Annotated in this window: 53 protein-coding genes, 1 tRNA gene and 1 pseudogene (1 of these 55 only partly in view); 27 read left to right on the top strand and 28 right to left on the bottom strand. The window is 67.5% G+C overall.

Annotated features, from left to right (window positions below):
• Positions 1–73, top strand: partial view of a transcription elongation factor GreB gene (greB, locus tag ABDJ85_RS06150; RefSeq protein WP_347703887.1) — the 3' end only. 506 nt of this gene lie to the left of the window's left edge; 73 of the gene's 579 nt are visible here — the last part of the coding sequence; its start codon lies beyond the left edge, outside the window; its stop codon occupies positions 71–73.
• On the opposite strand, the gene ABDJ85_RS06145 is transcribed toward greB, so the two are convergent.
• The 4 genes from ABDJ85_RS06145 to ABDJ85_RS06130 form a co-directional block, all read right to left on the bottom strand.
• Complete coding sequence (locus ABDJ85_RS06145; RefSeq protein ID WP_347703886.1) at positions 65–2,344, bottom strand: RelA/SpoT family protein; 2,280 nt, start codon at positions 2,342–2,344, stop codon at positions 65–67. The genes greB and ABDJ85_RS06145 overlap by 9 nt on opposite strands.
• 77 nt (positions 2,345–2,421) lie before the next feature.
• Complete coding sequence (gene rpoZ, locus ABDJ85_RS06140; protein WP_347703885.1) at positions 2,422–2,625, bottom strand: DNA-directed RNA polymerase subunit omega; 204 nt, start codon at positions 2,623–2,625, stop codon at positions 2,422–2,424.
• 22 nt (positions 2,626–2,647) lie between these two features.
• On the bottom strand, positions 2,648–3,268 hold the full coding sequence (gene gmk, locus ABDJ85_RS06135) for a guanylate kinase (RefSeq protein ID WP_347703884.1): 621 nt from the start codon (positions 3,266–3,268) through the stop codon (positions 2,648–2,650).
• A 6-nt stretch (positions 3,269–3,274) separates the two neighbouring features.
• A complete protein-coding gene (locus ABDJ85_RS06130; protein WP_347703883.1) occupies positions 3,275–4,192 on the bottom strand; it encodes a YicC/YloC family endoribonuclease in 918 nt (305 codons plus the stop codon).
• Between the two features lie 30 nt (positions 4,193–4,222).
• Between ABDJ85_RS06130 and ABDJ85_RS06125 the strand changes: the two genes are divergently transcribed.
• From ABDJ85_RS06125 to hemW, 5 genes are all read left to right on the top strand, one after another.
• Positions 4,223–5,191, top strand: a complete 969-nt coding sequence (locus ABDJ85_RS06125) for a serine/threonine protein kinase (protein WP_347703882.1) — start codon at positions 4,223–4,225, stop codon at positions 5,189–5,191.
• 61 nt (positions 5,192–5,252) lie between these two features.
• Positions 5,253–6,158, top strand: coding sequence for a PP2C family protein-serine/threonine phosphatase (locus ABDJ85_RS06120; RefSeq protein WP_347703881.1), 906 nt, complete (start codon positions 5,253–5,255; stop codon positions 6,156–6,158).
• A 10-nt stretch (positions 6,159–6,168) separates the two neighbouring features.
• Positions 6,169–6,888, top strand: a complete 720-nt coding sequence (gene rph, locus ABDJ85_RS06115; RefSeq protein WP_347703880.1) for a ribonuclease PH — start codon at positions 6,169–6,171, stop codon at positions 6,886–6,888.
• Between the two features lie 5 nt (positions 6,889–6,893).
• Entirely contained in the window at positions 6,894–7,499 is a 606-nt protein-coding gene (gene rdgB / locus ABDJ85_RS06110) for an RdgB/HAM1 family non-canonical purine NTP pyrophosphatase (protein ID WP_347703879.1), read from the top strand.
• Positions 7,500–7,573: 74 nt separating this feature from the next.
• The gene (hemW, locus tag ABDJ85_RS06105) at positions 7,574–8,764 is read left to right on the top strand and encodes a radical SAM family heme chaperone HemW (protein WP_347703878.1); all 1,191 of its coding nucleotides are present in this window, start codon (positions 7,574–7,576) and stop codon (positions 8,762–8,764) included.
• A 3-nt stretch (positions 8,765–8,767) separates the two neighbouring features.
• Here the strand turns inward: hemW and ABDJ85_RS06100 are convergent, their stop codons facing one another.
• From ABDJ85_RS06100 to ABDJ85_RS06090, 3 genes are read right to left on the bottom strand one after another with little or no spacing between them, the layout of a single operon-like run.
• Positions 8,768–9,862, bottom strand: coding sequence for a protein-glutamate methylesterase/protein-glutamine glutaminase (locus tag ABDJ85_RS06100; RefSeq protein ID WP_347703877.1), 1,095 nt, complete (start codon positions 9,860–9,862; stop codon positions 8,768–8,770).
• Positions 9,863–9,877: 15 nt separating this feature from the next.
• Positions 9,878–10,540, bottom strand: a complete 663-nt coding sequence (gene cheD, locus ABDJ85_RS06095; protein ID WP_347703876.1) for a chemoreceptor glutamine deamidase CheD — start codon at positions 10,538–10,540, stop codon at positions 9,878–9,880.
• Positions 10,541–10,544: 4 nt separating this feature from the next.
• The gene (locus ABDJ85_RS06090) at positions 10,545–11,372 is read right to left on the bottom strand and encodes a CheR family methyltransferase (RefSeq protein ID WP_347703875.1); all 828 of its coding nucleotides are present in this window, start codon (positions 11,370–11,372) and stop codon (positions 10,545–10,547) included.
• A 207-nt stretch (positions 11,373–11,579) separates the two neighbouring features.
• Here ABDJ85_RS06090 and ABDJ85_RS06085 point away from each other — a divergent pair, with 207 nt between their 5' ends.
• The 3 genes from ABDJ85_RS06085 to ABDJ85_RS06075 are packed head-to-tail and all read left to right on the top strand — an operon-like array spanning position 11,580 to position 13,484.
• Complete coding sequence (locus tag ABDJ85_RS06085) at positions 11,580–12,296, top strand: GGDEF domain-containing protein (protein ID WP_347703874.1); 717 nt, start codon at positions 11,580–11,582, stop codon at positions 12,294–12,296.
• Positions 12,293–13,063, top strand: coding sequence for a MinD/ParA family protein (locus ABDJ85_RS06080; protein WP_347703873.1), 771 nt, complete (start codon positions 12,293–12,295; stop codon positions 13,061–13,063). The genes ABDJ85_RS06085 and ABDJ85_RS06080 overlap by 4 nt, the downstream gene beginning before the upstream one ends.
• A gap of 22 nt (positions 13,064–13,085) precedes the next feature.
• A complete protein-coding gene (locus ABDJ85_RS06075) occupies positions 13,086–13,484 on the top strand; it encodes a group II truncated hemoglobin (protein WP_347703872.1) in 399 nt (132 codons plus the stop codon).
• 4 nt (positions 13,485–13,488) lie between these two features.
• Here ABDJ85_RS06075 and ABDJ85_RS06070 read toward each other — a convergent pair whose 3' ends face one another.
• From ABDJ85_RS06070 to radC, 3 genes are all read right to left on the bottom strand, one after another.
• A complete protein-coding gene (locus ABDJ85_RS06070) occupies positions 13,489–14,166 on the bottom strand; it encodes a hypothetical protein (protein ID WP_347703871.1) in 678 nt (225 codons plus the stop codon).
• A 208-nt stretch (positions 14,167–14,374) separates the two neighbouring features.
• Entirely contained in the window at positions 14,375–15,007 is a 633-nt protein-coding gene (locus ABDJ85_RS06065) for a Smr/MutS family protein (protein WP_347703870.1), read from the bottom strand.
• The gene (radC, locus tag ABDJ85_RS06060; RefSeq protein ID WP_347703869.1) at positions 15,004–15,678 is read right to left on the bottom strand and encodes a RadC family protein; all 675 of its coding nucleotides are present in this window, start codon (positions 15,676–15,678) and stop codon (positions 15,004–15,006) included. The genes ABDJ85_RS06065 and radC overlap by 4 nt, the downstream gene beginning before the upstream one ends.
• Before the next feature lie 37 nt (positions 15,679–15,715).
• Between radC and ABDJ85_RS06055 the strand changes: the two genes are divergently transcribed.
• The 4 genes from ABDJ85_RS06055 to ABDJ85_RS06040 all read left to right on the top strand — a co-directional run bounded on the left by ABDJ85_RS06055 (position 15,716) and on the right by ABDJ85_RS06040 (position 18,626).
• Entirely contained in the window at positions 15,716–16,159 is a 444-nt protein-coding gene (locus ABDJ85_RS06055; protein ID WP_347703868.1) for an FKBP-type peptidyl-prolyl cis-trans isomerase, read from the top strand.
• Positions 16,159–17,130 carry a 4-hydroxy-3-methylbut-2-enyl diphosphate reductase gene (gene ispH, locus ABDJ85_RS06050; RefSeq protein WP_347703867.1) on the top strand — a complete coding sequence of 324 codons (972 nt, stop codon included), beginning with the start codon at positions 16,159–16,161 and terminating at the stop codon, positions 17,128–17,130. Before ABDJ85_RS06055 ends, ispH begins: the two co-directional genes overlap by 1 nt.
• Before the next feature lie 67 nt (positions 17,131–17,197).
• Positions 17,198–18,493 (top strand): serine--tRNA ligase, encoded by a 1,296-nt coding sequence (serS, locus tag ABDJ85_RS06045; RefSeq protein ID WP_347703866.1) that lies wholly within the window; start codon positions 17,198–17,200, stop codon positions 18,491–18,493.
• Positions 18,494–18,535: 42 nt separating this feature from the next.
• Positions 18,536–18,626: transfer RNA gene (locus ABDJ85_RS06040), tRNA-Ser, on the top strand.
• 170 nt (positions 18,627–18,796) lie between these two features.
• On the opposite strand, the gene ABDJ85_RS06035 is transcribed toward ABDJ85_RS06040, so the two are convergent.
• Positions 18,797–19,195: a hypothetical protein gene (locus tag ABDJ85_RS06035; protein WP_347703865.1), complete on the bottom strand. Its 399-nt coding sequence runs from the start codon at positions 19,193–19,195 to the stop codon at positions 18,797–18,799.
• A gap of 75 nt (positions 19,196–19,270) precedes the next feature.
• Here ABDJ85_RS06035 and ABDJ85_RS06030 point away from each other — a divergent pair, with 75 nt between their 5' ends.
• Entirely contained in the window at positions 19,271–20,176 is a 906-nt protein-coding gene (locus tag ABDJ85_RS06030; RefSeq protein ID WP_347703864.1) for a LysR family transcriptional regulator, read from the top strand.
• On the opposite strand, the gene ABDJ85_RS06025 is transcribed toward ABDJ85_RS06030, so the two are convergent.
• The 4 genes from ABDJ85_RS06025 to ABDJ85_RS06010 form a co-directional block, all read right to left on the bottom strand.
• Positions 20,150–21,664, bottom strand: a complete 1,515-nt coding sequence (locus ABDJ85_RS06025; RefSeq protein ID WP_347703863.1) for a hypothetical protein — start codon at positions 21,662–21,664, stop codon at positions 20,150–20,152. The two genes, ABDJ85_RS06030 and ABDJ85_RS06025, sit on opposite strands and share 27 nt — an antisense overlap.
• A complete protein-coding gene (locus tag ABDJ85_RS06020) occupies positions 21,661–22,548 on the bottom strand; it encodes an ABC transporter ATP-binding protein (RefSeq protein ID WP_347703862.1) in 888 nt (295 codons plus the stop codon). Before ABDJ85_RS06020 ends, ABDJ85_RS06025 begins: the two co-directional genes overlap by 4 nt.
• Positions 22,545–22,946 carry a GntR family transcriptional regulator gene (locus tag ABDJ85_RS06015; protein WP_347703861.1) on the bottom strand — a complete coding sequence of 134 codons (402 nt, stop codon included), beginning with the start codon at positions 22,944–22,946 and terminating at the stop codon, positions 22,545–22,547. Before ABDJ85_RS06015 ends, ABDJ85_RS06020 begins: the two co-directional genes overlap by 4 nt.
• Before the next feature lie 97 nt (positions 22,947–23,043).
• Positions 23,044–23,670, bottom strand: a complete 627-nt coding sequence (locus tag ABDJ85_RS06010) for a cysteine hydrolase family protein (RefSeq protein ID WP_347703860.1) — start codon at positions 23,668–23,670, stop codon at positions 23,044–23,046.
• A gap of 96 nt (positions 23,671–23,766) precedes the next feature.
• Here ABDJ85_RS06010 and ABDJ85_RS06005 point away from each other — a divergent pair, with 96 nt between their 5' ends.
• Together ABDJ85_RS06005 and ABDJ85_RS06000 are read left to right on the top strand one after the other, a co-directional pair.
• Positions 23,767–24,786 (top strand): GlxA family transcriptional regulator, encoded by a 1,020-nt coding sequence (locus ABDJ85_RS06005; protein WP_347703859.1) that lies wholly within the window; start codon positions 23,767–23,769, stop codon positions 24,784–24,786.
• A 203-nt stretch (positions 24,787–24,989) separates the two neighbouring features.
• Positions 24,990–26,546: a methyl-accepting chemotaxis protein gene (locus ABDJ85_RS06000; RefSeq protein ID WP_347703858.1), complete on the top strand. Its 1,557-nt coding sequence runs from the start codon at positions 24,990–24,992 to the stop codon at positions 26,544–26,546.
• A gap of 8 nt (positions 26,547–26,554) precedes the next feature.
• Here ABDJ85_RS06000 and ABDJ85_RS05995 read toward each other — a convergent pair whose 3' ends face one another.
• The 4 genes from ABDJ85_RS05995 to ABDJ85_RS05980 form a co-directional block, all read right to left on the bottom strand.
• On the bottom strand, positions 26,555–27,802 hold the full coding sequence (locus tag ABDJ85_RS05995) for an RNA polymerase sigma factor (RefSeq protein ID WP_347703857.1): 1,248 nt from the start codon (positions 27,800–27,802) through the stop codon (positions 26,555–26,557).
• 6 nt (positions 27,803–27,808) lie between these two features.
• The gene (locus ABDJ85_RS05990) at positions 27,809–28,207 is read right to left on the bottom strand and encodes a VOC family protein (RefSeq protein WP_347703856.1); all 399 of its coding nucleotides are present in this window, start codon (positions 28,205–28,207) and stop codon (positions 27,809–27,811) included.
• A 9-nt stretch (positions 28,208–28,216) separates the two neighbouring features.
• Positions 28,217–28,618, bottom strand: a complete 402-nt coding sequence (locus tag ABDJ85_RS05985; RefSeq protein ID WP_347703855.1) for a YciI family protein — start codon at positions 28,616–28,618, stop codon at positions 28,217–28,219.
• Positions 28,619–28,838: 220 nt separating this feature from the next.
• Entirely contained in the window at positions 28,839–29,186 is a 348-nt protein-coding gene (locus ABDJ85_RS05980) for a YciI family protein (protein WP_347703854.1), read from the bottom strand.
• Between the two features lie 83 nt (positions 29,187–29,269).
• Here ABDJ85_RS05980 and ABDJ85_RS05975 point away from each other — a divergent pair, with 83 nt between their 5' ends.
• Entirely contained in the window at positions 29,270–31,495 is a 2,226-nt protein-coding gene (locus tag ABDJ85_RS05975) for a helicase-related protein (protein WP_347703853.1), read from the top strand.
• 11 nt (positions 31,496–31,506) lie between these two features.
• Here ABDJ85_RS05975 and ABDJ85_RS05970 read toward each other — a convergent pair whose 3' ends face one another.
• From ABDJ85_RS05970 to ABDJ85_RS05945, 6 genes and pseudogenes are all read right to left on the bottom strand, one after another.
• Positions 31,507–33,057, bottom strand: coding sequence for a methyl-accepting chemotaxis protein (locus ABDJ85_RS05970; protein WP_347703852.1), 1,551 nt, complete (start codon positions 33,055–33,057; stop codon positions 31,507–31,509).
• Positions 33,058–33,218: 161 nt separating this feature from the next.
• Positions 33,219–34,277: pseudogene (locus ABDJ85_RS05965) on the bottom strand (methyl-accepting chemotaxis protein); the annotation flags it as partial.
• 144 nt (positions 34,278–34,421) lie between these two features.
• Complete coding sequence (gene mnmC / locus ABDJ85_RS05960; RefSeq protein WP_347703851.1) at positions 34,422–36,347, bottom strand: bifunctional tRNA (5-methylaminomethyl-2-thiouridine)(34)-methyltransferase MnmC2/FAD-dependent 5-carboxymethylaminomethyl-2-thiouridine(34) oxidoreductase MnmC1; 1,926 nt, start codon at positions 36,345–36,347, stop codon at positions 34,422–34,424.
• Positions 36,344–37,714, bottom strand: a complete 1,371-nt coding sequence (locus ABDJ85_RS05955; protein ID WP_347703850.1) for an MBL fold metallo-hydrolase RNA specificity domain-containing protein — start codon at positions 37,712–37,714, stop codon at positions 36,344–36,346. Before ABDJ85_RS05955 ends, mnmC begins: the two co-directional genes overlap by 4 nt.
• A 29-nt stretch (positions 37,715–37,743) precedes the next feature.
• Complete coding sequence (locus ABDJ85_RS05950; protein ID WP_347703849.1) at positions 37,744–38,937, bottom strand: DUF5666 domain-containing protein; 1,194 nt, start codon at positions 38,935–38,937, stop codon at positions 37,744–37,746.
• A complete protein-coding gene (locus tag ABDJ85_RS05945) occupies positions 38,927–39,751 on the bottom strand; it encodes a DUF6502 family protein (protein WP_347703848.1) in 825 nt (274 codons plus the stop codon). Before ABDJ85_RS05945 ends, ABDJ85_RS05950 begins: the two co-directional genes overlap by 11 nt.
• Before the next feature lie 83 nt (positions 39,752–39,834).
• Here ABDJ85_RS05945 and ABDJ85_RS05940 point away from each other — a divergent pair, with 83 nt between their 5' ends.
• Both ABDJ85_RS05940 and ABDJ85_RS05935 read left to right on the top strand, forming a co-directional pair.
• Positions 39,835–40,275, top strand: a complete 441-nt coding sequence (locus ABDJ85_RS05940) for a (2Fe-2S)-binding protein (protein ID WP_347703847.1) — start codon at positions 39,835–39,837, stop codon at positions 40,273–40,275.
• 14 nt (positions 40,276–40,289) lie between these two features.
• A complete protein-coding gene (locus tag ABDJ85_RS05935) occupies positions 40,290–42,515 on the top strand; it encodes a xanthine dehydrogenase family protein molybdopterin-binding subunit (protein ID WP_347703846.1) in 2,226 nt (741 codons plus the stop codon).
• Positions 42,516–42,553: 38 nt separating this feature from the next.
• On the opposite strand, the gene ABDJ85_RS05930 is transcribed toward ABDJ85_RS05935, so the two are convergent.
• On the bottom strand, positions 42,554–43,591 hold the full coding sequence (locus ABDJ85_RS05930; RefSeq protein ID WP_347704864.1) for an integron integrase: 1,038 nt from the start codon (positions 43,589–43,591) through the stop codon (positions 42,554–42,556).
• 219 nt (positions 43,592–43,810) lie between these two features.
• Between ABDJ85_RS05930 and ABDJ85_RS05925 the strand changes: the two genes are divergently transcribed.
• The 8 genes from ABDJ85_RS05925 (at position 43,811) to ABDJ85_RS05890 (ending at position 50,277) form a co-directional block, all read left to right on the top strand.
• Positions 43,811–44,563, top strand: coding sequence for an abortive infection family protein (locus tag ABDJ85_RS05925; RefSeq protein ID WP_347703845.1), 753 nt, complete (start codon positions 43,811–43,813; stop codon positions 44,561–44,563).
• Positions 44,564–44,698: 135 nt separating this feature from the next.
• Positions 44,699–45,814: a hypothetical protein gene (locus tag ABDJ85_RS05920; protein WP_347703844.1), complete on the top strand. Its 1,116-nt coding sequence runs from the start codon at positions 44,699–44,701 to the stop codon at positions 45,812–45,814.
• A gap of 685 nt (positions 45,815–46,499) precedes the next feature.
• Positions 46,500–47,558, top strand: a complete 1,059-nt coding sequence (locus ABDJ85_RS05915; RefSeq protein WP_347703843.1) for a hypothetical protein — start codon at positions 46,500–46,502, stop codon at positions 47,556–47,558.
• Positions 47,549–48,166 (top strand): hypothetical protein, encoded by a 618-nt coding sequence (locus ABDJ85_RS05910; RefSeq protein ID WP_347703842.1) that lies wholly within the window; start codon positions 47,549–47,551, stop codon positions 48,164–48,166. The genes ABDJ85_RS05915 and ABDJ85_RS05910 overlap by 10 nt, the downstream gene beginning before the upstream one ends.
• Before the next feature lie 180 nt (positions 48,167–48,346).
• Positions 48,347–48,724: a DUF3592 domain-containing protein gene (locus tag ABDJ85_RS05905; protein WP_347703841.1), complete on the top strand. Its 378-nt coding sequence runs from the start codon at positions 48,347–48,349 to the stop codon at positions 48,722–48,724.
• Between the two features lie 7 nt (positions 48,725–48,731).
• Entirely contained in the window at positions 48,732–49,262 is a 531-nt protein-coding gene (locus ABDJ85_RS05900) for a nuclear transport factor 2 family protein (RefSeq protein ID WP_347703840.1), read from the top strand.
• Between the two features lie 29 nt (positions 49,263–49,291).
• A complete protein-coding gene (aac(6'), locus tag ABDJ85_RS05895; protein ID WP_347703839.1) occupies positions 49,292–49,741 on the top strand; it encodes an aminoglycoside 6'-N-acetyltransferase in 450 nt (149 codons plus the stop codon).
• Positions 49,742–49,746: 5 nt separating this feature from the next.
• A complete protein-coding gene (locus ABDJ85_RS05890) occupies positions 49,747–50,277 on the top strand; it encodes a DUF1697 domain-containing protein (protein WP_347703838.1) in 531 nt (176 codons plus the stop codon).
• Positions 50,278–50,350: 73 nt separating this feature from the next.
• Here ABDJ85_RS05890 and ABDJ85_RS05885 read toward each other — a convergent pair whose 3' ends face one another.
• Together ABDJ85_RS05885 and ABDJ85_RS05880 are read right to left on the bottom strand one after the other, a co-directional pair.
• Positions 50,351–51,883 (bottom strand): DEAD/DEAH box helicase, encoded by a 1,533-nt coding sequence (locus ABDJ85_RS05885; RefSeq protein ID WP_347703837.1) that lies wholly within the window; start codon positions 51,881–51,883, stop codon positions 50,351–50,353.
• A gap of 153 nt (positions 51,884–52,036) precedes the next feature.
• Entirely contained in the window at positions 52,037–53,608 is a 1,572-nt protein-coding gene (locus tag ABDJ85_RS05880; RefSeq protein ID WP_347703836.1) for an ABC transporter substrate-binding protein, read from the bottom strand.
• Between the last annotated feature and the right edge of the window lie 131 nt (positions 53,609–53,739).

Here is a 53,739-nt window from a genome sequence, read left to right as displayed (position 1 = left end):
GGTCACGCCGGTGGGCGTCGAGACCATCGAGGTGGTGGAGGTCAGCTATCCGGCGCCCGAGGCTTCAGGCTGAGGACTGCGACGCCGGCTTGAGGCGCCAGACACGCTGCACCGCAGGCGCGCGGCGCAGCACGCGCAGCACCTCGGCCAGATGGAGACGGTCCCGCACGGCCAGCAGCAGGTCTATCTCGGCGGTCTCGCGCAGCGGCGTGGCCTCGTCGTGCATGGTCACGTGGGTGATGTCAGCCTCGGCGGCGGCCACGGCCTGGGCTACCTGGGCCAGCACGCCCTTGCCATTGGTCAGCAGCACGCCCACGCCGACCTCGAAGCTGCGCGTCAGCTCCTCCGCCCAGCTCACCTGGATCCAGTGCTCGCTATCACGGTGGAAGAGCCGGCGCCCCACTTGGCATTCGGCGGTGTGTACGATCAGGCCTTCACCGCGCCCCAGGTAGCCACGCACCTCGTCACCGGGAATCGGCCGGCAGCAGGAGGCGAGCTGGACGGAAGCGCCCTCGCTGCCGTCCAGCGTGACCCGGCCATGGGCCTGAGCGCCTTCCGAGGCGAAGCGGCCCAGGGTCAGGCTCACGGCGTCGGGCCGCTGGCCCTGGTCAGCCAGCATGCGCGCCAGCTTCTTGGCCATGATGGACGCGATCTTGCGGCCGCTGCCCAGGTCGATGAAGAGCTGCTCGACATTGGCGCAACCGGCCCAGGCCGCGAGTTGCTGCCACAGTGCGGCGGCCTCCGTGTCCTCGGGGCGGCGGCTCGGCAGGGGCAGGCCTTCGGCCCGCATGGCCTGGGCCAGCAGCTTGACGCCCAGGTCGTGCGACTCCTCGATTTCGAGGTTCTTCAGGAAGTGGCGGATCTTGCTGCGTGCGCGCCCGGTGCGCACAAAGCTCAGCCAGGCCGGGTTGGGGCGGGCATTGGGCGCGGTGACGATCTCGACCACGTCGCCGCTGCGCAGCTCGGCCCGCAGGGGCACGGCCTCGCCGTTGACCTGCGCGGCCACGCAGTGCTCGCCCACGTCGGAGTGGATGGCGTAGGCGAAGTCCACCGGCGTGGCCCCCTTGGGCAGGGCCAGGATGCGCGAACGGGGCGTGAAGACGTAGATGGCCTCGGGGTAGAGGTCGATCTTGACGTGCTCAAGGAACTCACTCGCGTCGCGCGTCTCGTCCTGGATGTCGATCAGCGACTGCAGCCAGCGCGCGCTGACCGACTCGGTCGAGCCCTCGCCATCCTTGCTCTTGCGCTTGTAGATCCAATGCGCGGCCACGCCTTGCTCGGCAATCCGGTGCATGCCCTCGGTGCGGATCTGGAACTCCAGCGGCGCGTTCAGCGGGCCCATCAGGGTGGTGTGCAGCGACTGGTAGCCGTTGTCCTTCGGGCCGGCGATGTAGTCCTTGAAGCGTCCGGGCTGCGGCTTGTAGAGCTGATGCAGCACCCCGAGCGCCGTGTAGCACTGCAACTGCTCCTGGGTGAGGATGCGAAAGCCGAAGATGTCGCTCATCTGGGCGAAGGACAGCGACTTCTCCTTCATCTTGTTGTAGATGGAGTAGATCGTCTTCTCGCGCCCTTCCACACTGACCTTGAGGCCGGCTTTGGCAAAGGCGTCGCGCAGATCCTTTTCGATCCGGCTGACCAGATCGCGCCGGTTGCCGCGCGACTTGGAGACAGCCTTGGTCAGCACCTCGAAGCGCCAGGGATGGAAGTATTTGAACGACAGCTCCTGCAGTTCGCGGAAGGTGGAGTTCAGGCCCAGCCGGTGGGCTATTGGGGCGTAGATGTCGAAGGTCTCGCGCGCGATGCGCCGGGCCTTCTGTGGCGCCATGGCGCCCATGGTGCGCATGTTGTGCAGGCGGTCGGCCAGCTTGACGAGGATGACACGCAGGTCGCGCGACATCGCCAGCAGCATCTTGCGGAAGGACTCGGCCTGCGACTCCTCCTTGGTCGAGAACTGCAGCTTGTCCAGCTTGGTGAGGCCGTCGACCAGGTCGGCGGTGGGGGCCTCGAAGCGCTCGATCAGCTCGGCCTTGGAGACGCCGCAGTCCTCGATCACGTCGTGCATCAGCGCGGCCATGATGGCCTGGGCGTCGAGCTTCCACTCGGCGCAGATGCGCGCGACGGCGATCGGGTGGGTGATGTAGGGCTCGCCGCTGGCGCGCGTCTGGCCCAGGTGGGCCTCGTCGGCGAAGCGGTAGGCCTCGCGGATGCGCTTGATCTCGGCCTTGTTCAGGTAGCTGAGGCTGGGCGCCAGGGCGTCGAACGAGGCGGCTTCTGCCTGGGTCGGCTGCGGGTTGGAGCGCAGACCCGGCAGTGTCAGCCAGGCAGGAAAGGGGCGTTGGGCCATGCCCCGAATTTATCTGCTCCAGGCCAATAAAAAGGCGCCCGCGGACAAACCGGGGCGCCTTGTCAGGGGAAGTAGCGTCAGACGGGCACGCGGCGCAGCATCTCGACACCGACTTCGCCTGCGGCGATTTCGCGCAGCGCGGTCACGCCGGGCTTGTTCTTGGTCTCGATCTTGGGGCTGTGGCCTTGGCTCAGCATGCGAGCGCGGTAGGTGGCAGCCAGCACGAGCTGGAAGCGGTTGGGGATGCGTTGCAGGCAGTCTTCGACGGTGATGCGGGCCATGAGGTACCTCAAGTGGAGCGCTTCAGTCGAGCTGAAGCGCTTGAAAGACAGCCGAGCGATTTCGGCGCTGAGCCGCGTATTTTAGCCGCTGTGCGTGGACGATGGCTTTCAGGTCGAACACGGCCGAGTCAAACACCGCATTGACCACCACAAAGTCGAAGTGCCGGGCCTGGTCGATCTCGACGCGCGCATTGGCCATCCGGGTGGCGATCACCTCGGGCTGGGTGTCCCCGCGCCGGATCAGGCGCTGCTTGAGCTCTTCCCAGCTCGGCGGCAGCACGAAGATCAGCACCGCATAGGGAAAGAGCTGCTTGATCTGCAGGGCGCCCTGGTAGTCGATCTCCAGCACGACGTCGTCGCCCTGGGCCATGCGCGACTCGATCCCCGCCCGCGAGGTGCCGTACAGGTTGCCATGCACCTCGGCCCACTCGAAGAAATCGCCGCGCGCGACCATGTCGCGGAACTCGTCGAGCCCCACGAACCAGTACTCGCGGCCGTGTTGCTCCTGCCCGCGCGGCGCGCGCGAGGTGTGCGAGACCGAGACGCTGAGCTTGGCGTCCAGTTCCAGCAGCGCCTTGACGAGGCTGGACTTGCCGGCGCCGCTGGGCGCGGCCACCACGAACAGATTGCCTGGGTATTCCATGGGGCTCTACTCGATGTTCTGGACCTGTTCGCGCATCTGCTCAATGGCGACCTTCATCTCGACCGAGACATTGGTCAGTTCCAGCGCAGCCGACTTGGAGCCCAGGGTGTTGGCCTCCCGGTGCAATTCCTGGATCAGGAAGTCGAGCCGCTTCCCCAGTTCGCCGCCCTTGGCCAGCAGGCGCTTCACCTCGTCGAGGTGGGCGCGCAAGCGGCTCAGCTCCTCGGCCACGTCGATGCGGATGGCAAAGGCTGCCGCCTCGTTGAGTGCCCGCTCCTGCAAGGCCTGCTGCGTCACATTGGCCTGGGCACTGGCGGCGGTGAGGGCTTCGTTCCAGCGCTCCAGGAAGCGCTGCTGCTGGCGCTGGATCACGGCCGGGATCAGCGGTTCGGCCTCGGTCGCCAGCTCCTGCAGGCGCTGCACGCGCTCCAGCAGGATGGCCACCAGCTTGTCGCCTTCACGGGCGCGGGCTTCCATCAGCCCAGTAAGGCAAGACTTGACGGCTCCCAGTGCGACACCATCGAGCTCGCCAGCCGCCTGGCTGCCCGTGCGGCACCACTGCAGGGCCTCATGGACGCTCAGGGCCTGGGCCTGGGGCAGGGCGGCGCGCACGGTGGCCTCCAGGCCAGCCAGGCGCTGCAGGACCTCGGTCTGCGGCTGCGGCCAGGCGGCCTCCGACTCACGCTGGGTGTTGATGCGCACCTCGATCTTGCCGCGCCGGCACTGCGCCGACACCAGGTCGCGCACCAGGGGTTCGAGGCTGCGCAACTCCTCGGGGATTCGCATCGAGAGGTCGAGAAACCGGCCGTTCACGGCACGCATCTCGACACTGATGCTTGAGGGGCGCGCGGACGAGGAATCTGCCTCGCCGTTAGGGGGGGACGCCACGACATTGGCGTATCCCGTCATGCTGTAGACTGGCATTCAGCTCTCATAGCCAAGCAAAGCGCGATTATGTCCAAGCCGAAGCCGGCCCCGCTGCCCGCCGGTACGGTGGTGGGTGGCTACCAGATCATCAAACGATTGGCAGCCGGAGGGTTCGGGGTCGTCTACCTGGCCGAAGACCCGGACCACCATCTGGTCGCACTGAAGGAATACCTTCCTTCGTCCCTCGCCGAGCGGTCGCCCGGCGAGCTGACGCCACGCGTCAAGCCCGAGAAGCAACCCCTCTACCGCCTCGGCCTCAAGAGCTTCTTCGAAGAAGGCCGCTCGCTCGCGCAAATCTCGCACCCCAGCGTCGTCTCGGTGCTGAACTTCCTGCGCGAGAACGAGACCGTCTACATGGTGATGAACTACCTGCAGGGCGACACCCTGCAGGATTTCATCGTCACCGCGCGCGACCTGAAGCGCGACAAGGTGTTCCGCGAGTCCACCATCCGCAGCCTCTTCGACGAGATCCTGCGTGGTTTGCGCATCGTGCACCAGCACAAGATGCTGCACCTGGACATCAAGCCGGCCAACATCTTCATCACGAACGACAACAAGGCCGTGCTGCTCGACTTTGGCGCCGCGCGCGAAGTGCTGAGCAAGGAAGGCAACTTCATCCGCCCGATGTACACGCCCGGCTTTGCAGCGCCCGAGATGTACCGCCGCGATGGCAACCTCGGCCCCTGGACCGACATCTACGCCATCGGCGCCTGCATCTATGCCTGCATGCAGGGCTACCCGCCCAACGATGCCCCCCAACGCATCGAGAAGGACCGCCTGTCCCTCAGCCTGTCGCGCCTGCGCAATGTCTACTCCGACAACCTGCTCGAAGTGACCGAGTGGTGCATGGCGCTGGATCCGCTGGCGCGGCCGCAGAGCGTGTTTGCGCTGCAGAAGGAGCTGGCCCGTGAGACCGAGCGGCGCTACACCAAGCTCTCGTTCAGCGAGCGGCTGAAGCTGCAACTTGAAAATTTGAAGTCCGGAGCCAAGGCTTGATGCCGCTGTGCGCTGGTGACTCTGAGCTGCCCGCTTGCGCGGCAGCCTGCCGGGAGAATTGATGCGGTTCAACGTCTTCCAGGTCAGCCGCCGTGGCGGCCGCGAGACCAACGAGGACCGGATGGGCTATTGCTACACCAGCGAAGCCGGCCTCTTTGCCCTTGCCGATGGCATGGGTGGACATCCCGAGGGCGAGGTCGCGGCGCAGATCGCGCTGCAGACCCTGGCCGTGCTGTTCCAGCAGGACGCGCGCCCGGTGCTCGAAGACCCCCACGCCTTCCTGCAGGAAGCCATCGTCATCGCCCACCACCAGCTGCTGCGCTATGCCGACAGCAAGGGCCTGGAGGACACCCCCCGCACCACCATCGTGGCCTGTGTGCTGCAAGGCAACCAGGCCTGGTGGGCTCACTGCGGGGACTCGCGGCTCTACATGGTGCGTGAGGGCAGCCTGATTGCCCGCACACGAGACCACTCCTACACCGAGCTGCAAGAGGCCCTGGGCCGCGCGGCCATGGGTGTCGAGGGCTTCAATCGCAACGTGCTCTTCACCTGCCTGGGCAGCCCGGGTCGGCCGATGGTCGATTGCCAGGGACCCATCCTGCTGGAGGCCGGTGACCGCATCCTGTTGTGCTCCGACGGCCTCTGGGGCAATGTCGAGGACAGCGAGCTGACGCCCATCATCGCCAAGGACGTGATTTCCGAGGCGGTGGCCGAGATGGTCGAAGTGGCGCTGCGGCGCGGTGGTGCGCGCTGCGACAACGTCACGGCGCTGACTGTGGAGTGGGAGAGCGAGGAAGAGCCCGCCGGCGACACCACGCAGGCGCTGCTCAACTCGGGCTATGCCTCCACCATCCACGGCGCACTGGAAGCCGAAGTAGCCTCGATGGACGACGAAGAGATCGATCGTTCCGTGGCCGAGATCAACGAAAAAATCCGCCAGTCCGGCCGCGGCAGCCGGCGGAACTGAAAGCCCCCTGATGAGCACCTTCACGCGCAGCTCAGGCCGTGCGGCGGACGCCCTGCGCCCCGTCCGCATCACCCGCAACTACACCATCCACGCCGAGGGTTCGGTGCTGGTCGAGTTTGGCAACACCAAGGTGCTGTGCACTGCCTCGGTCGAGGAGCGCGTGCCCCCGCACAAGCGTGGCTCGGGCGAGGGCTGGGTCACGGCCGAGTACGGCATGCTGCCGCGCGCCACCCACACCCGTGGCGACCGCGAGGCCGCCAAGGGCAAGCAGTCCGGCCGCACGCAGGAGATCCAACGCCTGATCGGCCGCTCGCTGCGCTGCGTGTTCGACCTGGCCAAGCTGGGCGAACGCACGCTGACCCTGGATTGCGATGTGCTGCAAGCCGACGGCGGCACGCGCACCGCCGCCATCACCGGCGCCTACGTGGCCGCCCGCGATGCCGTGGCCAAGCTGCTGGCGGACGGCAAGATCAGCGCCTCGCCCTTGCTGGACTCCGTAGGAGCCGTGTCGGTTGGCATCGTGCAAGGCACACCGCTGCTGGACCTTGAGTACACCGAGGACTCGGCCTGCGACACCGACATGAACGTCGTGATGACCGGCCGAGGCGGTTTTGTTGAAGTGCAGGGTACGGCCGAGGGCGCGTCCTTCAGCCGTGACGAGATGACCCAATTGCTGGACCTCGCGGCCAAGGGCATTCGCGAACTCACGGCCCTGCAGGCGGCAGCCTGAGCGACATGCGTCTCGTCCTCGCCTCCAACAACGCCAAGAAGCTGGCCGAGCTGCAAACGCTGTTTGCCCCGCTTGGCATCGAGCTTGTGAACCAAGGGGCGCTCGGCATCCCCGAGGCTGAGGAGCCCTTCGACAGCTTCGTTGAGAACGCGCTGGCCAAGGCGCGGCATGCGGCGCAGTTGAGTGGCTTGCCGGCGCTGGCTGACGACTCCGGCATCAGCGTCACGGCGCTGGGTGGCGCGCCGGGCGTGCGCTCGGCCCGGTATGCAGCCGACGCCGGTGGCGCCAAGAGTGATGCGGCCAACAACGAGCGGCTGTTGCGTGAGATGGCGCGCATCGATGCGCGTGAAGCCCGCTTTGTCTGCGCCCTGGTGGCCGTGCGGAGCAGCACCGACCCCGAGCCCCTGATCGCCATGGGCCGCTGGCAGGGGCGCATCCTGCATGAGCTGACGGGCGAGGGCGGCTTTGGCTACGACCCCTTGATGTACATCGACGCCCTGGGCGCCACCGTTGCGCAGTTGGACGCCGCGACCAAGAACCAGCACAGCCACCGCGCGCTGGCCGCCGCGCAGTTGCTGGCCCAGTTCCGTGAGGCCTGGGGTCTTGGCTGACGTGATGCCCCCACGCCCGCGTTGCGGGCTGCCCCCCGGGGGGGCGCAGCCATGGTTTGGGGCGGCCCGGCACCATGGCTGACCTACTACACCTGATGCGGCCGGGCACGCTGCACCTGCCTGCCCTGCCACCACTCGCGCTGTACGTGCACCTGCCCTGGTGCCTGCGCAAATGCCCCTACTGCGACTTCAACTCGCACGAGGCGGCTGGTGGCTTGAGCGCTGACACCTCGGCGGCCTACCTGCAGGCCCTGCGCCTCGACCTGGAAGCCGCATTGCCCCTGATCTGGGGCCGGCCGGTGGTCAGCGTCTTCATCGGCGGCGGCACGCCCAGTCTCTTCGACCCCGAAGCGATCTCGCAGCTGATTTCCGACATCCGCGCCCGGCTGCCCCTGGAACCTGGCTGCGAGATCACGTTGGAGGCCAACCCCGGCACCTTCGAGCGCGAGCGCTTTGCCGGCTTTCGGGCGGCCGGCGTCACGCGGCTGTCGGTGGGCGTGCAGAGTTTTGACGATGCGCAGTTGAAGGCGCTCGGCCGCGTGCACAGCGCGGCGCAGGCGCGTGAGGCGCTGGCTGAGGCGGCGCAGGCGTTCGAGACCTTCAACATCGACCTGATGTACGCGCTGCCCGGGCAGAGCCTGAGCCACTTGGAAGCCGAGGTGGACACGGCGCTCAGCTTTGCGCCGCCCCACCTGTCGATCTACCACCTGACCATCGAGCCCAACACCCGCTTTGCGTCGAGCCCGCCGCAAGGCCTGCCCGACGCTGACCTCGCCAGCGACATGCTCGACCTGCTGACCGAGCGCACCGGCGGCGCCGGCCTGGCGCGCTACGAGGTCTCGGCCTATGCACGGCCTGGGCACCGCTGCCAGCACAACCTCAACTACTGGCAGTTTGGGGACTACCTCGGCATCGGCGCCGGGGCGCACAGCAAGCTGTCCTTCCCGCACCGCGTGCTGCGCCAGGTGCGCTGGCGCGAGCCCGCCGCCTATATGGCGCAGGCCGGGCAGGGGCAGGCGGTCAGCAATGAACACGAAGTGGCGCGCAAGGAGCTGCCGTTCGAGTTCATGCTCAATGCGCTGCGCCTGAAAGAGGGGGTGCCGCTCGTGAGCTTCGCCGAGCGCACGGGGCTGCCGCTCTCAGCGCTGCGCGAGGGGCTGACGGCCGCGCGTCAGCGGGGCCTGCTGGAAGACGACGCCGCGCGCCTGCAAGCCACGCCGCGTGGCTTTGACTTCCTCAGTGAGCTGCAGCAGCTCTTTCTCTGAGCCTCAGACGCGGTTCAGCGAGATGCCCGAGGTGGCGCGCAGGCGGTCCAGCACGCGGCCGGCAATCTGCGACAACGGCAGCACTTCATCGGCCGCGCCGGCATTGATGGCCTCACGCGGCATGCCAAAGACGACGCACGAGGCCTCGTCCTGCACGTAGTTGTAGGCGCCGGCGTCCTTCATCACCTTCATGGCCTTGGCACCGTCGGCGCCCATGCCGGTCAGCATGATGCCGATGGCGTTGGGCCCCACGATCTTGGCGGCCGAGAGGAACAGGGCCTCGACCGACGGCTTGTGGCGGTTGATCGGGTCACCGTCCTGCACGCGGGCCACGTAGTTGGCGCCGCTGCGCTCCACGCTGAGGTGAAAGCCGCCCGGCGCGATGTAGCCGTGGCCGGGCAGGATGCGCTCGCCGTCTTCGGCTTCCTTGACGCGGATGCGGCACAGGCCGTCCAGGCGCGCCGCATAGCTGCGCGTGAAGCCCGGTGGCATGTGCTGGGTGATGACCACGGCCGGGCAGTCGGCCGGCAGGTTGACGAGCACGTCCTTGGTGGCCTCGGTGCCGCCAGTGGAGGCACCGATGAAGATGATCTTCTCGGTGGACATCCGCCCCAGGCTGGCGATGGAGACCGGCGCCGGAGCCGGTGCGGCCGGGGCGCCGGGCGCTGGGGCGGGCGCCGCATGGGCGCGGCGGATCTGCGCCTTGGCGGCGATGCGGATCTTGTCGGTGATGTCCTGCGCAAGCTGGCGCATGCCATCGGCCACGCCGATCTTGGGTTTGGCGACGAAGTCGATGGCGCCCAGTTCCAGGGCCTTGAGCGTCACCTCGGCGCCGCGCTCGGTCAGGGTGGACACCATCACCACCGGCATCGGCCGCAGGCGCATCAGGCGCGACAGGAAGTCCAGCCCGTCCATGCGCGGCATTTCCACGTCGAGGGTGATGACGTCGGGGTTGAGGTTGCGGATCATTTCGCGCGCGATCAGCGGGTCGGCTGCCGCGCCCACGCACTCCATGTCCGTCTGCTTGTTGATGATCTCGGTCAGGATGGAGCGGACGAGGGCCGAATCGTCCACCACCACCACACGTGTCTTTGGCATGCCTGTCTCCCCAGCTCAGAACAGGTCGATCGAACCACCTTGAGAGGCCACGGGCTGCACCTTTTGGATGGCCGCGCGGTCCTGCTGGATCAGTGCGTCGGTGTTGGTCGGAGCAAGTCGCTTCACCATGGCCTTGCCACTGGCAGGCAGGAAGCACACCTTGCGCGGGTACACATCCATCACGTCCTTGGAGACGATGGGGATGCGTTCGGTCTTCAGGTAGTCGATGACGAAGTTGGTGTTGCGCTCACCGACGTTGATGGTGTTCATGCCCGAGATCACGGCGCCGCCGCCGAAGATCTTGGCTTCCATGCGGCCCTTGTTGGCGCCACGCTTCATCATTTCGTTGATCAAGAGTTCCATCGCGAACGAGCCGTAGCGGCCCGAATCGCCGGCCCCTTCGGGCAGCATGAAGTGGTTCATGCCGCCCACCTTGGCCACCCGGTCCCACAGGCAGGCCGCGATGCAGGAGCCCAACGTGGTCTGGACCAGCAGGTCCTCCCCGTCCACGAAGTACTCACCGGGCAGGATCTTGACGGCCGCGTTCTTGAAGTGGGCGTCGTAGTAGAAGAAGGAGGCCTCGCCCGACTTGCGCGGGACGGTCTTGAGTCGGGCGACCCAGGCCTGCGCGGTGGCGGTGGCGGCGCCGACGGCGGCGGATGAGGGAAGACTGCTCATGCTGTCACACGCGCTCGTAGATGGTCTTGCCCCGCAACTTGAAGAGGTCGCGTGACTCGGTGAAGTTCTCCGAGTGGCCTACGAAGAGCAGGCCGCCGGGGCGCAGGACGCGATGGATCCGCTCCAGCACCTTGCGCTGGGTGGGGGCGTCGAAATAGATCATCACATTCCGGCAAAAGACGATGTGGAAGGGCTCGCCCAGTTGCCATTGCTGGTCCATCAGATTCAGCGGCTTGAACTCGATGCAGCGTTGCAGCTCGGGCTTGACCTTCATCTTGCCTGCGTTGGCGCCAGTGCCGCGCAAGAAGTTGTTGCGCAGGCGCTCGGGGCTCAGGCCGCGCGCATCGACGCTGTAGACGCCGCGCCGGGCCGTGGCGAGCACATTGGTGTCGATGTCGGAGGCGATCATCTGGAACTGGGTCGCACCGCCCAGCGCCTCACTGCAGGTGATGGCGATGGAGTAGGGCTCCTCGCCGGTCGAGGCCGCGCAGCACCAGATGCGTAGCGGGCGGCTGTTGATGACCTTGACGTCGTCCTTGAGGGCCACGAAGTGGTGGTCTTCCCGGAAGAACGAGGTCAGGTTGGTGGTCAGGCAGTTGACGAACTCCTGCCACTCGCTCTGGCCGCCCTGGCTCTCCAGCGCTTGCAGGTAGGCGGCAAAACTGGCGTGGCCGGTCTCGCGCAGGCGGCGCGAGAGGCGGCTGTAGACCATGGCCTGCTTGCCGTCGTGCAGGCTGATGCCGGCGTGCCGATAGATCAACTCGCGGACACGGTCGAAGTCGCCCTTGGAGAAGCTGAATTCGTGTTCTAGCGGATCGTCGATCAAAGCCATGGCGAGCGGAAGGAAGGGCGCAGGGCGCTGAGGCGCACCTTAGAGCCACCCAGTTTGCTGCACCTCGGGTCAGTTTGCCGGCGCATTCCGGGGGCGCATAGTGAAAACAGCACGAACAACAGGTGCGGTTTCCGCCCCTGGTGGCGCCAGGCCCACTGCTAGACTGACCTCGCCACATTGACGCTCACGGCACCACTGACCCGCCTCTTGGACACGCCGACGCCTCCCATCGACCCACGCGCCCTGCGCCTGGAGCCCGCGCTACAGTTGCTGCAGCAGGCCGGAGCCTTGCTGCCCGATGCGCCGCCGCACTCCCAGGCCTGGCTGCAGGCGGTGCTGGACGCCCTGTGCGACCTCTCCAGCCGCGACGCCCTGACGGGCCTGGTCAACCGACGCAGCTTTGAGATGGCGCTAGCCCGGGAGGTGGACCGCGTGGCCCGCTCCGGCGAGCCGGCCCTGCTGCTGTCCCTGGACATCGACCACTTCAAGGCCGTCAACGACACCTATGGTCATGGCGCCGGCGACCTGGTCATCAAGGCCGTGGCCGAAGCCGTGAACCAGGCTGTGCGCCCCATGGACCTGGTGGCCCGCGTTGGGGGCGAGGAGTTCGCCATCATCCTGCCCAGCTGCCAGGCGCACCTGGGGGCTGTGGTGGCCGAGCGCATCCGCACCCGCGTTGAAGCGCGCCAGGTGGACATCGGCAACGGCCAGCAACTCGCCGTCACCGTCAGTCTCGGGGGCGCCTTTGCGCCGCAGTGGGTACGCTCGTCGACCCTGTTGTGGCTGGAGCGCGCTGATCGTCAGCTGTACCGCGCCAAGGCCGAGGGCCGCAACCGCGCTTGTCTGGAGCCCCAGATCGACACCCTCGTCACCGCCGAGGAGAAGGGCATGCTCTTCTCCTTGCTGCAGGAAGAATCCGCATGAACACATCGGCAACGGGCGCCCGCACGGTCGCCATCACCAGCGGCAAGGGCGGGGTGGGCAAGACCTTCGTTTCGGCCAACCTTGCCGCAGCGCTGGCCGCACGGGGGCAGAAGGTGCTGGTGCTGGATGCCGACTTGGGGCTGGCCAACCTTGACGTGGTGCTCAACCTGCACCCCAAGCTCACGCTGCATGACGTCTTCACCGACAAATGCACGCTGGACCAAGCCATCCTGCCCGCGCCGGGCGGCTTCTCGGTGCTGTTGGCGGGCTCGGGCTTGGTCGAATACTCGCGCCTCACCCCTGACGTGCGGGACAAGCTGCTCAAGATCCTCGACGCCATCAAGCCGCGCTTTGACTGGGTGCTGATCGACACCGGTGCTGGCATCTCCGACGTGGTGCTGTTTGCCGTCTCGCTGGCGTCAGACGTGCTCGTGGTGGCCACGCCCGAGCCCACCTCGCTGACCGATGCCTACGCCACCATCAAGGTGCTGGCGACTCAGCAGGAGCGCCGCCATGTCGGCCTCGTCATCAACCAGGCCAACCGTGTGGGCGAGGGCAAGCTGATCTGCGCGCAACTGCAGCAGGTGCTGGCCCGCTACACCGCTGCCGCGCCGGGCCAGGGCTTCAAGCTCGAACTCATCGGCGAGGTGCGGGCCGACCAGGCCGTGCGCCAGGCCGTGCTCAAGCGCCAGCTGTTGATGGAGCACTACCCCGGCTCCGAGGCCGCCCAGGCCCTCAAGGCCGTGGCCGGCAAGCTGCTGGGCTGAACGCTCTCCCCATCGCTGGATCGTGACTGAGGACGCCGTTCCTATCACCGCGTTTGAAGCGCTCGGCGGCGAGCCGCGCGTGCGCGAGCTGGTGGACCGCTTCTACGACCTGATGGACCTGGAGCCGGCCTACACGCGGCTGCGTGCCGTGCATGGCGACAGCCTGGACAGCGCGCGCGACAAGTTGTTTTGGTTCCTGTGCGGCTGGCTGGGCGGGCCCAACCACTACATCGAACGCTTTGGCCACCCGCGCCTGCGGGCTCGGCATCTGCCGTTTCGCATCGGCATTGCGGAGCGCGACGAGTGGCTGGCCTGCATGGCCCAGGCCATGCGCGAGTGCCAGGTCAGCGAGGCGCTGCAAGCGCGCCTCGCCGAGGCCTTTGCGGGCACCGCCGACTGGATGCGCAACGTCGGCGCTTGAGGCGTTATTCGAGTCGGAACGCGAAGTCCTGCTGGAATTGATGGTCGCCCGGGCAGTGGTAGCCCGCCAGCGCCGCCTCCACCGCCTGCTTGAGCGCGCGCTTGCTGCGCGCATCCAGCGCGGCGCCGGCCATGCTCAGCTCCGTGCCCACCACCCGCCCGCTGCGCACCGTGGCCACGGCGTGCACGATGGCGTCACCCGACCAGGCCAGCACCGGCACCTCGGGCTTGGGCATGCTCACGCAGATGGCGCCCGGGTTGCGGATTTGGGTGATGGGATCGTTCTTGACGGGCGGCTGCACGGCGGTGCCGCCACCCCAGTCCTGGCCCTCGCGGCCCACTGAGTCGGTGACGTCAGTGGACGTGGTCGAGGTCAGGCGGTTGGCCGTCGGCGTCGAGTCGGGGACTTGCGGAATGTCCACGGGGGCCGTTCGGACGTCCGGCAGCTTGGGCCGGTCGATCAGGATCCTGGCCTCAGGCTCCGGCTGCTTCTCAATGGGCAGGTTGGGCCGCAGCTCGGTGGAAGGCTTGGGCGTTGGTGTGGGCCGGATGTAGGCCGCGCTGATGCCGATCACGGCGAGCACGTGGATGCCGATGACGAGGCCGAGCCCGGTGGCCCGGCGCCTGCCTTGCGCGAATGAGCCTGCCGAGAGTGCGCCTGTGAGGTTCTGGTTCAGATCCATCTCGTGTCTCCTCTGTGCCTGAGTCGCGTTGCTGGGGTGGATGTCGGCTGGAGGCCGCAGGGCGTTCTCTGCCGGCAACCCAGGCTATGCCTCGGCGAGCCCTGGGGTCAAGGCTGCCAACGCTGTCGGTGAAAAGGAGCCAAGTGGGTGTGACAAGCGGCCACATGGCGCGTGGCTTTGCAGCCCGCGTCAGGCTGCCGACAGATTCTTAGGCGAGCAGAACCATCAGCGCCCCGGCGCCGCCATCACTGGCACGCGCCTGCACGAAGGCCAGCACCTCGTTCTTCTGCACCAGCCAGCGTCGCACGCGGCCCTTGAGCACGGGCTCGCGGCCCGGTGAGCCATGGCCCTTGCCATGGATGACGCGCACGCAGCGCAGGCCGCGCCGCTGGCTGTCGTTGATGAACTGGCCCAGGGCCTCACGCGCAGCATCGCGGCGCAGGCCGTGAAGGTCCAGCTGCGCCTGCAGCGCCCAGTGGCCGCGCCGCAGCTTGCGCACCACCTCCAGGCTCAGGCCCTCGCGCCGGAAGGACAGGGTCTCGTCGGTGTCGAGCAGAGTGTCAATATCGATCTCGTCAGAGAGCGCCTGCAACAGCACGGCGCGCTCATCAAGTTCGCGTTGCCGAGGCTCGGGCGCCGGCAGCTCACGTTCATGCAGCACGCGCGGCGCGTGACGCAAGGGCTCCACAGGCCCGACCGACAGCTCGAACAGCCGTCGCTCCTGGTCGGCCAGCCGCGCGGCGGCTTCGCGCTGTTCGCGCACCCGCTCGATGGCCAGGCGCCGGGCTTTGAGCTCGCGCGCCATCGGCTGCAGGTCGGCCAGGGACTTGACGCGCGTCACAGCAGCCCGCGCTCTGCAAAGGACACCACCTGGTCCTGCCCGACAACGAAGTGGTCCACCACCCGCACGTCCAGCACGGCCAGCGCGCGCATCAGGTGCTGGGTCAGCAACTCGTCCGCCCGCGAGGGCTCGGCCACGCCGCTGGGGTGGTTGTGCGCCAGCATCACGGCCGAGGCGCCCAACTCCAGCGCGCGCTTGGCCACCTCGCGCGGGTAGACGGCGGTGGCCGTGAGCGTGCCGCGAAACATTTCTTCCAGCTGGATCAGGCGCAACTGCGCGTCCAGGAAGAGCACGGCAAACACCTCGTGGCCCAGGTGCCCGAGCTTGAGCTGCAGGAACTGCCGAGCCGCTTGCGGCTCGCTCAGCACCGGCCGCTCGGCCAGTTGCTGGGCCAGGGTGCGCCGGGCAATCTCCAGCACCGCCGCGATCTCGGCACGCTTGGCCGGCCCCAGGCCCTTGACCTTGCCCAGGTCCTTCACGCTGGCGGCCAGCAGGCCGCGCCAACCGCCAAAGGTGTCGAGCAGACTTTGCGCGAGCGCCACGACCGACTGCCCCGGCAACCCGGTGCGCAGCAGCAGGGCCAGCAGTTCGGCGTCGGCCAGCGCGCTCGGCCCCCGGGCCAGGAGCTTCTCGCGCGGGCGCGCATCGGGGGGCAAATCAAGCAGCCGCATAGAATCCGCCGCAGTCTATTCGCTCTCTTTTTCCCCCATGAATCCCGTGCAAGCGGGGTCGTTTCTGACCCTGCATTACCGCCTTTGCGGCCCCGACGGGGACGACCTGGTGAACACCTTCAACGACAAGCCGGCCACGCTGTCGATGGGCGCAGGCCAGCTATCGCCCGCGCTGGAGCAGCGCCTGATGGGGCTGGAAGAGGGCAGCCGCACCAGCTTCGATCTCGCCGCCGGCGAGGCCTTTGGCGAGCACAACCCCGAGCTGATGCAATGGCTCAAGCTCAGCCTGCTGCGCGAGCTGGGCGACCCCGACGAGGCCTACACGGTCGGCGACGTGGTGCAGTTCCCCGGCCCGGACGGGCAGGGCGGCTATGCCGGCGTGGTGCGCGAGCTGGGCGAGACGGCCGTGCTTTTCGACTTCAACCACCCGCTCGCTGGCCAGCCCGTGCGCTTTGAGGTCCAACTGATCGGAGTGCTGTGATGCCAGTCCAGATTGACGACATCCTGCTCGCCGAGCCGCGTGGCTTTTGCGCCGGGGTGGACCGCGCCATCGAGATCGTCGAGCGCGCGTTGCTGAAGTTCGGCGCCCCGATCTATGTGCGCCACGAGATCGTGCACAACACCTATGTGGTGAACGACCTCAAGGCGCGCGGCGCCATCTTCATCGAGGACCTGGCCGAGGTGCCCGCCGGTGCCACGCTGGTCTTCAGCGCCCACGGTGTGAGCCAGGAGGTGCGGCGCGAGGCACAGGCGCGGGGCTTCCAGGTCTTTGACGCCACCTGCCCGCTCGTCACCAAGGTCCACGTCGAGGTGGCCAAGCTGCACCGCGAGGGCTACGAGTTCATCATGATCGGCCACAAGGGCCACCCCGAGGTCGAAGGCACCATGGGCCAGCTCACCGATGGCATCCATCTGGTGGAAGACGTCGAGGACGTGGCCAAGGTGCGCATTGCCGATCCGAGCAAGGTGGCCGTCGTCACGCAGACCACGCTCTCGGTGGACGACACGCGCGACATCCTGGCCGCCGTCAAGCAGCACTTCCCGCTGGTGCGCGAGCCCAAGCAGCAGGACATCTGCTACGCCACGCAGAACCGGCAGGACGCCGTCAAGCTGCTGGCGCCGCAGGTGGACGTGGTGGTGGTGGTGGGCAGCCCGACCTCGTCCAACAGCAACCGCCTGCGCGAACTGGCCGAGCGCCTGGGCACGCCGGCCTACATGGTGGATGCGGCGGACGACCTCAAGGCCGAATGGCTGGACGGCCATCCCCGCGTGGGCCTCACGGCCGGGGCCTCGGCGCCCGACGTGCTGGTGCAGGCCGTGATCGACCGCCTGCGCAGCTTTGGCGCCACCAGTGTGCGCAGCCTGCCGGGCGTGGAGGAGCATGTGCGCTTCCCGCTGCCCATGGGCCTGGGCGACAAGTCGATGGCCGAGGTCGCGGCATCGCGATCTTGAACGCTTGAGCTTGACGCCTCGCCAGCCTCGCGCTGGCTTGAACTGAATCTCTCTAGGACTCCATCAAATGCTGGACACCAACCTGCTGCGCAAAGACCTCGACAGCGTCATTGCGCGGCTCAACACCCGCAAGAACCCCCAGCCCTTCCTCGACGAGGCGCACTTCCGCGCGCTAGAGGCCGAGCGCAAGGCCGTGCAGACCCGCACCGAGGAGCTGCAAGCCCGGCGCAACAGCCTGTCCAAGCAGATCGGCATGGCCAAGGGCAAGGGTGAAGATGCCTCGGCGCTGATGGCCGAGGTCGGCAGCATTGCCGACGAACTCAAGGCCGGCGCTGAGCGCCTGGAAGCCATCCAGGCCGACCTCGCCGGGCGCCTGATGAGCGTGCCCAACCTGCCCCAAAGCAGCGTGCCCGTGGGCGCTGACGAGACCGGCAATGTGGAAGTCCGCCGCTGGGGCACACCGCGCAGCTTCGACTTCAGCGTCAAAGACCACGTCGACCTCGGTGAGCCCCTGGGCCTCGACTTCGAAACCGGCGCCAAGCTCTCGGGCTCGCGCTTCTCCTTCCTCAAGGGGCCGGTCGCCCGCCTGCACCGCGCGCTCGCGCAGTTCATGCTCGACGTGCAGACCACCGAGCACGGCTACACCGAGTGCTACACGCCCTACATCGTCAACCGCGAGGTGCTGGAGGGCACGGGCCAGTTGCCCAAGTTCAAGGAAGACATGTTCTGGGTGCTGCGCGGTGGCGATGAGGATTCGCCTGAGCAGTACCTGATCTCGACTTCCGAGATCTCGCTGACCAACACCGTGCGCGAGCAGGTGCTGGCTGCTGGCGACCTGCCGCTCAAGCTCACGGCGCACAGCCCCTGCTTCCGCTCCGAGGCCGGCAGCGCCGGGCGCGACACGCGCGGCATGATCCGCCAGCACCAATTCGACAAGGTCGAAATGGTCCAGATCGTCGCGCCCGAACAGAGCGACGCTGCCCTCGAAGAAATGGTCGGGCACGCCGAGGCCATCCTGCAAAAACTGGGGCTGCCCTACCGTGTGGTGCTGCTGTGCACGGGCGACATGGGCTTTGGCGCTGCCAAGACCTATGACCTGGAGGTGTGGGTGCCGGCACAAGGCCAATACCGCGAGATCAGCTCCTGCTCCAACTGCGAGGCCTTCCAGGCGCGGCGCATGCAGGCCCGCTTCAAGAACGCCCAGGGCAAGAACGAGTTCGTGCACACCCTCAATGGCTCGGGCTTGGCGGTGGGGCGCACCTTGGTGGCAGTGCTGGAGAACTACCAGAACGCCGACGGCAGCATCACGGTGCCAGAAGCGCTTCGTCCTTACCTTGGCGGCCTGGAAGTTCTGAAGGCCTGAGCTTTTCCGCTAGAATCGCGGGCTTCACTCGCACCGAATCCAGGAGAGGTGGCAGAGTGGTCGAATGTACCTGACTCGAAATCAGGCGTACGGTATCCCCGTACCGAGGGTTCGAATCCCTCCCTCTCCGCCAGCAGTACCAAACGCGACCCACCGGGTCGCGTTTTTCATTGGAGAACCCAAGGGTTCGGTCAAGGCCGCGTAGCGGACTTGGACGTTCCGTAGGAACGGCAATCCCACCCTCTCCGCCAAAACAAAAACGCGACCCATCGGGTCGCGTTTTTCTTTGGTCGATCGGTTTGCTCAGGCCGCCGCGCGGTCGTTCGGGGCGTCGGCTTGCAGGTCCGATTCGCGCAACGACATCGCCACCCACTCCACCGTGCAGCCGCTGCTGGGGTGCAGGCTGCCCAGGCGCTCGCGCAGGGCCTCGTGCAGGAGGCGCATCAGGGCTTGGGGGCGGCCCACGCTGCCGGACTCGAGCAGCACGCGCAGCTGGTAGCAGGCACGCCCGTCGGCCGCGAGGCTGCGGCCGCCGACGAACCACTGGCTGCTTTCGGCCAGCACCACGCGCAGCACGATCTGGCGGGCGTCGAGGCCGAGTTCCTGGGCGGTGATTGAGCTGAGCTCGGCGGCCAGGGTGCGCAGATCGGGGTCAGCGCCCGGGGCTGGGCTGAGGACGAGGTGCAGGCTGGGGGGAACCATGGAGCCGGATGCTAGGTGCGCATCCATGCACAATCCAGACCCCTGAGTGCAGATTGAATTTGCAAGGATGCAAATATGAGTACCCTGGCCTGGGACGACCTCCGCTACGTGCTCGCCATTGCCGAAGGCGGTTCGCTCACGGCGGCGGCGCAATTGCTGGGGGTGCGGCACAGCACCGTGCTGCGCCGGCTGGATGCGCTGGAGGCCCAGCTGGGCGCGCGGCTGTTTGAGCGCCATCGCCAGGGCTATGTGGCCACCGAGGCGGGCGAATGGGCGGCGGCGCAGGCGCGGGAGATTCGGGCGGGCGTGGACGAGGTGGAGCGCCGCATCGTCGGGCGGGACCTGCAGCTCTCAGGCGTGCTGCGCCTCTCCACCGCCTTTGTGGCCATGCTCTACCTGCTGCCGGAGCCGCTCGCGGCCTTTCGGCGCCAGCACCCGGGCATCGAGGTGGAGGTGAGCGAGAACTCGGAGCTGGTGGACATGTCGCGTCGCACGGCCGACGTGGCGCTGCGCATGGCGCGTGAGGTGCCGCAGCATCTGGTGGGGCGGCAGCTGGGGCGCATGTTCATGCGCGTCTACGCCAAGCGCGGCGCGGCGCATCTGCCGCAAAGCATTCAGCCCATCGACACCCTGTGCCGCGATTACCCCTGGTTTGCCTTTGACCGCGACAGCCGCAGCCGCTTCTATGACCGCTGGATGCACGAGCACATCCCGCCCCAGCAGGTGGTGATGCGCATCGACCTGCTGCACCCGGTGGTGGCCATGGCCCGCACCGGGCTGGCGCTGGCCCTGTTGCCCACCTTCATCGAAGCCACCGAGACCGACCTGGTGCCGGTGTCCGAGCCGCTGACCGACGTGTCCACCCCCGTGTGGATGCTGACCCACCCCGACTTGCGCCAGACAGCCCGGGTGCGGGCCTTTCTGCAGGAGGTGGGCGTGGCGATCAGCACCCAGCTAGCGGCAGCGCCCGGCGGGGAGTGAGACGGGCCCGTGCATCAGGCGCGGGTAGCGCCAGACGATGAGGACGGCGGTCAGCGCGAGGCTGGCGGTGCACAGCGTGCCCACCGAGACCAGGTCCGTCCCGACCAGGCCGAGCCCGAGGCCGGTGGCCACCATCCAGGCCAAGCCCGGCAGCAGCATGGCGGCCTGGCCGCCGGTGAACCGGGCGGGCGACTGCAGCAGCAGCAGGGTGAAGATGGGGAGCGTGGTGAAGGGCATGGTCAGCAGGGCGGGCTGCTCAGCCGCCTTGGCCAGCCACCAGAAGCCGGCCAAACCGGGACCCCAGATCCACAAGACCCGCCGGGCGTGGATCCACAGCACCCAGCCGTTGAGCTGAGTGCCCTGCGGCACACCTGGCAACAGGGTCAGCAGCGCCTGCTCGCGCCGGGTGAACCACAGCATGTTCACCGCGGCGGTGACCGGCGCCAGCAGGATGCTGATCAAACCGAAGGACAGGCCTGCTGCGCCGCCCTTCCAGGCGGCTCGCATGTCGACATTGCCGCCGGTGAAGAGGCCCAGCATTCCGAAGATGGCGGCCACCGCCGCGATGCCCAGGACTGCGCCCATCAGGGCGCGTACCCAATGCTGACGGCCATGCAGCGCAATCTCGAGCCGTGACATGGCGCTGGCTGCCGTGGGCTGGGCCAGGCGCAGCGTGCGGCCCAGCCAGAGGCCGCTGACGCGTTGAAAGGGTCGCTCCAGCTTCTCGCCAAGGCGGCCAAACTGCTCAAGCCCCTTGACTCCGCCGCCGGTGCGCATCTGCTCGCGCATCTGCGTTTGCCGCTGGTACCAGGTGATGTGCGCATGGCCGCCCCGGCCAATCATGGTGGGCAGCAGCAGGGCGGACAGCAAAAGCCCCGCCAGTGTGGCCAGCTCCGGCTGCGCCTGCCATGCCGCAACCGAGGCGCTCACGACCGACCCCGTGAGGGCTTTCAGGCTCGGCAGTCCAACCAGCATCGGTCCCAGCCACATCACGATCCAGATGGGCCACCAGCGCATGCCCAGGGCCACGAAGCAACAGCCCGCGCCCGCCGCCAGCGCCAGCGCCCAGGGATTCAAGCCGGTGGCAAAGACCAGGCCGCCCAGCACGAGCAAGGTCGCGGTGGCCCAAGCGCCCAGCAGCACACGCTTGAGCCGCCGCACGTGGCCCGGCACCAGCCTGGCGGCAAACGGGTGGTTCTGGCGCAGGATGGACATCACCAGCCAGCCGAACAGCACGACACACCAGACCATGGCCATGATCATGGACACCTTGTCGCGGCCATGCGGTGCCATCACTACCAGCGCGATGGTGGCCAGCACCGCAAAGGCCAGCACGTATTTCCAACTGCGGCCCTCCTGGCGGAACGGACCCGCGAGGATTTGCAGCACGGGGTGGCGCCGCGCGCTCACGGCTGCACCCCCCGGGGCTGCGGCCTGCCCCGCCGGGTGGGGGCGAGCTTGCTTGGAGCGGTCCTGCGCCGCGTTCATGTCAGCGCCTCGAACAGGTCTTCCAGGTTCAGCGCGCTGGCTTGCACACGGTCCGGCAGGGCAGAGGGCTGGGGCAGCTTCACCAGCACGCGTTCCTGGCCGCCTTCCAGCGGCGTGCGCTTGAGCGGCGTGACGCCCAGGCGTTGCATCAGGCTACTCAGCTCGCTGCTCGTGCCGGTCAGGTGCTGGACCTGTTCCAGCAGCTCATCCAGCGGTGCCTGCAGCGCGATCTGGCCGCCGCTCATGAAGGCGAGGTTGAAGGCCACGCGCTCCAGGTCCGACAGGATGTGGGTCGAGAACACGACCGTGGTGCCGCGGTCCAGCACCTGGTCCACCAGCTCGCGCAGGAAGTCGCGGCGGCCCACGGGGTCGAGGCTGGAGACGGGCTCGTCCAGCACCAGCAGGTCGGGCTCGTGGGCCAGCGCGCGGATGATGGACAGGCGCTGCTGCTGCCCGCCCGAGAGCTTGCGGATGGGTTGGTCACGAGGGATGTCCCAGCGCGACATCAGCCCCTCCACCTTGGACTCGTTCCAGCGCGGGTAGAAGCTGCGGAAGTAGGCCAGCAGCTGTGTGGGCGTGAAGGTCTCAAAGAGGTCACTGCTTTGCGGCACGTAGCCGATGCGGGCCCGGGCCTCGTCGCTGAGCTGCGCGGCTGGGCAGCCGAACAGCTCGATGCGGCCGGCCTGCGGGTCGCGCAGGCCCAGCAGGGCTTCCAGCAGCGTGGTCTTGCCCGATCCATTGCGGCCCAGCAAGCCCACCACCTGGCCGGGCAGCAGTTGCCAGGTCAGGTCGCGCAGGACCTGCGGGCCCTTGGGGTAGGCCAGCGAGACGCTATCCAGGCGGGCCATCGCGGTGGTGCTGTGCGGGAAGTGTTGGGTACTCATGGCTGAGGGGGCTCCTCGTCAAGGATTTGGGAGAACAGGCGCAGGGCCTGCTTGGGATCGAGCTGCAGCTGGCGGGCCTCGGCGGCGGCCTTTTCCAGCGTGGGGCGCAGCAGCTCCACGCGTGATGCCGCCGGCTGCGCCCGGGTGTGCTGGGCCGCCACCACCATGGGCAGGCCGCGCCGGCGCTCCAGCACGCCCTCCATCTCCAGCATCGAGAAGGCCTTGGAGATGGTCATGGGGTGCACCGCCAGCGCCTGGGCCAGCTCGCGGACGGACGGAATCTCGTCCCCCGCCTTGAGCTGCCCGGCCGCCACGCGGCGCTTCACCTGCTCGATAAGCTGGCGGTAGATCGGCTCGGGCGAGCCGGTGTTGATGGTGACGAAGTGGGTTGCGTCCATGTGTACTAGTACGATAGTACACGTAGACACATCAGTCAAGCTCTATCAGGTCAAGTGACAGCCCCGGAATGCAGGGGGTTCCTGCGGCGCCGGCCCTTCACGCCAAACCACGGGCGCGCAGGTTGGCGCTGAGGATGCTGCCCCGTGTTAGCGCCTGGCCAGCCTGCAGGGCAGCGATCCAGTCTGCAGTGCGGGTGACGGCAGCGAACCGGGTGTGGAAGACCACGGCAAACACGCGGTGGATCTCTTCCGCTGTCGCGCGCCCGGCTTGGGTTGCGTAGGGCAGGGCGCCGCTGGCGTCTGACAGCCACTCCACCGACCAGCCCGCATGCATGGCGTGCAGGATGGTCGAGGCATCACAGTTGTGCGTCATGAAGCCGCAGACGGTCAGGGTGTCGACCTCCCGCTCGGCCAGCCAGTCGGCCAGATCGGTGCCTGCAAAGGCGCTGGGCAGGGTCTTGCGCACCAGGTGGTCGTAGGGGCGGGAGGCCACCACCTCGTGCAGCTGCCAGCCGGCCGAGCCGACGGCAAAGATGGGGGAGTCGCCAGGGGCGTCTTGCTGCACCACCACCACCGGCACTCCGGCCGCGCTGGCTGCGTCCATGGCGGCGGCGATGGCGGGCAGTGACTCGCTCAGCGGCGGGTACTCGATGGGCAGGCGGCCACTCACGTATTCGTTCTGAACATCGATCACGATGAGCGCTCGGCGCGGTGCTGGGGGCATGACGGACTCCGGTGGTGAGGGTGGAAGGCCTCATTCTTTGAGCCACCAGCCCAGGCTGAAAGTGGCTCAAAAGACATGCATCGATAAGATCGGGCCATGTCTGCCAACGAGCGCATTGCCGTCCTTGCCTTCGATGGCATCAGCCCCTTCCACCTCTCGGTGCCTTGCCTCGTCTTTGGCGAGGACCGCCGCGATCTGGGTGTGCCTCGCTGGCCCGTGGCGGTGTGTGCCGAGGAGCGCGGGCCCTTGCGGAGTTCGGCGGGATTCACGCTACAGGCCACCCACGGCCTGCGCAGCCTGGAGGCGGCGGGCCTGGTCATCGTGCCGTCCTGGCGTGACCCGGCCGAGCGGCCGCCCGAGCTCGTGCTGCGTGCGCTGAGGCGTGCCCACGAGCGGGGCGCGCGTGTGGTGGGGCTGTGCCTGGGGGCCTTTGTGCTGGCCGAGGCTGGCCTCTTGGAGGGCCGCCTGGCCACCACGCACTGGGCCTGGGCGGACGAGTTCGCCCGGCGCTTTCCGCAGGTGCGGCTGAACCCCGAGGTGCTCTATGTGGACGATGGCGACATCGTGACCTCGGCGGGCACGGCCGCAAGCCTGGATTGCTGTCTGCATCTTTTGCGGCAGCGGGTGGGGGCCGACGTGGCCAACCGGGTGGCGCGGCGCTTGGTGGTGGCGCCGCACCGCGCAGGCGGCCAGGCGCAGTTCGTTGAGGCGCCGCTGCCGGACTCGCGGCGTGTGGGTCGCCTTGCGGCCTTGCTCGATTGGATCGAGGCCCATCTCGATCAACCCATCGACGTGGATGTGCTCGCGGCGCAGGCGGCGCTCAGCCGGCGTCACTTCAGCCGCTGCTTCCGGGAGGCGACGGGCACCACCGTCTGGCAATGGGTGTTGCAGCGCCGCGTGGCCAGAGCCTGCCATTGGCTGGAGGCCAGCGACCGGGGCATCGAGGCGGTCGCCGCGGAAGCGGGCTTTGCGTCGGCCGTCGCCTTGCGCAAGGCCTTTGTCGCCAGCCTGGGGCAGTCACCCTCCAGCTACCGGAGCGCCTTCAGGCGGCAGGCGGGCGCCACAGGCCAGGTGCTCAAGCCCGCAGATCGGGTGCCCATCAAACAGGCACGCTGAGGTGCTCGCCGCTACGCGGCCGGGTCTCGTGGGCGGTGGCCTTGGCATTGGTAAGTGCTTGTTCCAGCAGCAAGCGTGCCGAATGCACGAAAACCAAAATCGGCAAAATTGATACTATCGACACTGCGCCTTAGGATGCGTCCACCAGCCCGATGGCCCCAACGAGGGGGCCCGGAACGAGGACGAACTTTCAAGGAGTGTGTATGAGTTCGATGACCGTGGCCAAGCGCCTGATGCTGGCCTTTGGTGTGGTGATCCTGGTCTTCATGGCCGTGGCGGGGACATCGCTGGTCAGCGGCAGCCGCTTGGCGGATGCCAGCCGGTGGAACCAACACACCTACAAGGTGCTGAGCACGGCCGATCGCATGCTGCAGTCCATGGTGAACATGGAGACTGGCGCGCGGGGCTATCTGGTGGCGGGTGACGAGGCCTTTCTCGCGCCGTGGACCCAAGGCCAGAAGGACTTCCAGAAAGCCTGGGAAGAAGCCAAGGAGCTGACCTCCGACAACGCAGCCCAGCAAAAGCGCTTGGAGAGCATGCGCGCGAGACAGAACGAGTTCGCCAGCGTGGCCAACGGCCTGATCGCCCAGCGCCAGCAGGTGACCGCAGGCAAGAGCACGATGGACGACTTGGTCAAGGAGTTCAAGGGCGGCAAGGACAAGGCAGCGATGGATGCCTTCCGGGCCTTGCAGGCCGAGTTTGATGGCGAGGAACGCAACCTGCTGGGCTCTCGCGGCGAAGAGGCTGACCGCCTGCGCGCGCTGAACCGCAATGTGATGCTGGTGGGTGCCATCCTGGCGCTGGGCGCGGCTGTGAGCCTGGGCCTGTGGGTGACCCGCGCGCTGATGCGTCAACTGGGCGGCGAGCCGCAGTACGCGGCCGAGGTGGCGCGCGAGATTGCGGCCGGCAACCTGACCGTCGACATCGCGCTGAGCCACGGCGACCGCTCCAGCATGCTGGCCGCGATGGCCGAGATGCGTGACGGCCTGGCCAGCGTGGTGTCCAGCGTGCGCCAGGGGGCCGAGTCGGTGTCCATGGCCAGCACGCAGATCGCTGCCGGCAATGCCGACCTCAGCCAACGCACCGAAGAGCAGGCCAGCGCGCTGCAGCAGACGGCGGCCACCATGGAAGAGCTGGCCAGCACGGTGCGCAACAACGCCGAGAACTCGCGCCAGGCCAACCAGCTTGCCCAAGGCGCCGCCGGTGTGGCCGCGCAGGGCGGTGAGGTGGTGGGCCAGGTGGTGGACACCATGCGTGGCATCAGCGACAGCAGCCGCCGCATCGGCGACATCATTGGTGTGATCGACGGCATCGCCTTCCAGACCAACATCCTGGCCCTGAACGCTGCCGTGGAAGCCGCCCGTGCCGGTGAGCAAGGCCGTGGCTTTGCCGTGGTGGCCGGCGAGGTGCGCACCCTGGCCCAGCGCAGTGCCGAGGCCGCCAAGGAGATCAAGTCGCTGATCAGCCGCAATGTCGAGCAGGTCGAACAAGGCACGGGCCTCGTGGACCGCGCGGGCAAGACCATGGACGAACTCGTCGCCTCGGTGCGCCGTGTCAGCGACATCATGTCGGAGATCTCGGCCGCGAGCACCGAGCAGACCAGTGGCATCCAGCAAGTGGGCGATGCCGTGGGCCAGATGGACCAAGCCACCCAGCAGAACGCCGCACTGGTGGAAGAGAGCGCCGCCGGTGCCGAAAGCCTGAAGACGCAGGCTCAACAGCTGGTCACGACGGTGTCGGTCTTCCGCGTGGCGGCCTGAGTCTCGCGCTACAGCTTCGCAGCCCGGGCCCGCAGCAGCTGCTGCTGCACCGGGCTGTCTGACAAAGCCGCTGCGCGCAGATAGGCCTCGCGGGCCTCGGCGTGACGGCCCAGGCGCTCCAGCACATCGGCCTGGGCGCCGGCCAGGTAGGGGTAGTCGCGCAGCCGGGGTTCCTCGGCCAGCGCCTGCAGCAGGGGCCAGGCCGCAGCAGGACCTTGGGCATAGCTCAGCGCCACCGCGCGGTTGAGCGCCACCACGGGCGAGGCCTGCAGCGCCAGCAGCCGGTCATAGCCCGCCACGATGGCGGCCCAGTCGGTGTCATCGGCCCGCGCCGCGCGGGCGTGGCAAGCGGCAATGGCCGCTTGCAGGGTGTAGGGCCCCGCGCCACCAGTCTGCTCGCCCAGTTGCTCAGCCCGCGCTAGCGCGGCCAAACCCCGGCGGATCAAGAGACGGTCCCAGCGGCGGCGGTCTTGCTCCAGCAGCAGCACCGGCTGGCCCTCGGCGTCCAGCCGTGCGGGCAGGCGCGAGGCCTGGATCTCCAGCAGCGCCGCCAGGCCCTGCACCTCGCCCTCGTCGGGCAACACATGCTGCAGCTGGCGCGCCAGGCGCAACGCCTCGTCGCACAGCGCGGTGCGCACGTCGGCATGGCCCTGGTTGAAGATCAGGTAGACCACCGCCAGCACGGCATCCAGCCGCGCCGGCCAGTGCTCGGGCGGTGGCAGCTCGAACGACTGCCCGGCCAGCGCCTTCTTGGCGCGCACGATGCGCTGGGCCAGCGTGGGCTCAGGCACCAGGAAGGCCCGCGCGATCTCACCGGTCTCCAGCCCGCCCAGCAGGCGCAGCGTCAGTGCCACCTGGGCCTCCTGAGCCAGCACGGGGTGGCAGGCAATGAAGATCAGCCGCAGTTGCTCGTCGCCCAGCAGCGCACGCTCGCGGGCCAGGTCCAGCCCGGGCACGAAGTCGGGCGTCACGTGTGCTTGCGCGGCTTCGTCGTCGGCCGCCAGCGCCTCGTGCTCGCGCGCCAGCATGCTGCGGCGGCGCAGGCGGTCGAGGGCACGGTTGCGGGTGGTGGTCATCAGCCAGGCAGCGGCGTTGGTGGGCTGGCCGTCGCGCGGCCAGGTTTCCAGGGCGGCGATCAGGGCGTCTTGCGCGCAGTCCTCGGCCTCGTCCAGGTCATGCAGCAGCTTGGCGGCGGCGCCAATCAAGCGGCTGCGCTCAGTGCGCCACACGCTGGCGGCCAGGTCAGCGTCGATCACGGGGCTTCATGCGGGCTGGCTGCGCAGGTAGACCAACTGCCAGTGGTGGCCGTCAGGGTCGGCAAAGCCTTGCGCCACGCAAAAGCCTTCGTCGCAGGGCTCAGGGTCTGACTCCGCGCCCGCCGCGCGGGCCTTGGCGATCAAGTCGGCCAGGGCCTCGGGGCTGTCGCAGCTGAGCGTGACCCAGGACTCGGTCGCCACCTTGGCGTCCACCACGGTCTTGGTGGTCAGGCTCTGGGCCACCTCGACGCTGAGCAGCATCAGCTGCGCGCCGGGCCCGAGGGTCAGGAGCTCACTGACGGGGCTCGCGGCGCTGGGGTCGAAGCTGTAGCCCAGCGCTGCATAGAAGGCCTTGCTGGCCGCCAGATCCTTGCAGGGGAGGGTGATCGTCACTTGTGCGTGCATGGCCACCTCCTAGCGCAGGGCCATGTCGCCGCCGGGAGCGAAGTCGGCGTCTTCATAGAGCCGCCGCACCTCGATCTCGCAGTCCATCGCCGGGAAGGGCTGCGGGAAGCGGCTGGCCCAGGCACGGGCTTCGTCCTCGGACCGCACCTGGATCAAGGTGTAGCCGGCGATCAGCTCTTTGGTCTCGGCAAAGGGCCCGTCCACCACCTCGCGCCGGCCATCGGCGTGGTAGCGCTGGCGCCAGCCGTTGCGGCTGGGGCGCAGGCCGGCGCCGTCCAGCAGCACGCCGGCGCGCGCCATTTCTTCGTGGAAGGCGCCCATCTCCTCGAACAGCTTGGCGTACTCGGGGCCCGTGGGCGGGGCACCGACCTCGCTCACCACGGTGGCGCGGACTTGGATCATGAATCGCATCGGGGTCTCCTGCTGTGGCTGCCAGGGACGACGATCCAGCGCCGGCGGGATCGACAACTGGAAACGCTGAGCCGGTCCCCGCGATGCAGCGCGCCCTGGTTCGGGATGAGCTGCAAGGCGCGAAGCGCAGCCATAGGTGTTCCTATGGCGAGCATTCGCAACACGGCAGATCGCCCGAAGCAGGGATGCGCTGCACGTGAGGGACGGGTTCAACGTTTCCCTAGGTGTAGCAGGGCCCCACGCCGCGGATCTCGACGGTGGCCCACTCGGCCGCCGGGCAGCGCTCGGCCCAGGCCAGGGCCACGGCGGGGTCTTCGGTGTCGAGCAGGAAATAGCCGCCCACCATCTCCTTGGCCTCGGCAAAGGGGCCGTCCACCACCACGGGTGCGCCATTGGCCTTGTTCAGGCGCTTCTGGCTGCTGGACAGCGAGTTCACCGACATCAGCAGCCCGGCTTGCGCCAGCTCTTCACTGAAGGCCACCATGCGGGCGTAGGCGTCCTTGCCGCCCTCGAGGCCACGTTCGGCGCGTTGGCCCAGGGGTTCGACGATGAGCAGCATGTGGGGCATGGCGGGGGAGGGTGGTCGAAACAAGGGCGCGATCTTAGAAGCCGAGAGCGGAAGCCCAGAACCCCGGGACAATCCGCCCCACGATGTCCGAGTCCCCCGTTTCTGCGGCCCCCGCCTTCCACCTCCCTCATGCCCGCCACGCCAGCCGCCTGCCACCCGGGCTGACGCCTGAAGACTGGCAGCGCCTGCGCCAGAACGCCCACGCGCTGCCGCAGGTGCTGACGCCGAACGATCTGGACGACGGCAGTGACGCCGCCTATGACGAACGTGGCTGGGTGCAGATCTCGCGCTCGGCCGCGGGCGGGCGGCCCAGCCGCTGGATTGCGCCGGCGCACATCCAAGCGGCGCTGGCCCAACTGGCCGCCACGCCGCCTGCGCCCACGCTGCGCAGCCTGATGCAGCAGCGCGCCGCGCAGCTGGACGCCCTGGGCTTGCGGCGTGAGGCGCAGGGCTGGACGCGCTTGGCCGTGCAGCCGCTGCTGCTCGCGCACGAGGGCTGGCGCATCGAGCTGGCGCACCGCGTGCCGCAGAACGACGCGCCCGTGTGGGCCTTCTTCCGCGATGGCGACGTGGGCAGCCTGCGGCATGCGCTGGGCCAAGCGCCGACCTACGAGCACGCGCCCGCGCTCAAGACCCACCTGGACCACCTGCTGGCGCGCAGCGAGGCCCTGGGCAGCCCCGCGCAGCTCGCCTCGCTGCTGCCGCGCCTGCAGGCCGAGTGCTCGGTGGCCAAGCCGCTGGCCGACCTGCTGGCGGCGCTGACCCGCGCCCAAGACCGCTGGGAGCAGGGGGTCGAGGAGCAGGACCAGCTCAGCCGCCTGGGCCGGGAGCTGGCCTTCCAGGGCTACCCCGACAGCTTCGAGACCGCCCGCAAGCTGGGCCGCAAGGTCACGCTTTACCTGGGGCCGCCCAACAGCGGCAAAACGTATGCGGCGTTTGAGCGGCTCGCCCAGGCGCTGGATGGGGCCTACCTCGCGCCGCTGCGCCTGCTGGCGCTGGAGGGGCGCGACCGCCTCGTGGGCCGGGGCGTGCCCTGCTCGCTGCTGACCGGCGAGGAGAGCGTGCCCGCCGACAACGCCCGCGTCGTGTCCAGCACCATCGAGATGGTGAACACGCGCGACGCCATCGACGTGGCCGTGATCGACGAGGCACAGATGCTGTTCGACGACTCGCGCGGTTGGGCCTGGACGCAGGCCATCGTGGGCGTGCCCGCGCGCGAGCTGATCATCATTGCCTCGGCCTACGCGGCACCCGCCATCGAGCGGCTGCTGCAGCTGTGCGGCGAGAAGGTGGAGCGCCGCGTCTTCGAGCGCAAGCAGCAGGTGCAGCTGATGCCGGCCCCTGTGCCCATGGCGCATTTGCAGGCCGGGGACGCGGTGGTGGCCTTCAGCCGGCGCGATGTGCTGATGCTGCGCGACCAGATCTCGCGATCCGGCGAAGGGGGCGGCCACACGGTCAGCGTCATCTATGGCGCGCTGCCGCCCGAGGTGCGGCGCCGCGAGGCCGAGCGCTTTGCCGTGGGCGCGGCCGACGTGCTGGTGGCGACGGACGCCATCGGCATGGGCCTGAACCTGCCCATCCGCCGCGTGCTGTTCTCGACCCTGACCAAGTTCGACGGCGTCGGTGACCGCGACCTCTCCGTCAGCGAGGTGCACCAGATTGCCGGCCGCGCCGGCCGCTACGGCCTGCACGACGAGGGCTTTGTCAGCGTGCTCAAGGAGGCCGAGGCCAGCAGCCTCAAGCTGCTGCGCGAGCTGCTGCCCAAGGAGCCGCGGGCCCCGCGCGACTTCAAGGCCCCGGTGGCGCCCAACTGGCGCCACGTGCAGACCATCTCGCAGCGCATGGGCGTGAAGAAGCTTTACGCCGTGCTCAGCATCTTCCGCGAGCAGCTCAAGCTCGACGACGCCCACTTCGCCGTGGCCACGCTGGACCAGATGCTGGAGCTGGCCGAGTTGCTGGACCGGCACGCCAACACATTGACCCTGCAGCAGCGCTTTGTCTACGCCCAGGCGCCGGTGGACACGCGCCTGCCGGTGTTGCTGGAGGCCTATGGCGGCTGGATCAATGCCCACGCCGCACGCGGCCAGGTGGGCTGGCCTGAGTTCATCGACGACTACGACGAGCACGCCCGCCTCGACCGCCTGGAGCAAGGCCTGCGCCTGTGCACGCTGTGGCTGTGGCTGGACCTGCGCTTCCCCGGCGTGTTCGGCGAGGTTGAGGCCGTGCTGGACCTGCGCGGGCGGCTCAACGACGGCATTGAGCGCCAGCTCAAGGGGCGCAAGCCGCTCTGGCAGCGCCGGGGGCGCTGACCTCCGAGTCCCTAGACCCGGAACACCGCCACCGACTCGTTCAGCCTCGCCGCCTGCTGCTGCAGGCTGACTGAGGCCGAGGCCGACTGCTCGACCAAGGCGGCGTTCTCCTGGGTGCTGCGGTCCAGCAAGCCCACCGAAGCGGTGATCTGGCTGATGCGATCGCTTTGCTCGTGCATGGCGTGGGTGATCTCGCCAATGATCTGCGCCACGCGGCTGACGCTCTCGACCAGCTCGGACATGGTGTCGCCCGACGAGCGCACCTGCTCCGACCCCGCCGCCACACGCTCCACGCTGCCGCCGATCAGGGTCTTGATCTCGCGCGCGGCCTGGGCTGACCGCTGGGCCAGCGTGCGCACCTCGCCCGCCACCACGGCAAAGCCACGGCCCTGCTCGCCCGCGCGGGCGGCCTCGACGGCGGCGTTCAGCGCCAGAATATTGGTCTGGAAGGCGATGCCGTCGATCACGCCAATGATGTCGCTGATCTTGCGCGAGCTGTCGGTGATCGAGTCCATGGTGGCAGCGGCCGCGCTCACGCGGTCGTGCCCCCGCTGGGCCACCGCCGCCGCCTCGGCCGCCAGACGGTTGGCGTTGCTGGCCGCCTGGTCGGTGGCGCGCACGGTGTCGTTGAGTTCGCTGATGGCCGAGGCGGCTTGCTGGAGGCTGGAGGCAGCCACCTCGGTGCGGTGCGAAAGGTCGAGCGAGGCGTCCGAGATCTCGGCACTGGCGGTGCCCACGCTGTCGGCAGCCGAGCGCACGCCGGTGATCAAGCTGCGGAAGGCGCTCTGCATGTCGTCCAGCGAGCTGAGCAACTGGTCGGTTTCGCGCGTGCCGGGGCCGGCCTGCGCGGGCACGCTCTGGGTCAGGTCGTAGGTGGCGATGCCCTCGGCCAGGCGCGCAGCGTTCTGGACCGGCCGGCCAATAGACCGCGTCAGCCACAGGCCGAGCAGGGCGCCCGTGACGATGGCCAGCACCGAGAACAGCAGCAGGGCAAGGCGGGCCTGCTGGTTGATGCGCGCCACGTCAGCCGCCGCCGCGTCGAACTGGCTGCGCTCGTGCGCGCTGACGGCCTGCATGTCCTCCAGGTAGGCAGCCGCTGCGGGCTTGAACTCGGTCTCAAAGGCTTGCCGCGCCTCGTCGGCCTTGCCGCTCTTGCGCAGGCCCAGCACCTTTTCCCGGACCTTGAGGTAGCTGCTGCGGGCGCCGCCCAGTCGCTCCAGCAATCGCTTTTCTTCGGCGGTGTTTGCCAGGGCCTCGACCTGTTTCTGAACGGCATTGATGGCCTGGCTGGTCTCGGCCATGGCGGGCGCCAGTTCGGCCGCCAGCGAGGCATCGGTGCTGGCGACGATGGCCGTCGCGCGAGCCACATTGATGCCGGTGTGCCGCTGCCACTCGCTGACGAGGCGTTCGGTGGCGACACTGTCGCTCACCACCTCCTGCGTGCGCTCACCCACGTGCAGCAGGGCCCTCCAGCCCAGCCCCGACCCCACCAAGGCGATCAGCAGCACCGGCCCGAGGACCAGGCCCATGCGTTGACCGATGCTTCGACTCTTGCTGGCCATGACGTCACCTCCACGTCTTTGTGTTGGGTGCGGCCGGCCTCCCAGCACGGCGCTTGCGCCTCAAGTGTCTGCCCGGCCGGCCCAAAGCGCCAGGGGTGAAAAGCAAAAACGCCGCCGGCTCCGAGGAGCCGGCGGCGTCTGTGGGTGTGGTGCTCGGAGGCTTAGCGGTGCCCGACGCGGAACACCGAGATGGCCTCATTCATGCGGCCCGACTGCTCCTTCAGGCTTTCGGCGGCGGCGGCGGATTCCTCCACCAGCGCAGCGTTCTGCTGGGTCATCTGGTCGAGCTGGATGATGGCCGTGTTGACCTGGCCGATGCGCTCGCTCTGCTCGCGGGCGGCGGCGCTGATCTCGCCAATGATGTCGGTCACGCGCTGCACGCTGGCCACGATCTCGGTCATGGTGGCGCCGGCGGCTTCCACCTGCTTGGTGCCGGACTCGACGCGCTCGACGCTGGCGCCGATCAGGCTCTTGATCTCCTTGGCGGCGTCGGCCGAGCGGCCGGCCAGGGAGCGCACCTCACCGGCCACCACGGCAAAGCCACGGCCCTGCTCGCCGGCACGGGCGGCTTCCACCGCAGCATTCAAGGCCAGGATGTTGGTCTGGAAGGCGATGCCATCGATCACGCCGATGATGTCGTTGATCTTGCGCGAGCTCTCGCTGATGGAGCCCATGGTGTTGACCACCTGCGACACCACGTCGCCACCGCGCTGGGCCACGCTGGCGGCCGAGCTGGCGAGCTGGTTGGCTGTCATGGCGGCGTCGGCCGTCTGGCGCACGGTGCCGGTCAGGTCAGACATGGAGGAGGCGGTGGCCTGCAGGTTGGAGGCCGCTTGCTCGGTGCGCTGCGACAGCTCCTGGTTGCCCACGGCGATTTCGGAGCTGGCGGTGCCGATGCTCTCGGACGCCGAGCGCACATTGCCCACCAGGCTGCGCAGCTCGCCTTGTGTCGATTCGAGGGCGTCCAGCAGGCGGCCAATCTCGCCGCTGCGTCCGCCGGGGATGCTGTGGCTCAGGTCCAGCCGCGCCAGGGCCTCGGCCGCCTCGATGGCGCCACCCAGGCCGCCGCCTGAAGAACCGCCGCCCGAGGTCAGCACCGCCGCGCCGCCGGCCACCCAGGCAAGCACCAGGCAGGCGATGGTCCAGGTTTTGGTGGAGCCTGCTGCGTCGGGCAAGGCGTTCAACGCCATGACGCCGCCAATCGTGGTGAGGATGAGCGCGGCCCCGAGAGCGAGGGTCAGACGTTGCGTGGCGCCACCGCCAAAGATGTTGGACATCCAGGTCTCCTGAGTGCTTGTCAGCTGTTGGGTCACGTCGGCAGCCCGGGCCCGAGGATGGTGTGTTCCCGAGGCTGCAGATGAGGCTCAGGAGTTTGCGCGTGTCTCGTGTGGGTATTGCGCCAATGTGCGCTCGGCCCGTGCCACATATCTCACGGGATCGACCGCGTCGAGCAGGTCGGCCTCGATCGGGCAGGGCGTGCCGAGCGCGCGGGCGGCCGCAACCTGCCCCGCCAACGCCGCCCAGCTGATGCCGCGCGAGCCCAGTGCCGTGCACAGCACGAGGCCCGGCAGCCGCGCATGAAAGCGTACCTGCTCGGCCCGCTGCGCTGGGCGGTGAGCGGGGTCGGCCAGGCCGCCGATCAGGGGCAGCCGGTCGGCCGTCAGCAGCCGCCAGCCGACGCGGCCTTCAGCCGCCGTGGTGGGCGCGGGCTGGCCCAGCAGGCGCGCCAGGCGCGCGAGGTTCTCTGCATGGTCGGCGGCGCGCAGCTGCGGGTCCAGGTCACCGTCTTGCGTGGTGGCGCCGCACCAGAAGCCCGCAAGACCGGCATCGATGGCATAGCCGTCGCCCGCCAGCGCGGTGCCCAGCCGTGCCGGTGCCGGGGCGACGCGGCTGATCTGTCCGCGCTGCGTGACGAGCTCGGCGGCCAGCGCGGGGTCGATCGCGGCGAGCAGCGCGCGCTGCGCGTGGCCGCCAGCCAGTACCAGCAGGCCGGTCTCGGCCAGCACGGTGCCTTCGGCGCTCAACAGCTGCCAGGCTGCGCCGCTTTGGCGCAGCGCGGCCACGGGGGTGTTGAGGCGCAGCGCGGCGCCGCTGGCGCCCAGCATGGCGGCCACATAGGTGCGGGGCGCCAGGGCGCCGCCACCGGGGTAGTGCCAGGCGGCTTGGGCCAGGGGGATGCCAGCCAGCGCGCTGGCTTCGGGCGCGGCCAGGGCCTGCACGTAGGCGGCCGGCAGGCCGCGTGCGTCCCGCTGCATCTGGGCCAGGTCGCGGGCCAGCTCCAGGCGCAGCAGGCCCTGCTGCACGCAGGGCAGGCCAAGGCGCTTCAGCAGCGCCTGCGTGGCCAGCGCGGCGGCACGGTTGAAGCGGGCGTGCGGCCCGTCGTCAGGGTTGAGCGTGCCGTGGAACAACCCGGCCGGGTTGCCTGAACTGGCGCCAGCAGCCTGGGGCAGGGCGTCGATCACGGTGACGGCCAGGCCCTGCTCGGCGAGCGCCAGGGCACACGCAGCGCCGGCCAGCCCCGCGCCGAGCACGATGCCTTCGCGGGCATCACGGGTCAGCGCTTCCCGGCCCGGCGACTGCGGGGCCCGGTGGTGGGGCGCAAAGACGGCGCGTGTCATTTCGCCCTTGCCGCCAAAGCCCGGCGCCTTGCTCACTGCAAAGCCATTGCCCGCCAGTCCGTCGCGCACCGGGCGCGCGACGCTCCAGGTGGCGGCCGTGGCGCCGGGCGCGGCCAGCCGCGCGAGGGACTTGAAGAGGTAGGCGTCCCATAGCTGCGGGTTGCAGGCTGGGGCAAATCCGTCCAGATAAAAGGCGTCGGCCTGCAGCACCAGTTCGCGCAGCAGGGCGCGCGCATCGCCCAGGCCCAGCAGCAGCTCCACCCGGCCCTCGTCAAAGCTCAGGCGGTGCAGCCCCGGCGTGAGAGGCGGCCATTGCGCCAGCAGCTCGGCGCCCAGCGGGCCGGTGGCGGCGTGGGCGCGGGCCAGGTCCGACGGCCGCAGGGGGTGCAGCTCCAGGCTGATGAAGTGCAGGCGCTGGCTGCGTGCCGGGTCTTGCCGCCAGGCGTCCCAGGTGGCCAGGAAGTTGTTGCCCAGGCCAAAGCCCGTCTCCAGCACCGTGAAGCGCTCGCGGCCCTGCCAGCGCTGGGGCAGGCCATTGCCGGCCATGAAGACCTGCTGTGCCTGCGCCCAGGCGCCGGCGCGGGCGTGATACACGTCGCCGAACGCCGTCGAGGCTGGCGCGGCCGGGTCCGAGAAATCGACCTCGGCCGGGACGATTGAAGCCGTCTTCAAAGCGTGACGGTCTCGCCGTGCTGCGGCACGCGCACGCGCAGGCCGAGTTCGTCCTGGATGCGGCTGCGCAGGGCATCGGCGGCCGCCGGCTCGCCGTGCACCACGAACACCTGCTCGGGCGGTCGGGGCAGGGCACGCAGCCACTGCAGCAGGCCCTCGGCATCGGCGTGGCCCGAGAAGCCGTCCAGGTGCGTGACCTCGGCCGCCACGGGCACGAAGCGGCCGTGCAGCTTGATCTCGCGCTCGCCGGCCACCATGCGCGCGCCCCGGCTGCCGCCCACCTGGAAGCCCGGGAAGACGATGGCGTGCCGCGACTGCGGGGCCAGGGTCTCGATGTAGTTGAGCACCCGCCCACCGGTGGCCATGCCGCTGGCCGAGATGACGATGCTGGGCCGCGCACGCGGCTGTGCGAGCTGGGCGGCGAGCTTGAGGCTCTGGGCCTGTTTGGTGACGAGGTGGACGCGGTCGGTCAGGCCCTGCACCTCGCGCAGCGGCACGCGCAGCAGCTTGGCGTGCCGGAGCGTCAGCTCGGTCGCTTGCTGGGCCATGGGGCTGTCGAGCCAGATGGGCACATCCAGCGGCAGCTCGCCCGCGTTGCGCAGGCGTTGCAAGACGAGCAGCAGTGCCTGCGCGCGGCCCACCGCAAAGCTCGGCAGCAGCACCGAGCCGCCGCGCTTCAAGGTGCTGCGCAGGATCTGCGCGAGCCGGGCCTGCACGTCCTCGGGCGGGTGCAGGCGGTTGCCGTAGGTGGATTCGATCAAGACCACGTCGGCCGCCGGTGGCACCTGGGGCGTGGGCAGCAGCAGGTCGTTCACGCGGCCGATGTCGCCCGAGAACAGCAAGCTGCGCCCTGCGTTGCTGACGTGGATGGAGCTGGCCCCCAGCAAATGCCCTCCCGGCGTGAAGCGCACGGCCGTGCTGCCTAGCTGCAGCTTGCCGTCGCGCGGCACCGCGCGGAAGGCTTTCATGGTCGCCTCCACCTCACGCACGGTGTAGAGCGGTAGGGCCTTCTCGTGCCGGCTGGTCTTGTCGCGGTTGGCGCGGCGGGCGTCTTCTTCCTGCAGGTGGGCGCCGTCGGTCAGCAGCACCTCGCACAGGTCGCGCGTGGCGGCCGTGCCATAGATCGGGCCCTTGAACCCCTGGCGCTTGAGCGCCGGCAGGTAGCCGCTGTGGTCCAGGTGGGCGTGCGAGAGCAGCACGGCGTCCAGCTGAGTGGCCGGCGCTCCGAGCGGGAGCCAGTTGCGCTCGCGAAGCGCCTTGAAGCCCTGGAACATGCCGCAGTCGAGCAGCAGGCGCTGCTCACCAAACTGCACGAGGTGCTTGGAGCCGGTAACGGAGTCGGCTGCGCCGAGGAATGTGATCTTCATCCGGCCATATTAGGCCGGCCGGCGGAGATTCAGCGCACGTCAATCCTGCGCGCCAGCAGCACGCTGCCACTGGCGTCGGGCAGCGCGCGAATCTCGACCTCGCGGCCCACGCGCAGGCTGGCAGCTGGCCGGCCACCAAACACAGTGCTGGCGTTCCAGCGCACGCTGCGGCCATTCACGGTCAGGGTCTGGGTGATGGGGTCAAGGCGCGTCACGCGGCCGCTCAGCTCGATGGGTTCGGGCGCCTCCAGCTCCAGCGTGCGGGCCACCAGCACGCCATTGCGCATCCGCCCTTTCACCTCGGCGTGGGCGCCGGAGGCGAGTGCGCTGGGGTTGGTGATGCGCGCTTGCGAGGCGTCCACCGGCACGCCGTCGAGGCTGAAGCGCGGGCCATCGGCCAGCATGCTCAGATCGGCAACGCGGCCGGCCAGCTCGGTGTCGGCGCCCTCAGGGGGGCGGGTGGCGTCCGGGCGCAGCTGTGGGCATTCCCAGTCGTTGGCGGCCAGCTGGGCACCCAACTGGGCGCGGATGCGTGCGCCGATGGCGACGTCTGCCGGCAGCGGCCCCGCCACGTGCAGCACCAGGGTGCCCACGCTCACGGTCTGCTGAGTGGGGGCTATGGCGGAAACGACGCCGCGCAGCATCGGGCCGGCGGCGGTCTGGGTGTCAATGCGGGTGGCCACCACCAGGCCGCGTTCGGGGTCCAGCTCACCCCAGACGCGCACGCTCGCGTCTTGCGCAGTTGCGGCACGCACCGTGCCGCTGGTGAGCAGCACCGTTTGCCCCAACACCACGAGGCGGTTGGCATCGAGCCAGTGCGCCGGCCCGATCAGCTGGGCGTCCACCTCGATGGACGTCGCGTGCAAGTGGCCGGCCGCGATAGGGCCGCCGCTGACGCGGGCGCGCATGCCCAGCTCCAGCTCGTGCTGCGGCACGGGCTGGCCGGCGCCGTCCACGATGGTGGCGCCCGTGGTGTCCACGGTCACGCTGCCCACGGTGAGTGGCTGCACGGCGGCAAAGGCGGCTTCCACATAGCTGTAGCGGCCGGTGCCGCCGGTGCCTACGCCCAGGATGCGTGCGGTAGGGCCGGTGTCTGGGGCGGCCTCGGCAGCAGTGGCGGCAGGTGATTCAGAGCCGCCTCCGCCGCAGGCAACCAGGGTGGCGCTGCCAGTGAGGGCGAGCAGGAGATGGCGGCGGCTGAGGGGGGTGCGTTCAGGCTTCATCGGGAGTTTCCGGTTCAGTCGTGGGTTCGGTCGTGTTGTAGGTGTAGAGGCCGATGCGCACGCGCTCGTGCGTGGGCTGCTGGCCGGCTTTGTCGGCTTCGATCAGGGCTTCGATGTCGGGGATGAGGTCGGCGCGGAGCTGGCTCCACAGCTCGCGCACCCGGGTGTTGATGGCCTGGGCGGACTTGGCGCTCAGCTCATCGGCAAAGATGGCTTGCTCGACGTGCCGGCGGTCGCGATGCACGACGTTCTCAGCGGCAGCGGCGAGGTGGTCGGCCACGTTGGCGCCGAGAAAGCCGTAGAGCCGCGCGTCGTCTTGCGTGGGGGCCACGTTGTCTTGCAGCAGGTACACGGTGTCGTCCGCATCGAGCCGAACCAGGCCCAGGCGGAGCATCTCCTCAAGCAGGCTGCGCGGGTGTACGTGTCGGGTAACCGACTGTGCCAAGGCTTCAAAGCTCGGGGCCTTGCCGGCGCGTGGCAGCGCGCGGGGCTGGCCGTCAGCGTCCTGCAGGCGCTTGCGCGTGAGCCAGCGGGCTTGAATCTCCTCGACGGGCGAGGGCTTGGTGGCGGCCCGGGCCGCGCCGAGCTCGCTCAGCCGCGCCACCTCGCGCCGGCTCAGCCCGGTGGCCACGGCGATGCGGCTCACGTCACGTGCTCCGCTGGTGCCAGCCGCCTGGCGCGCGGCCTGGACGACGGCCAGGCGCAGCCGCTCCTCCAGCACGTCGGCCCGCAGCCCATGCGCCACGCACAGCTGGGCCAGAGGCGCGAGCAGGGAGTCCAAAGCCGCCAGTAACAACTCATCACGTTCTGCCATTTGACAGGCCCATTCTGGACGCGCAAAGTGAAATGCGCAATTTGTGCATTTGTTAGAAATCGTACGCCAGCCGGAGAACCAGCATGCCGAACTATGTGTTGAACGTGAACGGGCAGGACCGCCCCGTCACCGTCTCGTCCTCCAACATGCCCCTGCCGTGGGTGCTGCGCGACGTGCTGGGCCTCACCGGCACCAAGTACGGCTGCGGCATCGAGGTCTGCGGGGCCTGCACGGTCTGGGTCAATGGCGAGCCGCAGAAGAGCTGCGACATCGACGTCTCGTCCGCCGCCGGCAAGAAGATCACCACCATCGAGGGCCTCTCTGCCGACCGCAGCCACCCGGCGCAAAAGGCCTGGATCGCCCACCAGGTGCCGCAGTGCGGCTTCTGCCAGAGCGGCATGTTGATGAGCGTGGCCGGCGCGATGAAGGCGGGCCACCATGGCAGCGAGATCGCCAGCGAGGTGAACAACCTCTGCGTCTGCGGCACCTATCAGCGCATCAAGCAGGCCGTGGCCGGGCTGTGAGCAAGGAGCACACCATGAACTCAGCCTTGCAGCGCCGTGAATTCCTGGCCGTCACCGGCGGCCTCACCTTGGGCTTTTGCCTCCCCCGTGGGGCCGAGGCCGCCATCTCGACGGCAGTCAACACCTGGCTCACCGTCGGCAGTGACGACGGCATCACCCTGGCCATCGGCGCGTCCGAGATGGGGCAGGGTTCCTTCAGCGGCCTCGGGCAGGTGCTGTGCGAGGACCTGATGGTCAACCCCGCGCGGGTCAAGTTCGTGCCCGCGCTGCCCTCGCTGGCGAGCCCGGCGCCCGTGGGCGTGGCCATCAACACCGTGGGCTCCAGCGTCACGCGCAACAACTTCTGGCGCCTGCGCGACGCTGGCGCCATCGCCCGCGAGATGCTGGTCTCGTCGGCCATGGCCGAGGTGGCGGACAGCGCCCGTGCCAACTTCAGCGTGAGCGACGGCGTGGTGACGCACACACCCAGCGGCCGCCGCTTCAGCTACGGCCAGCTGGCCGCCCGCGCCGCCACCATGCCGGTGCCCGCGTCTGCGCCCTTGGTGCCAGACAGCCAGCTGCGCTACATCGGCAAGCCCGTGCCGCGCAGCGACATCCCTGCCAAGGTGGACGGCAGCACCATCTACGGCCTCGACGTGCGCCTGCCTGGCATGGTCTACGCCGTGATTCGCCATTGCCCGAGCTTGGGCGGCATCCTGGCCGCCACCCCAAGCAAGCCCAGCGGTGTGCTGGCCGTGGTGCCCACCAAGGTGGCGGCCGGCACCGCGCGCGGGCTGGAGGCCGTGGGCAATGTCAACGCCGTGGCGGCCGTGGCCGGCACCACCTGGGACGCCTGGCAGGCTGCCAAGCGCCTCAGCCTCAAGTGGGCGCTGCCTGCCAATGCCGCCGCGCTCAACACCGCGCAGTTCATGACCGACGCGCAAGCCCTGATGGCCTCGGCCCCCGCTTATGTGGCTGGCGGCGCCAACCCACCCGGCACCGCCTACACCGTGGAGCGCCAGGGCACGCCCGAGGCCGCCATCAGCGGTGCCGACCGCCAGCTCGACGCCACCTACAGCCTGCCCTATGTGGCCCATGCCTGCATGGAGGTGCTGAACTGCACGGTGGACTTCCAGGCCGGCGTCAAGTGCGAGGTCTGGGCACCCACCCAGTCCGCCAAATCCGCGCTCACCCTCGTCATGGCCCTCACGGGCATGACCGCAGCGCAGGTCACCATCCACGTCACCGCGCTGGGCGGCGGCCTCGGGCGCAAGGCCGAGATGGACTTCATCAGCCAGGCCGTGCAGGTGGGCATGGCGATCGGGACAACGTTCGGCAAGCCCGTCAAGCTCATGTGGCCCCGAGAGGAAGACTTCACCCACGACCAATACCGCCCCATGGCCCTGGTGCGCGTGCGCGCTGGCCTCAACAAGACCGGCCAGGTGCTGGGCTGGGCCTACCGCAACGTCTCGCCCTCCATCCTGGGCCAGCGCGGCTCTACCTTGCCCGCCACCGGCGACAGCCAAGGCTACGAGGGCGCCAACGCCTTGCCCTACGACTTTGGCTCGCGCCTGACCGAATGGGTCAGCCACACCGCGCCCATCCCCGTGGGCTTCTGGCGTTCGGTGGGGGCGTCCATCAACACCTTTGCCGTCGAGTCCATGGTCGACGAAATGGCCCAGGCCGCCGGCCTCGACCCCTACCAGTACCGCCGCGCCCGGCTCACCAACCCGCGTTGGACCGCCGTGCTCGACGCCGCCGCCCAGGCGGCCGGCTGGGGCAGCGCAGCGCCGTCAGGTCGCGCACGCGGCATCGCCATCGGTACCGCCTTCAACAGCATCGTGGCCCAGGTCGTCGAGGTCACCAAGAGCAGCACCGGCGCCCCCAAGGTCACCCGCGTCTGGCTCGCCATCGACTGCGGCTGGGTCGTCAACCCCAACTCCGTCGAGGCCCAGCTGATGGGCGGCGTCATCCACGGCCTCAACGCCGCGCTTTACGGCCGCCAAACCTTCAGCAACGGCGCCGCGCAGAACAAAAACTTCAACACCAACCGCATGCTGCGCCTGAACGAAGCCCCGCAGGTCAGCGTCACCCTCATGCCCCAACCCACCACGCTCGACCGCAGCGCCGCCATGGGCGGTGTGGGCGAGCTGGGAGTGCCTACCTTGGCCCCGGCCCTGGCCAATGCGTGGGCGCGGCTCACCGGCACGCGCGTGCGGAGCCTGCCGTTTGTGCCGGGGGCGACGATGGGGGATGGTTGAGGAGCCCTGCCGACCGTGCCTGGACTGGCTGGTCGCGGTCAAGCCGCATGCAGGGCGTCCAGCGGGCTACGGGCGCCCACGATCTTCAACACATGGGTGTAAATCATCGTCGTGGAGACGTCGGAGTGGCCGAGCAGTTCCTGCACGGTGCGGATGTCGCTGCCAGCCTGCAACAGGTGCGTCGCGAAGCAGTGGCGCAGCGTGTGTGGCGTGGCTGGCTTGGCGATGCCTGCGGCCGCGACAGCGCGCTTGAAGGCACGCTGGAAGGTCTGGTCGTACAGGTGGTGGCGGCGCACGACGCCGCTGCGTGGGTCGGTGGAATGGTGGTCTTGCGGGAAGACCCAGAACCAGGGCCAGCTCGCACCCATGCGCGGGTATTTGCGCTCCAGGGCGTGGGGCATCTCAACACCGCTAGAGCCGGCTTCTCTGTCCGCCGCCCAGATCAGCCTGGCAAGCGCCAGTTGCTCGCGCAGTGCGGGGACTAAGGCGTCCGGCAGCATCACCACGCGGTCTTTGGCGCCCTTGCCCTCGCGCACGATCAAAGCGCGGTTCGCAAAATCCACGTCCTTGACCCGCAACTGCAAGGCCTCCGTGATGCGCAAGCCCGTGCCGTAAAGCAACTGTGCCAGCAGCAGGTGCACGCCTTCCAGGCCAGCCAGCACGCGGCGCACCTCTTCGACGCTCAGCACCACCGGAAGCCGCTTATGCCGCTGCGGGCGCCCGATCTCCTGCAGCCAGGGGAGATCGTGCTCCAGCACCTTGGTATAGAAAAACAGCAGCGCCGACAAAGCCTGACTGTGGGTCGATGGCGCAACCGATCGGTCGTGCGCCAGGTGCGTCAGAAAGCCTTCCACCTCCGGCCCACCCATTTCGGCCGGGTGGCGCCGTCCATGAAACCGGATGAAGGCCTTGACCCAATACACATAGGCGTCTTCTGTCCGCAGGCTGTAGTGCAGGTAGCGCAGCCGCCCTCGCAATTGGTCGAGCACGCGGGTCGCCCGGAGCGCTGGGAGTGCCGCTGCTGGCTTGGGTCGCAGGGTTCCTCGGGGTGCCAGGTAGTGCGGGGAGGCTGGCATGATCCGGCGTCCAGCAGCCACGCCAAGCTCAGGCAGAGAACTTGTAACAACGTGCCGCTTTTGCTGGAAATTTAAAGCTGTATGCGCATACAGTCAATGGGGGTAAGGAACGTGATCCGCCAGGCACTTAGACGCCGCAACTCCGCCCAGCTTATCCGGCAGCCGGCCTGCATAAGAGGCGCCGGCTGTCTCCCGAGAACACGTTAGGCCGCAGAACACATGCCTCAGCGCCACCCACTCTTCGAAGAAGTCGAGTCGCTTCAGAACCTCCTTGTGAGCCACGCGACTGGCGGCGCCGAGGACGAAGCGGAGTACACACGACTACGCCAAGTGGTCCTATCGGAACCCTCGATCGAAGCGGCGACACCGAGATTCATCCGAACGAGTCGCAGCCTGGGCCAGTTCTGGCAGTTCATCAAGAACAAGTACCCGACATACGCCGAGCGGAGGCGGTACCTGTGGGACGAGTTCGCGCCAATGCTTGACCTCCTGGAGAAGGGAGGCGTCGCACCTTCGGACGCGGTTGTCTCCGAATCGCTGGAGAAGTTTGATTCAGCCCACGTTCAAGCAGCATGGTCAAAGGCGCTGGACCGTAGGGCCTCGGACCCAGAGGGAGCCATAACGATTGCCAGAACTCTGCTCGAATCGGTGTGCAAGCACATTCTTGAAGAAGCCGAGGTTCCGTACGAAGACAGCCCGGACATCACCAAGCTGTACAAGCAGACTGCAGAGCACCTGAACCTGGCACCGTCCCAGCACACAGAGGCCGTCTTCAAGCAGATTCTCGGCGGCTGCACGGCGGTCGTCGAAGGTCTCGGAGCCCTGCGGAACCGTCTCAGCGACTCGCATGGGAAGGGCAAAGCCGGAGTGAAGCCCGCACCAAGGCACGCAGAGCTCGCGGTCAATCTCGCGGGAGCACTTGCTGTGTATCTGCTTGCCACCAAGAATGCGCGCAACGAGGCTGCGGCCTAACCCCTCGCTCAAGCTGACCCGCTACGGCAGGCTGTGTAAGCCCGGCCTGTGGCACACGGTGCATCATCACAGGCCGGGCTTACACAGCCTGCCTCCGCGGGCAGCTTAGCTCGAACGTTAGGCCCCATCAACGACATGCCGCGCACTCACGAAGCAGTTCCCATCATCACGGCGAACTACAGGCCGCTTCGCTTCGTCGCTCGCGGTCCCCTGGATCAATGGGCGCCGACTCTGGAGGAGATCAACTCACGCGAGTATGACTACGTGAAACTCCACCGCATGTCAACGTATGTCGACGTGGGAATTGCTCCGTACTCCATGGGAGTGTGCTTTGACGGAACACTTGTCCTCCCGGCAACTCCGGCTCTGCGAGAGCGGGAGAGTTCGCTTGCGCTGTTCAATAGGACGCTCGCAGAACTTCTCGTAGGCGGAATCTACTGCGAAGCAGTTACCCCGGACGACGTCGGCTACGGAAGCCTCTCCTTCACCGGATATGTGCGAATGCACGGTGGTGCAGGAGGTGATGCCGCTACTTTTCACCGGGCTGCGCGCTCAAAGCACATCGGAACTCTCGACGTCATCTCGCTACTGAATCCAGAGAGCATTGCAGTCGACGACCTTCAGGCGTCAGTCGCAAGGGGACGGGAATTGCTGCAACGCCTGGGTGAGATCCCCAGAGAGCAGTTGCTCTACGGGGCTACGTTCTATGTTCGCAAGCAATGGGCCGAGTCACTAATCAACATCTGGACAACTACTGAACGTCTAGTCGAGATCGCGTGGCAGAAGTACGTAGTAGTTGCCTTCGGAAAGCCAAGCAAGGGGCGCCGAGCCTTTCTTGATGACCACCGGACTTGGCCTGTATCCGCCAAACTCGAAGTTCTTCTTCAGAAGGGCATGCTGCCAGTCTCAGTTCTAGACACGCTTGACCGGGTGAGGAAGGCGCGCAACGACTTCGCCCATCGCGGAGCGATGCCTGATCACGCCGTCGCGACTAGTGCGCTTGACGGCTGTTTTCAGCTTGCGTCCCTGTGTGCCTCCAACTTCACCAGCACCACGGAGTTCAGCGAGGTGACATCGTTGATCCAGGCGCGTTGTAAGCCTAGGCTGTACCCAGAGAAGACCAAATTCTCCGAGTCGGAGGTGAGTCACTGGCTTCCCTTGCCACCCCTACCGGGCGACAAGGAGTGGGGTGACAAGCCATTTGAAGTGCTGGAAGACTTGGTGTTGAAGCCGGTGCGGGATGGGGCCTAACCCCTCGCTCAACCCCCGACCCGCTACGGCAGGCGCTGTAAGCCGGGCCGGCGCCAGTCGTACTATCGTCGCCGTCCCGGCTTACAGCACCTGCCTCCGCGGTCGGGGTTAGCTCGAACGTTAGACCTCACACAACGAATCGGTGGTTCTCGACGCTTGAAAACTAAACCAAGCGGCGGAAGTCAGTCAGTGGAACATCAACTCAATTGATGACGACGCATGAGCGCTAACAGCCTAGGGTCAAACGTCTTGCTACCCGCAGACACGCCTTGGACTACAACGGAACAAGGTACTACCGAATAACGCCCGTCCTTTGTGCCTACCTTCGCAAGGTGAGCCCGCCATGAGAGACATCTACGCCCGGACTCGCTGTGCCGCTGCTCTGGCAGCTCTCTTGGTCTCGCTTTCGCTATTCTCAACAGACGCATGGGCACCACCGGGTAGACCGGCATACCGGCCTCCAGCGCCGCCTGCGAGGCCATACCGCCCAGTTGAGCGCGACGTATACAAGGCACCAACTGAGTCCACTGGTGCAGAAGCCCTCAAGTACCCTTGGGCAAAGAGACCCCCGCAGTTTGCGGGCACCACCCACAATGCAGAAGGCTCTAGACGTTCGGCTTTCTGGAAATCGATTACCGCTAGTTTGGGAAGTGCAACGACAGATATTTCCTCAGCATACGTCTTAGTGCGCGTCTTTGACACCGGCGTCGTACTCACAACAAACTATCTGCAGAACGGCTACAACGACGCTCCCGTGCTAGTTCTAAAGCACGAGGACCTCAACAATGCCGAAGTCTTCAGCGACTCAGTTGCAAAGTTAACCGGCTCGACTAAACCAGTTGACGCCACGAAACTAAAGATCGTACTTGACAAGGATCCCTCGTCTCCTGAGTTCGCCAACCTCTTCAATAAAGACGAACAGACCTTTCGGATTAGCACCGCCAGCTTCTCCCATGCGGAGTTGTACCTGAAAGATTCACCTTCAGTCTTTGCGTTGGAGCGGATTGATAGACCCAAACCACCACCGCGCTGGGCTGCCAAGCTCAATGATTGCTGCGTGAAAACTGGAGTTCCGCCAGACATAGATGGTTGGGCAACGTTTGGCAAAGTTCCATTCAACAGAAGGAATGCGCAAGTTGTATCGCTTTTCTCGGATAGCAAGACATCCGACATGCTGTCTAGTCTTAAAGGTAGTCAGCATCTGAGAGGACCGAGGGAGATCAAGGGCGACCCGCTTGAGGTAATTCGCCAATTGGTCGAATCTGGTGATTCCAGCGCGCCTGTCGTTGTTATCGGTCATACTGAAGGCTCAGCATTCCGCGTCGAAGGAAGTGGCGGCTACACCGTCTCCTTCGAAGCTCTGACGCAGATTGCAAAGAACGCCAATCGCCCGATATTCTTCCTGGGCTGCTATACAGCTGAACACTTTAGCGCAATGGCGGGAAAGCCCTACATTCGAGACTATCCACCGGTGGGCACATTACACGCGCTTTACCCACGCGAGATCGTCCCCAAGATACTGACAGCATTAAACGAAGCCTCGTCAATGCGAGACTTCACCGAGCGACTTTCAGACAAAACCCTCGACATCTGGGTTTCCAACAACTTCTTGCGAAACGTCAACGACGGCGCAGCTAAAACAGTACGCGCTCCGATATACAAGAGACTTCAAGATGGATCGAAGTCAATTGTTGGCTTTCTGTTTATTTACATCCCGTGTGGACTTTTTGGGGCATGCAAATGACCGTGAGCGGAAGCCGAGCCCTATTCAATGAGCTGACAACTTTGCTGGAGCAACTCGACGCCGGCCGCCTTGCGCTTCTAGTACAAAGATTTCCTGCCTTCGAGAAGGAAGTCAAATACGGTCCGGATGCGGGCGAAGCGGACATCGATCGTGCGTATCATGAGGATCGGGCCGCATTTACATCCGCCCTCTGTTCAGAATTGGTTCCGGCGATAAATCGCCTCGCAGACAAGACTATTGCCCGGGCATCCTCACTCAACTCATCTCGCCTTCTAGTTGCGCTTCTTGCAGCAGTAGGTGGAGCGACGACTCTGGGGGCAATCGGAATCGGCAAGGAAGAGGTTGCCAGAATTTCGGGCATAGTAACTTCTGGTGTGGCCATCATCAACGCGGGATTGGATAGCATGAGTAAGAGGTACACAGCTTCCGAGACTCAGAAAGCAATTGAACTGAAGAAAGCTGCGCTTCAACTAGGACAACTCCAAAACGACATGGACCTAGCTGTGAAGCATGGAAGGGAGGTCACAGAGATTGCCTCATCAATTGAGCGATGCAATCAGATTGCGCTGGACCTGAATCAACGCAAGGACCAGCTTCGAATTATCTGAATATGCCACAGAGGATTCCGCGTTCCTCCGCCGCCTCCCGTGAGGTCTAACCCATCGGTCAACCGGACCCGCTACGGCAGGCAGCGTAAGGCTGGCGCGCAGCGGCTTCGCCACTGTCGCGCGCCAGCCTTACGCCACCTGCCGCCGCGGGCCGGTTACCTCGAACGTTAAATTGAATTAGTGAGAATCTACTTCGGGATCGTCGGCATTCTGTGTTTGGCAGTTGGCGCCATCCTGGCCTTCCGGAGAATGCGCGCACTGCTATTTGGCGCCTCGGCAATCGGCACCGTCGTGCGCGTCGAGGTCAGGGAGTCGGATGATTCGAGTTCGCACGTGCCGGTCATTTCGTATGTGGATACTATTGGGCGGCAGCATACTTTTACCTCTACATCCGGGGTGGCTGTCAACGAATTGACTCCGGGTGAGAAAATGTCCATTCGATATTCGATTTCAAATCCGGAGAGTGCCTATATCAATAGTTTGCGCCATATGTGGGGTGCGCCAATTGCGCTGCTTGTATTGGGCATTGCCGGGGTTTGGGCATCAATGGCTCAATAGGTGACCCATGCTTGGCGGCAAGTCGACACCGACTGCAACTGAGTCCGCCGAGGGCCTGGCGCTGCTGGCTGCGCGTCGCAAGTCTTTGGTTCGCGCCCTGGCTGCCGCCCTAGTGGGCGCCTTTGTCGGACTGCCCGCCGCTGCCGATCAGGCTGCCGATAGTCAGGCTGATGAAGTCGCACAGCTTCGAGCCCAGGCCGATCGATGGGACAAGGCCATCGTCGCCAAGCGGCGTGCCGGGATCGAAGCGAACATGGCCGACGACTTCCGTCAGATTGACGGGGCGGGGAACATCGAGACCAAGCAGTCGTTCGTCGAGGGGCTGATCGATCCCAAGCTGACGATCGATCCCTACACGGTCGAGGACTTCGAGGTCAGGCTGTACGGCGATGTCGCCTTGCTCAGCGGGCGGACCCAGATGACGGGGACCTACGACGGCAAGCTGTTCACCTCGCACTACCGCTACATCGACATCTATGTCCGCCGGGGCCGCGCCTGGAAGATCGTGAGTGTGCAGATCACGAAGCTGCCAAAGTAGCGGGGCCGTGCGATCTTGAGCTTCTTTGCATGACCATCACGCCACTCACCCAGCTCCCCGACACTGACTGGCTGCGCATGCGCCAGGCGCTGTGGCCGGAGGGCTCGGCGCAGGAGCATCTGGACGAGATGGGCGAGTTCCTGTCGCAGCCGACCCGCTTCGGGCAGTTCATGGCCCGGAGCGCGGCGGGTGAGGCGTTGGGCTTTGTCGAAGTCGCGGTTCGCACGGACTATGTGAACGGCACAGCGTCCAGCCCGGTGGGGTTTCTGGAGGGGGTCTACGTGGAGCCGGCGGCGCGGCGCCAGGGTGTGGCGCGGGCCTTGATCAGGGCGGCGGCGGCATGGGCGCGGGCTCAGGGTTGCGCGGAGCTGGCGTCGGACACCCTGCTCGACAACACGCAAAGCCAGGCCGTGCACCGCTGCCTGGGTTTTGTGGAGACGGAGCGTGTTGTCTACTTCGCGCTCCAACTCCAAGGGTGAAGCTGATGGCGCGTTTTGTGGTGTTGCTGCGCGGCGTGAATGTGGGCAAGGGCAACCGCCTGCCGATGGCGGACTTCAAGGCGTTGCTGCAGGGCCTGGGCTATACCGAGGTGAGCACCCTGCTGAACAGTGGGAATGCGGTGTTCAGCAGCACAGGCCGCTCGGTACTGAAGCACGCGGAGGCGATTGGGCAGGCGCTGGAGCAGCAACTGGGGCTGCGGGTGTCGGTCATCGTGAAGTCGGGCGCCGAGATGGCGGCGGCCGTGTCCAGCAACCCGCTGGAGGTGCCGGAGGCTGACCATTCCAAATTCCTGGTGGCCTTTGTGCAGGACTCGTCGGCGCTGCAGAAGCTGGAGGGGCAGCAAGCGCTGGCCCAGCCGCCTGAGCGTTTTGCCGTGGGGTCGGAGGCGGCGTATTTGCACTGTGCCAACGGCATCTTGGAGAGCAAGCTGGGCGAGGCCTTGCTGAAGCTGGGCAAGGGCGTGACGACGCGCAACTGGGCGACGGTGCTGAAGCTGGTGGCTTTGTCCGGGTGAGGCGTGGCGCACAAGACAAACGGCCCGCTGGGCAAGCCAGCGGGCCGTTTGGCTTTTTTTTTTAGGCTGCAGCTCAGCGCTTGGGCTGGGTCAGGCGCGGGCCGTTGTTGCTGCGGCTGGGGCTGCCACTGCTGCCTTCACGGCGGGCGGGCTGGCCCTGGGGCTTGGGCGAGGGGCGGCCTTGGCCTTGGGTGCCTGAGCCGCCGGATCCGCCCGATCCGCCTTGGGGCCGGGGTGCGCCCTGGCCTTGGGGTCGTGCGCCGGCCTGGCCCTGGGGGCGCGGTGCCGATTGGCCTTGCGGGCGGCCACCGCCGCCGCTGTTGCCACGTCCTTGTCCACCACCACCGCTGCCACCGCGCCCGCCACGGCCGGCGTGCTGGGGTGGGTTGGGGTTGCGGCCCCGGCTGCCATTGGGGTTGAGCACGGTGCGCCCGAGGACGATGGGCTCGGCCTTCTCGTTGGGGTTGGGCTCGAAGCCGGGCACCATCTCACGCGGGATCTCGCGCTTGATGAGCTTTTCGATGTCGCGCAGGAAGCCGTTTTCATCCACGCAGACAAGGCTGACGGCCTCGCCTTGCGCGCCGGCGCGGCCGGTGCGGCCGATGCGGTGGACATAGTCCTCCGGCACATTGGGCAGCTCGAAGTTGACGACGTGGGGCAGCTGGTCGATGTCGATGCCGCGTGCGGCAATGTCGGTGGCGACGAGGCAGGTGAGGTCGCCGCTCTTGAAGTCGGCCAGCGCCTTGGTGCGGGCGCCTTGGCTCTTGTTGCCGTGGATGGCCATGGCGCTGATGCCTTGGTCATTCAGGTAGTCGGTCAAGCGGTTGGCGCCGTGCTTCATGCGGCAGAAGACCAGCACCTGGTGCCAGTCGCCACTCTTGATGAGGTGGGCCAGCAGCTCTTTCTTGCGGTCGCGGCCCACGGGGTGGACCTTCTGGGCGATGGCGTCGTTGGTTTGGTTGCGGCGGGCCACCTCGATCAGCGCGGGCTGGTTGAGCAGGCGGTCGGCGAGGTTCTTGATCTCGTCGCTGAAGGTGGCGCTGAAGAGCAGGCTCTGCTTCTTGGCGGGCAGCAGGGCCAGCACCTTCTTGATGTCGTGCACGAAGCCCATGTCGAGCATGCGGTCGGCTTCGTCGAGCACCAGGATCTGGACCTGGCTGAGGTCCAGCGTGCCTTGGCCTGCGTGGTCGAGCAGGCGGCCGGGCGTGGCGACGAGGATGTCCACGCCGTCGCGCAGCTTGTTGATCTGGGGCTGCATGCCCACGCCGCCGAACATGACCATGCTCTTGAGCGGCAGGTATTTGCCGTAGGTCTGGACGCTTTCTTCAACCTGGGCGGCCAGCTCGCGCGTGGGGGTGAGGACCAGGGCGCGGATGGCGATCTTGCCGCGCTTGTTCAGCAGCTTCTCGCCCATGGAGAGGCGGTGCAGCATGGGCAGGGTGAAGCCGGCGGTCTTGCCGGTGCCGGTTTGTGCGCCGGCCATGAGGTCGCCGCCCTTGAGGACGGCGGGGATGGCTTGCGCCTGGATGGGGGTGGGGGTCGTGTAGCCGGCGTCGGCAATGGCCCGCAGCAGCGGGGCTGCCAGGCCGAGAGTTTCGAAGGTCATCGAATCAAGGAGTGAGCACGCCGGGTACGAACGCGCTGGCCGCAGAGCCGGGGAGGCACTGCCAGTCTTCGGGCCAGCGAGGGGCGCGCTTAAAAAAGAACGCCGCGCAAGACTGACGGCGCGGCGTGAGCTGGGGATTCTACTTGGCCGGCCCTACTTGGAGGGCGCCGATGCCCAATCCATGCTCGGGGCGTTGTTGGGCGAGTGCGGGACCTTGAATCCGACGCGCAGGGCCCAGGGGATCATTTGGCGGTGCAGCGGGATGATGTTGACCTGATCCCGGAAGCCAGCGAGTGCGGCCTTGACCAGCTTTTGGCGCTTGGCGGGGTCGGTCTCGATGGTGGACTTGGCGGCCAGGGCGTCGGCCTCGTTGTTGACCCAGCCGCCGTAGTTGGACACGCCCACGCCTTGCTCGCCGCGGCTGCGCAGGATGGGGGTCAGCATGGTCTCGGCGTCGGTCGAGCCGCCGCCCCAGCCGGCGAGATAAAGGCTGGTGTCGTACTTCTCCATCTTGGGGAAGAAGAGGGCGCGCGGCATGGCGTTGACCCGCACTTTCACCTTCAGCTGGGCCCACATGCCGGCCAGGGCGACGCAGATCTTCTCGTCGTTGATGTAGCGGTTGTTGGGGCAGTCGAGCGTGACCTCGAAGCCGTCGGCATAGCCGGCTTCCTGCATCAGCTTGCGGGCAGCGGCAAGGTCGTAGGGCAGGCGGGCCTCCAGCGCGGCGTCGTTGTAGGCACCCAGGGGCGAGGGCGTGAGCCCGCCGGTGGGGACCGAGTAGCCGTTCATCAGCTTGGTCTTGATGGCCTGGATGTCGATGGTCTGGTAGAGCGCGCGGCGCACGCGCAGGTCCTTGAAGGGGTTTTTGTCACCCTGTACCTGGCCATAGAGCAGCTTGTCGCGCGATTGGTCCATGCCGATGAAGATCAGGCGGTTCTCCTGCCCGTCCACCACCTGGACGCCGCCCTGGCTGCGCAGGCGCTCGACGTCGCGCGGAGGAGGGTCCATCACGAAGTCCACCTCGCCCGAGAGCAGGGCGGCGGTGCGCGTGGCGTCGTTGCCGATGGGCAGGTAGGTGAAGCCCTGCAGGTTGCCCTCGAACTTGCCCCACCAGCCTGGGTTGCGCTTGAAGACGGTCTTCACGCCCGGCTGGCGGCTCACGAGCATGAAGGGCCCGGTGCCATTGGCATTGATGCTGGCGTAGGACTCCTCCTGCTTCCTGAAGTCCAGCGGCCGAGCCACGTTGTGGGCCTCGCTCCAGCGTTTGCTCATGACGAAGAGGTTGACCAGCATCTCGGGGAAGACGGGGTTGGGCCGCTCCAGCGCGAAGACCACGGTCAGCGGGTCCACGGCTTTCGGGACGCCCACGGCATTGGCGTAGACGCGGTGGGGGGAGTTGGCGTCGCGCAGGCGGGCCATGGAGAAGACCACGTCCTCGGCGGTGAAGGGCGTGCCGTCATGGAACTTGACCCCGGGGCGGAGCTTGACCTTCCAGAGCAGCGGGGTGGACTGCACCCACTCCAGGGCCAGCGCGGGCACGACACGCATGTCCTTGTCACGCCGGGCCAGGGCCTCATAGATGTGGTTGTTGAGCGTGTTGGTCAGGATCTCGTTCTGCGAGTGCGGGTCCAGGGTCTGCATGTCGCCCTGGCTGGCCCAGCGCAGGGTCTGGGCGTGGCTGCTGAGCGTCAGGGCCAGGGCAACGAGGGGGAGGGCGAGCTTCATGGGTTCAGTCTAGGAGGCTGTCGGGCTTTGGGACGGGAGCGCGTTGGGTCAGCAAGGGGGCTCAGCCTAGGCGCAAAGCGGAGCTGGGCCGAGTGCCCAGCGAGCATTTGCAACGACGGATCAGCCCCCTT

This window comes from Roseateles paludis, assembly GCF_039872745.1.
Classification (GTDB): Bacteria; Pseudomonadota; Gammaproteobacteria; order Burkholderiales; family Burkholderiaceae_C; genus Pelomonas; species Pelomonas paludis.
The sequence above is the reverse complement of the archived record's forward strand: the minus strand, read 5'-3'. Positions and strand labels throughout refer to the sequence as shown.

What these genes read in the sequence shown, in the direction of transcription:
- ABDJ85_RS06015 (WP_347703861.1), bottom strand. Translation starts at nt 22,946, where the DNA reads ATGGACGCAACCCACTTCGTCACCATCAACACCGGCTCGCCCGAGCCG.
- ABDJ85_RS05940 (WP_347703847.1), top strand. Translation starts at nt 39,835, where the DNA reads ATGCCGAACTATGTGTTGAACGTGAACGGGCAGGACCGCCCCGTCACC.
- ABDJ85_RS06055 (WP_347703868.1), top strand. Translation starts at nt 15,716, where the DNA reads ATGAATCCCGTGCAAGCGGGGTCGTTTCTGACCCTGCATTACCGCCTT.
- ABDJ85_RS05975 (WP_347703853.1), top strand. Translation starts at nt 29,270, where the DNA reads ATGTCCGAGTCCCCCGTTTCTGCGGCCCCCGCCTTCCACCTCCCTCAT.
- ABDJ85_RS06080 (WP_347703873.1), top strand. Translation starts at nt 12,293, where the DNA reads ATGAACACATCGGCAACGGGCGCCCGCACGGTCGCCATCACCAGCGGC.
- ABDJ85_RS05955 (WP_347703850.1), bottom strand. Translation starts at nt 37,714, where the DNA reads ATGAAGATCACATTCCTCGGCGCAGCCGACTCCGTTACCGGCTCCAAG.
- ABDJ85_RS06000 (WP_347703858.1), top strand. Translation starts at nt 24,990, where the DNA reads ATGAGTTCGATGACCGTGGCCAAGCGCCTGATGCTGGCCTTTGGTGTG.
- ABDJ85_RS06145 (WP_347703886.1), bottom strand. Translation starts at nt 2,344, where the DNA reads ATGGCCCAACGCCCCTTTCCTGCCTGGCTGACACTGCCGGGTCTGCGC.
- ABDJ85_RS05930 (WP_347704864.1), bottom strand. Translation starts at nt 43,591, where the DNA reads ATGCCAGCCTCCCCGCACTACCTGGCACCCCGAGGAACCCTGCGACCC.
- ABDJ85_RS05970 (WP_347703852.1), bottom strand. Translation starts at nt 33,057, where the DNA reads ATGGCCAGCAAGAGTCGAAGCATCGGTCAACGCATGGGCCTGGTCCTC.
- ABDJ85_RS05885 (WP_347703837.1), bottom strand. Translation starts at nt 51,883, where the DNA reads ATGACCTTCGAAACTCTCGGCCTGGCAGCCCCGCTGCTGCGGGCCATT.
- ABDJ85_RS06010 (WP_347703860.1), bottom strand. Translation starts at nt 23,670, where the DNA reads ATGCCCCCAGCACCGCGCCGAGCGCTCATCGTGATCGATGTTCAGAAC.
- ABDJ85_RS06070 (WP_347703871.1), bottom strand. Translation starts at nt 14,166, where the DNA reads ATGGATCTGAACCAGAACCTCACAGGCGCACTCTCGGCAGGCTCATTC.
- ABDJ85_RS06020 (WP_347703862.1), bottom strand. Translation starts at nt 22,548, where the DNA reads ATGAGTACCCAACACTTCCCGCACAGCACCACCGCGATGGCCCGCCTG.
- ispH (WP_347703867.1), top strand. Translation starts at nt 16,159, where the DNA reads ATGCCAGTCCAGATTGACGACATCCTGCTCGCCGAGCCGCGTGGCTTT.
- ABDJ85_RS05900 (WP_347703840.1), top strand. Translation starts at nt 48,732, where the DNA reads ATGCTTGGCGGCAAGTCGACACCGACTGCAACTGAGTCCGCCGAGGGC.
- rdgB (WP_347703879.1), top strand. Translation starts at nt 6,894, where the DNA reads ATGCGTCTCGTCCTCGCCTCCAACAACGCCAAGAAGCTGGCCGAGCTG.
- cheD (WP_347703876.1), bottom strand. Translation starts at nt 10,540, where the DNA reads ATGAGCAGTCTTCCCTCATCCGCCGCCGTCGGCGCCGCCACCGCCACC.
- ABDJ85_RS05890 (WP_347703838.1), top strand. Translation starts at nt 49,747, where the DNA reads ATGGCGCGTTTTGTGGTGTTGCTGCGCGGCGTGAATGTGGGCAAGGGC.
- radC (WP_347703869.1), bottom strand. Translation starts at nt 15,678, where the DNA reads ATGCGGCTGCTTGATTTGCCCCCCGATGCGCGCCCGCGCGAGAAGCTC.
- ABDJ85_RS05980 (WP_347703854.1), bottom strand. Translation starts at nt 29,186, where the DNA reads ATGCCCCACATGCTGCTCATCGTCGAACCCCTGGGCCAACGCGCCGAA.
- ABDJ85_RS06125 (WP_347703882.1), top strand. Translation starts at nt 4,223, where the DNA reads ATGTCCAAGCCGAAGCCGGCCCCGCTGCCCGCCGGTACGGTGGTGGGT.
- ABDJ85_RS06005 (WP_347703859.1), top strand. Translation starts at nt 23,767, where the DNA reads ATGTCTGCCAACGAGCGCATTGCCGTCCTTGCCTTCGATGGCATCAGC.
- ABDJ85_RS05920 (WP_347703844.1), top strand. Translation starts at nt 44,699, where the DNA reads ATGCCGCGCACTCACGAAGCAGTTCCCATCATCACGGCGAACTACAGG.
- ABDJ85_RS06130 (WP_347703883.1), bottom strand. Translation starts at nt 4,192, where the DNA reads ATGCCAGTCTACAGCATGACGGGATACGCCAATGTCGTGGCGTCCCCC.
- ABDJ85_RS06120 (WP_347703881.1), top strand. Translation starts at nt 5,253, where the DNA reads ATGCGGTTCAACGTCTTCCAGGTCAGCCGCCGTGGCGGCCGCGAGACC.
- rpoZ (WP_347703885.1), bottom strand. Translation starts at nt 2,625, where the DNA reads ATGGCCCGCATCACCGTCGAAGACTGCCTGCAACGCATCCCCAACCGC.
- ABDJ85_RS05945 (WP_347703848.1), bottom strand. Translation starts at nt 39,751, where the DNA reads ATGGCAGAACGTGATGAGTTGTTACTGGCGGCTTTGGACTCCCTGCTC.
- gmk (WP_347703884.1), bottom strand. Translation starts at nt 3,268, where the DNA reads ATGGAATACCCAGGCAATCTGTTCGTGGTGGCCGCGCCCAGCGGCGCC.
- rph (WP_347703880.1), top strand. Translation starts at nt 6,169, where the DNA reads ATGAGCACCTTCACGCGCAGCTCAGGCCGTGCGGCGGACGCCCTGCGC.
- ABDJ85_RS05910 (WP_347703842.1), top strand. Translation starts at nt 47,549, where the DNA reads ATGCAAATGACCGTGAGCGGAAGCCGAGCCCTATTCAATGAGCTGACA.
- ABDJ85_RS05925 (WP_347703845.1), top strand. Translation starts at nt 43,811, where the DNA reads ATGCCTCAGCGCCACCCACTCTTCGAAGAAGTCGAGTCGCTTCAGAAC.
- ABDJ85_RS05985 (WP_347703855.1), bottom strand. Translation starts at nt 28,618, where the DNA reads ATGCGATTCATGATCCAAGTCCGCGCCACCGTGGTGAGCGAGGTCGGT.
- serS (WP_347703866.1), top strand. Translation starts at nt 17,198, where the DNA reads ATGCTGGACACCAACCTGCTGCGCAAAGACCTCGACAGCGTCATTGCG.
- ABDJ85_RS06035 (WP_347703865.1), bottom strand. Translation starts at nt 19,195, where the DNA reads ATGGTTCCCCCCAGCCTGCACCTCGTCCTCAGCCCAGCCCCGGGCGCT.
- ABDJ85_RS05950 (WP_347703849.1), bottom strand. Translation starts at nt 38,937, where the DNA reads ATGAAGCCTGAACGCACCCCCCTCAGCCGCCGCCATCTCCTGCTCGCC.
- hemW (WP_347703878.1), top strand. Translation starts at nt 7,574, where the DNA reads ATGGCTGACCTACTACACCTGATGCGGCCGGGCACGCTGCACCTGCCT.
- ABDJ85_RS06090 (WP_347703875.1), bottom strand. Translation starts at nt 11,372, where the DNA reads ATGGCTTTGATCGACGATCCGCTAGAACACGAATTCAGCTTCTCCAAG.
- ABDJ85_RS06030 (WP_347703864.1), top strand. Translation starts at nt 19,271, where the DNA reads ATGAGTACCCTGGCCTGGGACGACCTCCGCTACGTGCTCGCCATTGCC.
- ABDJ85_RS06100 (WP_347703877.1), bottom strand. Translation starts at nt 9,862, where the DNA reads ATGCCAAAGACACGTGTGGTGGTGGTGGACGATTCGGCCCTCGTCCGC.
- ABDJ85_RS05880 (WP_347703836.1), bottom strand. Translation starts at nt 53,608, where the DNA reads ATGAAGCTCGCCCTCCCCCTCGTTGCCCTGGCCCTGACGCTCAGCAGC.
- ABDJ85_RS05990 (WP_347703856.1), bottom strand. Translation starts at nt 28,207, where the DNA reads ATGCACGCACAAGTGACGATCACCCTCCCCTGCAAGGATCTGGCGGCC.
- ABDJ85_RS05935 (WP_347703846.1), top strand. Translation starts at nt 40,290, where the DNA reads ATGAACTCAGCCTTGCAGCGCCGTGAATTCCTGGCCGTCACCGGCGGC.
- ABDJ85_RS06025 (WP_347703863.1), bottom strand. Translation starts at nt 21,664, where the DNA reads ATGAACGCGGCGCAGGACCGCTCCAAGCAAGCTCGCCCCCACCCGGCG.